The 57671-nt window shown below is 46.7% G+C and carries 45 protein-coding genes (2 of these 45 running past the window's edge); 22 read left to right on the top strand and 23 right to left on the bottom strand.

The annotated features are described in order from the left end of the window. The 5 genes from INR79_RS19195 to INR79_RS19215 form a co-directional block, all read left to right on the top strand. On the top strand, nucleotides 1-730 hold the 3' portion of the coding sequence (locus INR79_RS19195; protein ID WP_223098879.1) for an AraC family transcriptional regulator. It extends 65 nt beyond the left edge of the window; the window shows 730 of its 795 coding nt (coding positions 66-795); its start codon lies beyond the left edge, outside the window; it ends in the stop codon at nucleotides 728-730. Between the two features lie 296 nt (nucleotides 731-1026). Beyond that, nucleotides 1027-4149: a bifunctional proline dehydrogenase/L-glutamate gamma-semialdehyde dehydrogenase PutA gene (putA, locus tag INR79_RS19200; protein ID WP_223098882.1), complete on the top strand. Its 3123-nt coding sequence runs from the start codon at nucleotides 1027-1029 to the stop codon at nucleotides 4147-4149. Between the two features lie 11 nt (nucleotides 4150-4160). Further along, nucleotides 4161-4859: a 1-pyrroline-5-carboxylate dehydrogenase gene (locus tag INR79_RS19205; RefSeq protein WP_004404610.1), complete on the top strand. Its 699-nt coding sequence runs from the start codon at nucleotides 4161-4163 to the stop codon at nucleotides 4857-4859. An 89-nt stretch (nucleotides 4860-4948) separates the two neighbouring features. Then, complete coding sequence (gene putP / locus INR79_RS19210; protein ID WP_223100229.1) at nucleotides 4949-6436, top strand: sodium/proline symporter PutP; 1488 nt, start codon at nucleotides 4949-4951, stop codon at nucleotides 6434-6436. 296 nt (nucleotides 6437-6732) lie between these two features. After that, nucleotides 6733-6966 carry a hypothetical protein gene (locus INR79_RS19215; RefSeq protein WP_223098886.1) on the top strand — a complete coding sequence of 78 codons (234 nt, stop codon included), beginning with the start codon at nucleotides 6733-6735 and terminating at the stop codon, nucleotides 6964-6966. 33 nt (nucleotides 6967-6999) lie between these two features. Here INR79_RS19215 and INR79_RS19220 read toward each other — a convergent pair whose 3' ends face one another. Beyond that, entirely contained in the window at nucleotides 7000-8640 is a 1641-nt protein-coding gene (locus INR79_RS19220; RefSeq protein WP_022606521.1) for a GGDEF domain-containing protein, read from the bottom strand. Between the two features lie 700 nt (nucleotides 8641-9340). On the opposite strand from INR79_RS19220, the gene INR79_RS19225 reads away from it, so the two are divergent. Beyond that, nucleotides 9341-9826: an Lrp/AsnC family transcriptional regulator gene (locus INR79_RS19225; protein ID WP_223098889.1), complete on the top strand. Its 486-nt coding sequence runs from the start codon at nucleotides 9341-9343 to the stop codon at nucleotides 9824-9826. A 66-nt stretch (nucleotides 9827-9892) separates the two neighbouring features. On the opposite strand, the gene INR79_RS19230 is transcribed toward INR79_RS19225, so the two are convergent. Next, nucleotides 9893-10600, bottom strand: coding sequence for a DUF445 domain-containing protein (locus INR79_RS19230; protein WP_223098893.1), 708 nt, complete (start codon nucleotides 10598-10600; stop codon nucleotides 9893-9895). Nucleotides 10601-11116: 516 nt separating this feature from the next. Between INR79_RS19230 and INR79_RS19235 the strand changes: the two genes are divergently transcribed. Both INR79_RS19235 and INR79_RS19240 read left to right on the top strand, forming a co-directional pair. Further along, a complete protein-coding gene (locus INR79_RS19235) occupies nucleotides 11117-16573 on the top strand; it encodes a glutamate synthase-related protein (RefSeq protein WP_223098895.1) in 5457 nt (1818 codons plus the stop codon). Nucleotides 16574-16603: 30 nt separating this feature from the next. Next, nucleotides 16604-18364 (top strand): sulfite reductase flavoprotein subunit alpha, encoded by a 1761-nt coding sequence (locus INR79_RS19240; protein ID WP_022592004.1) that lies wholly within the window; start codon nucleotides 16604-16606, stop codon nucleotides 18362-18364. A 59-nt stretch (nucleotides 18365-18423) separates the two neighbouring features. Here the strand turns inward: INR79_RS19240 and INR79_RS19245 are convergent, their stop codons facing one another. Next, nucleotides 18424-19320, bottom strand: a complete 897-nt coding sequence (locus tag INR79_RS19245; RefSeq protein WP_223098897.1) for a LysR family transcriptional regulator — start codon at nucleotides 19318-19320, stop codon at nucleotides 18424-18426. 106 nt (nucleotides 19321-19426) lie between these two features. Between INR79_RS19245 and INR79_RS19250 the strand changes: the two genes are divergently transcribed. Together INR79_RS19250 and yghU are read left to right on the top strand one after the other, a co-directional pair. Beyond that, the gene (locus tag INR79_RS19250) at nucleotides 19427-20320 is read left to right on the top strand and encodes an alpha/beta hydrolase (protein ID WP_262415441.1); all 894 of its coding nucleotides are present in this window, start codon (nucleotides 19427-19429) and stop codon (nucleotides 20318-20320) included. A gap of 403 nt (nucleotides 20321-20723) precedes the next feature. After that, nucleotides 20724-21584 carry a glutathione-dependent disulfide-bond oxidoreductase gene (gene yghU / locus INR79_RS19255; RefSeq protein ID WP_022560570.1) on the top strand — a complete coding sequence of 287 codons (861 nt, stop codon included), beginning with the start codon at nucleotides 20724-20726 and terminating at the stop codon, nucleotides 21582-21584. 74 nt (nucleotides 21585-21658) lie between these two features. On the opposite strand, the gene INR79_RS19260 is transcribed toward yghU, so the two are convergent. Continuing rightward, nucleotides 21659-22312 (bottom strand): FMN-dependent NADH-azoreductase, encoded by a 654-nt coding sequence (locus INR79_RS19260; protein WP_223098899.1) that lies wholly within the window; start codon nucleotides 22310-22312, stop codon nucleotides 21659-21661. A 119-nt stretch (nucleotides 22313-22431) separates the two neighbouring features. On the opposite strand from INR79_RS19260, the gene INR79_RS19265 reads away from it, so the two are divergent. Further along, nucleotides 22432-23286, top strand: coding sequence for a LysR family transcriptional regulator (locus INR79_RS19265; protein ID WP_223098901.1), 855 nt, complete (start codon nucleotides 22432-22434; stop codon nucleotides 23284-23286). 24 nt (nucleotides 23287-23310) lie between these two features. On the opposite strand, the gene INR79_RS19270 is transcribed toward INR79_RS19265, so the two are convergent. The 3 genes from INR79_RS19270 to INR79_RS19280 all read right to left on the bottom strand — a co-directional run bounded on the left by INR79_RS19270 (nucleotide 23311) and on the right by INR79_RS19280 (nucleotide 25575). Then, nucleotides 23311-24564 (bottom strand): SGNH/GDSL hydrolase family protein, encoded by a 1254-nt coding sequence (locus INR79_RS19270; RefSeq protein ID WP_223098903.1) that lies wholly within the window; start codon nucleotides 24562-24564, stop codon nucleotides 23311-23313. 220 nt (nucleotides 24565-24784) lie between these two features. Continuing rightward, nucleotides 24785-25135, bottom strand: a complete 351-nt coding sequence (locus INR79_RS19275; protein WP_004404577.1) for a transcriptional regulator — start codon at nucleotides 25133-25135, stop codon at nucleotides 24785-24787. A gap of 134 nt (nucleotides 25136-25269) precedes the next feature. Beyond that, on the bottom strand, nucleotides 25270-25575 hold the full coding sequence (locus INR79_RS19280; RefSeq protein ID WP_004404575.1) for a DUF6482 family protein: 306 nt from the start codon (nucleotides 25573-25575) through the stop codon (nucleotides 25270-25272). A gap of 168 nt (nucleotides 25576-25743) precedes the next feature. Between INR79_RS19280 and INR79_RS19285 the strand changes: the two genes are divergently transcribed. Then, complete coding sequence (locus INR79_RS19285; RefSeq protein ID WP_022592010.1) at nucleotides 25744-26229, top strand: fasciclin domain-containing protein; 486 nt, start codon at nucleotides 25744-25746, stop codon at nucleotides 26227-26229. Between the two features lie 90 nt (nucleotides 26230-26319). Beyond that, nucleotides 26320-26973 carry a flavin reductase family protein gene (locus INR79_RS19290; protein ID WP_223098906.1) on the top strand — a complete coding sequence of 218 codons (654 nt, stop codon included), beginning with the start codon at nucleotides 26320-26322 and terminating at the stop codon, nucleotides 26971-26973. 36 nt (nucleotides 26974-27009) lie between these two features. On the opposite strand, the gene INR79_RS19295 is transcribed toward INR79_RS19290, so the two are convergent. After that, nucleotides 27010-28209 carry an MFS transporter gene (locus INR79_RS19295; RefSeq protein ID WP_223098909.1) on the bottom strand — a complete coding sequence of 400 codons (1200 nt, stop codon included), beginning with the start codon at nucleotides 28207-28209 and terminating at the stop codon, nucleotides 27010-27012. 98 nt (nucleotides 28210-28307) lie between these two features. Here INR79_RS19295 and soxR point away from each other — a divergent pair, with 98 nt between their 5' ends. The 4 genes from soxR to INR79_RS19315 all read left to right on the top strand — a co-directional run bounded on the left by soxR (nucleotide 28308) and on the right by INR79_RS19315 (nucleotide 32507). Beyond that, nucleotides 28308-28736 carry a redox-sensitive transcriptional activator SoxR gene (gene soxR / locus INR79_RS19300; RefSeq protein WP_004401484.1) on the top strand — a complete coding sequence of 143 codons (429 nt, stop codon included), beginning with the start codon at nucleotides 28308-28310 and terminating at the stop codon, nucleotides 28734-28736. A 337-nt stretch (nucleotides 28737-29073) separates the two neighbouring features. Further along, on the top strand, nucleotides 29074-29934 hold the full coding sequence (locus INR79_RS19305) for a fumarylacetoacetate hydrolase family protein (protein ID WP_223098912.1): 861 nt from the start codon (nucleotides 29074-29076) through the stop codon (nucleotides 29932-29934). Next, the gene (locus tag INR79_RS19310) at nucleotides 29931-31712 is read left to right on the top strand and encodes an IlvD/Edd family dehydratase (RefSeq protein WP_223098927.1); all 1782 of its coding nucleotides are present in this window, start codon (nucleotides 29931-29933) and stop codon (nucleotides 31710-31712) included. Before INR79_RS19305 ends, INR79_RS19310 begins: the two co-directional genes overlap by 4 nt. Before the next feature lie 42 nt (nucleotides 31713-31754). Continuing rightward, nucleotides 31755-32507: an SDR family NAD(P)-dependent oxidoreductase gene (locus tag INR79_RS19315; RefSeq protein ID WP_022600031.1), complete on the top strand. Its 753-nt coding sequence runs from the start codon at nucleotides 31755-31757 to the stop codon at nucleotides 32505-32507. A gap of 77 nt (nucleotides 32508-32584) precedes the next feature. Here INR79_RS19315 and INR79_RS19320 read toward each other — a convergent pair whose 3' ends face one another. The 6 genes from INR79_RS19320 to INR79_RS19345 all read right to left on the bottom strand — a co-directional run bounded on the left by INR79_RS19320 (nucleotide 32585) and on the right by INR79_RS19345 (nucleotide 39019). Continuing rightward, nucleotides 32585-33586: a LacI family DNA-binding transcriptional regulator gene (locus INR79_RS19320; protein WP_022608108.1), complete on the bottom strand. Its 1002-nt coding sequence runs from the start codon at nucleotides 33584-33586 to the stop codon at nucleotides 32585-32587. A gap of 156 nt (nucleotides 33587-33742) precedes the next feature. Beyond that, nucleotides 33743-35056: a phosphopyruvate hydratase gene (eno, locus tag INR79_RS19325; RefSeq protein WP_223098932.1), complete on the bottom strand. Its 1314-nt coding sequence runs from the start codon at nucleotides 35054-35056 to the stop codon at nucleotides 33743-33745. Continuing rightward, complete coding sequence (locus tag INR79_RS19330; protein ID WP_223098935.1) at nucleotides 35043-36065, bottom strand: aminoglycoside phosphotransferase family protein; 1023 nt, start codon at nucleotides 36063-36065, stop codon at nucleotides 35043-35045. Before INR79_RS19330 ends, eno begins: the two co-directional genes overlap by 14 nt. Nucleotides 36066-36080: 15 nt before the next feature. Further along, a complete protein-coding gene (locus tag INR79_RS19335; protein ID WP_022592020.1) occupies nucleotides 36081-37388 on the bottom strand; it encodes a TRAP transporter large permease subunit in 1308 nt (435 codons plus the stop codon). 2 nt (nucleotides 37389-37390) lie between these two features. Then, nucleotides 37391-37948 (bottom strand): TRAP transporter small permease subunit, encoded by a 558-nt coding sequence (locus INR79_RS19340; protein WP_223098938.1) that lies wholly within the window; start codon nucleotides 37946-37948, stop codon nucleotides 37391-37393. 57 nt (nucleotides 37949-38005) lie between these two features. Next, nucleotides 38006-39019, bottom strand: a complete 1014-nt coding sequence (locus tag INR79_RS19345; RefSeq protein WP_022592022.1) for a TRAP transporter substrate-binding protein — start codon at nucleotides 39017-39019, stop codon at nucleotides 38006-38008. Nucleotides 39020-39626: 607 nt separating this feature from the next. Here INR79_RS19345 and INR79_RS19350 point away from each other — a divergent pair. Further along, complete coding sequence (locus INR79_RS19350; protein WP_223098954.1) at nucleotides 39627-43907, top strand: NACHT domain-containing protein; 4281 nt, start codon at nucleotides 39627-39629, stop codon at nucleotides 43905-43907. Between the two features lie 96 nt (nucleotides 43908-44003). On the opposite strand, the gene INR79_RS19355 is transcribed toward INR79_RS19350, so the two are convergent. Beyond that, the gene (locus INR79_RS19355) at nucleotides 44004-45074 is read right to left on the bottom strand and encodes an SGNH/GDSL hydrolase family protein (RefSeq protein WP_223098956.1); all 1071 of its coding nucleotides are present in this window, start codon (nucleotides 45072-45074) and stop codon (nucleotides 44004-44006) included. 200 nt (nucleotides 45075-45274) lie between these two features. Beyond that, complete coding sequence (locus tag INR79_RS19360) at nucleotides 45275-45931, bottom strand: alpha/beta hydrolase (protein WP_223098958.1); 657 nt, start codon at nucleotides 45929-45931, stop codon at nucleotides 45275-45277. 244 nt (nucleotides 45932-46175) lie between these two features. On the opposite strand from INR79_RS19360, the gene INR79_RS19365 reads away from it, so the two are divergent. Continuing rightward, nucleotides 46176-47774 carry an MFS transporter gene (locus tag INR79_RS19365; RefSeq protein ID WP_038125001.1) on the top strand — a complete coding sequence of 533 codons (1599 nt, stop codon included), beginning with the start codon at nucleotides 46176-46178 and terminating at the stop codon, nucleotides 47772-47774. A 32-nt stretch (nucleotides 47775-47806) separates the two neighbouring features. Here the strand turns inward: INR79_RS19365 and INR79_RS19370 are convergent, their stop codons facing one another. After that, complete coding sequence (locus INR79_RS19370) at nucleotides 47807-48217, bottom strand: DUF4893 domain-containing protein (RefSeq protein WP_223098960.1); 411 nt, start codon at nucleotides 48215-48217, stop codon at nucleotides 47807-47809. Nucleotides 48218-48422: 205 nt separating this feature from the next. Here INR79_RS19370 and nfsA point away from each other — a divergent pair, with 205 nt between their 5' ends. Continuing rightward, nucleotides 48423-49145: an oxygen-insensitive NADPH nitroreductase gene (nfsA, locus tag INR79_RS19375; protein ID WP_223098962.1), complete on the top strand. Its 723-nt coding sequence runs from the start codon at nucleotides 48423-48425 to the stop codon at nucleotides 49143-49145. Nucleotides 49146-49227: 82 nt separating this feature from the next. Further along, complete coding sequence (locus tag INR79_RS19380; protein ID WP_223098964.1) at nucleotides 49228-50442, top strand: MFS transporter; 1215 nt, start codon at nucleotides 49228-49230, stop codon at nucleotides 50440-50442. 102 nt (nucleotides 50443-50544) lie between these two features. Here the strand turns inward: INR79_RS19380 and INR79_RS19385 are convergent, their stop codons facing one another. From INR79_RS19385 to INR79_RS19405, 5 genes are all read right to left on the bottom strand, one after another. Further along, nucleotides 50545-51324 carry a hypothetical protein gene (locus INR79_RS19385; protein ID WP_223098967.1) on the bottom strand — a complete coding sequence of 260 codons (780 nt, stop codon included), beginning with the start codon at nucleotides 51322-51324 and terminating at the stop codon, nucleotides 50545-50547. Nucleotides 51325-51598: 274 nt separating this feature from the next. Continuing rightward, on the bottom strand, nucleotides 51599-52369 hold the full coding sequence (locus INR79_RS19390; protein WP_223098970.1) for an ABC transporter ATP-binding protein: 771 nt from the start codon (nucleotides 52367-52369) through the stop codon (nucleotides 51599-51601). After that, the gene (locus INR79_RS19395) at nucleotides 52366-53424 is read right to left on the bottom strand and encodes a FecCD family ABC transporter permease (RefSeq protein ID WP_200768159.1); all 1059 of its coding nucleotides are present in this window, start codon (nucleotides 53422-53424) and stop codon (nucleotides 52366-52368) included. Before INR79_RS19395 ends, INR79_RS19390 begins: the two co-directional genes overlap by 4 nt. A gap of 64 nt (nucleotides 53425-53488) precedes the next feature. Then, nucleotides 53489-54631, bottom strand: a complete 1143-nt coding sequence (locus INR79_RS19400) for an ABC transporter substrate-binding protein (RefSeq protein WP_223098973.1) — start codon at nucleotides 54629-54631, stop codon at nucleotides 53489-53491. Nucleotides 54632-54836: 205 nt separating this feature from the next. Then, nucleotides 54837-55688 (bottom strand): SIS domain-containing protein, encoded by an 852-nt coding sequence (locus INR79_RS19405; RefSeq protein ID WP_223098976.1) that lies wholly within the window; start codon nucleotides 55686-55688, stop codon nucleotides 54837-54839. A gap of 228 nt (nucleotides 55689-55916) precedes the next feature. Between INR79_RS19405 and murQ the strand changes: the two genes are divergently transcribed. After that, entirely contained in the window at nucleotides 55917-56831 is a 915-nt protein-coding gene (murQ, locus tag INR79_RS19410; protein ID WP_223098979.1) for an N-acetylmuramic acid 6-phosphate etherase, read from the top strand. Between the two features lie 157 nt (nucleotides 56832-56988). Here the strand turns inward: murQ and INR79_RS19415 are convergent, their stop codons facing one another. Beyond that, nucleotides 56989-57671, bottom strand: partial view of a carbohydrate ABC transporter permease gene (locus INR79_RS19415; RefSeq protein WP_223098982.1) — the 3' portion only. 151 nt of this gene lie beyond the right edge of the window; 683 of the gene's 834 nt are visible here — the last part of the coding sequence; its start codon lies off the right edge, out of view — the gene reads right to left on this strand; the stop codon is at nucleotides 56989-56991.

Consider the following 57671-nt stretch of genomic DNA (forward strand, 5'->3'; position numbering starts at 1 on the left):
GAATAACCATGATCATGAATATACCCAGATCGTTATCGGGTTAAATGGTCAGGCAGAATTCGATGTTGCGGGTGTCGGAAATTTCATCGGACCCGGACAGGGTTGTGTGGTTACCGCGTCTTCCCAACACGCATTCGGAGGAATTGGCAAATCAGACATTCTTGTACTGAATATGCCGTTAATGACCGAACACGACCCGCTTATATTGAACAAACTCAATGAGCTTGGAAAGAAAGACATCTATTTCCAGCTCGATAACCAGATACAGCAACTGATTGCAATGCTTGTTACCGAGATGCGCAATAGCCCAGAGGATGAGCTGTTGAGCCGAGCGTGTAATGACACGGTTGTTGCCTTACTTCAGCGCCACCTAAAGTCTTTTCAAGCATTACAGAAAGATGCCCGATTGGATATGGATGCGGTAGACCGATATATTGAACTGCACTTGAGCCACAAAATTTCTGTAGCACAACTGGCTGGCAGTGTGTTTTTAGGCGAAAGTCAGTTTCATATGTTGTTTAAAGAGCAAACGGGCATAACACCTCACCAGTATGTGCTTGGCAAGCGGATTGATACGGCGAAGAATCTGATTGAGCAGGGGAATTTAAGCCTTGGTCACATCGCAGAGCTCACTGGATTTTCGGGTCAAAGTACTTTTACTCACACCTTCTCACGTCTTCAGGGAATATCCCCCTCAGTCTACAAAAAGCGTTTGCTTAACAAGCCTTAATCCCTACTTGTATACCAATTTTTCTTGTTCAACAAAGAGTTAGATAACTGGAAATAGGATGAGAAATCAATTGGCTATGAATGTAACGAAACGTTAAAAATCCACATCGCTAATTGCATAATATTGCATAAACTGTCGCGATTTTCCTGTGATCATGTTTTTACTTTGTTAAAAATCCGACTTTTTGCCAAAAAAGCCGGAGTTTTTGACAAGTATCTCGCTCAAGCTCAAAATACACTGCTACCCATTGTGGATGAACCCGATATTTTGTTCGGGCATGAGATTGAGGAAAACGCATGTTTACAGCAACAGATGTGTTGACGAAAGAGTTCGTTGAGCAGCCGCTTGACCGACTTTGGTCACTGATCTCGCCATTGTATATGGTGGAAGAAACCCAATGGCTAGAGCAATTAATCCCATTAGCTCAGCCTTCTGACGACGAAAAGCGTGCTACAGAAGAAAAAACGACAGCATTGATTAACGCGATTCGTGCAGACAAAGAAGCGGTACAAATGATTGATGCGCTTCTTCTGGAATACAGCTTAGACACTCAGGAAGGCATCTTACTGATGTGTCTGGCAGAAGCCTTGATGCGTATTCCTGACTCGGCGACGGCGGATGCTCTTATTCGCGACAAGCTAAGCGTTGCGGATTGGAAATCTCACCTTAAGAATTCTGACTCTGTGTTTGTTAACGCCTCGACCTGGGGATTGATGTTAACCGGCAAAGTGGTGGGTCTTAAAGATTCGGACAGCAAATCTCCAACTCAGGCAGTTAACAGCCTGGTCAACAAGCTTTCAGAGCCTGTGATTCGTAAAGCCATGCATCAGGCAATGAAAATCATGGGTCACCAGTTTGTCTTGGGTCGCACTATTTCTGAAGCGCAGAAAAACGGTCGCAAGATGCGCGACAAAGGCTACACCTATTCTTTCGATATGTTGGGTGAAGCGGCGCTGACAGAAGCAGACGCAAACAAATATTTCAAAGATTACATCATGGCTATCGAAGCTGTGGGTCGTGACAAATACGGCTTAGAAACCAGCCCAGCGCCATCAGTCTCGATTAAGCTTTCTGCTCTTCATCCACGTTACGAAGTTGCAAACTTTGAACGTGTAATGGATGAAATGTACTCCACTGTTCTCAAGCTGCTTGAACGTGCTCGCGAGCTGGATGTCGCCATTACAATTGACGCTGAAGAGGCTGATCGTCTTGAGCTCTCTCTTCGTCTGTTTGAAAAGCTTTATCGCAGCGAAACGGTAAAAGGCTGGGGTAAGTTTGGTCTGGTTGTTCAGGCATATTCAAAACGCGCGCTTCCGGTGCTGGTTTGGCTCAATGGGTTGGCAAAAGAGCAGGGCGACTTGATCCCACTTCGCTTGGTTAAAGGGGCTTACTGGGACAGTGAAATCAAATGGTCGCAACAGGGCGGTTACGACAACTATCCGGTATACACCCGCAAAGAAGCAACAGATGTTGCTTACCTGGCTTGTGCCCGTTTCCTTCTTAGTGAGGAAGTACGTGGCAACATTTTCCCTCAGTTTGCCAGCCACAACGCTCATACCGTTACGGCTATCGCCGTGATGGCTCAGCATAAAGACTTCGAGTTCCAGCGACTGCATGGCATGGGCGATGCGCTATACGAGCACGCAATGGCGGCTTACGGTCAGTCGGTGCGTATCTATGCGCCAGTGGGTAGCCATAAAGACCTGCTGCCTTACCTGGTTCGTCGCTTGTTAGAAAACGGCGCAAACAGTTCCTTTGTTCACCGTTTGGTGGATGCACGCTGCCCGGTTGAAACCTTAACGCATCACCCGGTTGATTCTTTGCTGGCATTCCCAACTCTGAATAACACCAAGATTCCGCTCCCCGGCGCAATTTTTGAAGATCGCGCAAACTCGATTGGCGTCAACATTGATATTGAAAGCGAAGCCGAAGCCTTCGAAAAGGCAGTGCATTCATTTGATGAGCGCCAGTGGCAGGGTGCCCCGATTATCAATGGTGAAAGCCGTTTCGAAAGCATGATCAAGGATGGCATTCATCCTACCTCTGTGACTGCTCCATACGATCGCACCAAACAAGTCGGACAAATTGCTTTTGCAACCCTTGATCATGTTTCCGAAGCACTAGACGTTGCTGCAGCAAATGTTGAAAGTTGGAAGAGCCAGAGCACACAAGCTCGTGGTGCTTACCTCAACACACTGGCTGACTTAATGGAGCGTGATTTGGCAGAGCTGGTGGCGATTTGTCATCACGAGGCTGGTAAGACGATTCATGACAGCATCGATGAAGTTCGTGAAGCAGTTGATTTCTGTCGTTTCTACGCCAACAACGCCAATGAGCTGACTACACCAACCAGTATTACGGCGTTTGATGGTTCGACCAAGCAAGTGACTCGTGAAGGTCGTGGAGTATTTGTATGTATCAGTCCGTGGAACTTCCCACTGGCGATATTCCTCGGGCAGGTAACAGCCGCACTGGTTGCCGGTAATACGGTTGTTGCAAAACCTGCAGAACAAACCAGCTTGATTGCAGTTAAAGCCATTGAGTTGATGCAAGAAGCGGGGTTCCCAGCAGGTGTGATTCAGCTTCTTCCGGGCATCGGTCGTGAAATTGGTAGTGCCTTGACGTCCCACCCAGCGATTGCAGGTGTGGCATTTACAGGTTCGACAGAAACGGCTCAGCGCATTAATGCGACTCTGGCTAGCCGAGAATCAGCTCCAGTTCCTTTCATTGCTGAAACAGGCGGTCAGAACGCGATGATCGTCGACAGTACAGCCCTGCCAGAGCAGGTCGTCCGTGATGTAATGCGTTCGGCGTTTGCATCCGCGGGTCAGCGTTGCTCTGCATTGCGTGTTCTTTATGTTCAGGAAGACATCGCTGATCGAATCGTTGCGCTGATTCAGGGGGCGATGGCTCAGCTGGATGTTGGTCTGCCATACTTTCACAAAACCGATGTCGGTCCGGTGATCGATGAAACAGCGAAGACGAATTTGCTGGAACACATTGAGAAAATGAGCAGCAGCCAAAAGCTGATCGCTCAGGCTGAACTTTCCCACGCGTGTGCCAACGGAGATTTTGTTGCGCCTTCTGCGTTCGAAATCAGCGATATATCTGTACTGGAAAAAGAAAAGTTTGGTCCGGTTCTGCATATCATTCGTTTCAAAGCTAATCAGCTAGCCGATGTGGTTAAGCAAATCAACGATACAGGTTTTGGTCTAACAATGGGCGTTCATAGCCGCAACGAAACCACTTATCGCTGGATTGAAAAGCATGCACGTGTGGGTAACTGCTACATCAACCGCGATCAGGTTGGTGCTGTGGTAGGGGTTCAGCCATTTGGCGGGCAAGGTCTGTCTGGCACTGGTCCGAAAGCAGGTGGTCCACACTACCTGATCCGATTCACTCAAGCCGTTTACGCATAAGGAGAACCGATATGGTACATCAAGTCACTTGTTTTTCAGATGCCTACTCTGCATGGGAAAACTGGAATCTGACCAGCTACGAACAACGCAGTGCTGCGGTTCTGTCACTCAAGCAGGAACTGGCGCAAACCGAACTGGGTCTTGAGCCAGTGTTTCGCTATCACCTTGAGCAAGGTGAAGCGTTACTGGCAAATAGCCAGCTAATGCCAGGACCCACTGGTGAAACGAATGAGCTTTACACCGCTGGTCGTGGAGTGAGTTTGTTGATTCAGGACGAAGCATCGCAAGGTGCTCGTCAAGCCATTGTGGCACAGTTGGTTTGCGCGCTGTTAGCGGGCAATACAGTGGTGCTGAGCTCTGATGATGACGCCCTGACTCAGGCGATAAGTCAGGCTGTGTCTTCGGCAACATTGCCAGCCAATATTTTGCAAACTATACCGAGAGAATCTGCGCAGGAAATCTTAGAGAGCGATGTTCGCTCACTGGGTTATGCCGGTTCTCCACAACAGGAAATTCTTTTGAACAGAAGTCTTTCCGAGCGAAGCGGTGCCATCGTTTCGTTCATTAGTGAAACGGATCTTGTCGGTTTACCGACGTCCTTGGATCCCTTCCTTGTTCTGCGCTTCGTGACTGAGCGAACGCGCACCATCAACATTACGGCAGTAGGCGGAAACGCGACCTTGCTTGAGCTGGGTAACGACGGTCACTAGCCAATCTCATGCCGACCCTTTTCTGGTGATCAGTTCATTCAGAGAAGGGTCACATGGAAGAAAAACAATAAAACGAGGAGTTTTATATGATCGAGAATAGCTTTGCTATTACCGGTACCTTTATTGCGTATCTTATTTTGATGCTTGCAATCGGTGTTATCGCTTATAAGCGTACGTCCAGTTCCAGTGATTACTTCCTGGGAGGCCGTTCGCTTGGTCCTTGGCCTGCGGCTCTGTCTGCTGGCGCTTCAGATATGAGTGGCTGGCTGCTGCTTGGCTTACCAGGCTATGCTTATGCTGCGGGTATTGAAGCGTTCTGGCTTGCTGGTGGCTTACTGGTGGGTACCTGGGCAAACTGGCTGATTAATGCCAAGCGCCTTCGCACGTACAGTATTACGACTGACGCTCTGACGCTACCTGAGTTCCTGTCACGTCGTTTTCATGACAATTCCAAACTGATTCAGACAATCTCTGCTTTCTTTATCCTTTTGTTCTTCCTTTTCTATACCAGCTCTGGCTTGGTTGCGGGCGGAAAACTGTTTGAAACGGTCTTTGGATTGAATTACACCACAGCGGTGATAATAGGAACCGTTTGTGTGGTTTCCTACACACTATTCGGTGGTTTCCTTGCGGTATCCTGGACGGATCTGGTGCAAGGTCTGCTGATGGCAGCGGCACTGATGATCGTTCCAATTGCAGCAATGAATGGTGGATTTAGTCAACTGGTTACTGATCTGGAAACCATTAACCCAGAGTTGCTAACACTGTGGAATGACTCAAAAGGTGAACCACTGACTGCTATAGCAATCATCTCTCTGGTTGCATGGGGCTTGGGTTACTTTGGTCAGCCGCACATTCTGGCTCGATTCAAGGCATCCCGAAGCAACAAAGATCTGACAACTGCGCGCCGCATTGCTGTCGTCTGGTCTGGTCTGTCAATGATTGGTGCCATGCTGGTCGGTGTGGTTGGACTGGTGTACCTGAATGGTCAGGGCAGCAACTTAGCGGATGGAGAGAAAATCTTCATGCTTCTTGTGAATGCTATGTTTCATCCAGTGATTGCGGGTATTTTGCTGGCGGCAATTCTTGCAGCCATCATGAGTACAGCTGATTCTCAGTTGCTTGTCTCTTCTTCCGCATTGGCAGAAGATTTCTACAAGCAAGTCTTCAACAAAGATGCGACGCCTGAACAAGTGGTAACGGTAGGTCGTGCTGCGGTCATTCTGCTTTCATTGATTGCATTGTTCCTGGCTATGAACCCAGACAGTTCTGTTCTTGGGTTGGTGTCTTACGCTTGGGCAGGTTTCGGTGCGGCGTTTGGTCCTGCCATCGTTCTTAGCCTGTTCTGGGCAGGCATGAATCGCAATGGTGCGCTTGCAGGTATCCTAGTGGGTGGTATTACTATTGTGGTATGGAAGCAACTGTCTGGCGGTTGGTTTGACGTGTACGAAATCGTACCGGGTATCATCTTCTCAACTATCGCGATTGTAGCGGTGAGCAAGCTAACCGGTGAACCTTCTGATGAAGTAAAAGCTCAGCACGCAGAGTTTGAAAAACAGCTCAAAGAGCTTGATTAACCAAAAATCAGGCAGTTAACGAAAACGCCCTCCATTTTGGAGGGCGTTTTTTATTGTTTGGGCGTGATTAAGGATCTCTGAATATAACCATATCTTATAAAAGGTCATAGTTTTAGATCCTCTATTTCGTTGAATCCAAAGATAATATCTATGACACCACGCACACTGATTGTGTCCGTGTAGTGTTAAGTTCGTTAAATTTGTTAGGTTCGCCACAAATATTAATTTCAAAATTAATAATAGTAGATAGGTTTGGTCTAATAATGACCACCCGAAGAGCGAAAAGGAATCCGGAAATGCCTAAGGTATATTGTGAAGCGTGTGAAAAGAAGACCCACCATAAAGCCATTATGTGCAAAACCACACCACAATGTACAACGCTGTTGGAGAAGGCTAATCAATTGATGTTTCAGGTTTTTAATGGTGAACACTACCATAAAATGGAACAGAGGCTTTACTGTCGAGTATGCAATCACGAGTATCGTGAGCAGCCTGTTACGACAGAGATAAAAGAGACAAGTATTGCGTAAATTGTATTAAAAGCTCAGTGCTGAGGAACATCTTTATGCTTCAGCACAAGTTTTCTTTTTGCTTTTCTCACTGATGTGCGTGCATATTCGATTTCTACCCGAGCGCTTGGCTTCGTAAAGTGCATCGTCAGCTCGGGAAATCAGTTCGTCGATACTTATCCCTAATTCCCACTCTACAACACCAAATGAACAGGTTACGCTAAATACGTTTTCATCTTCTGGATGGAAAGTTTTCATACCAACCTGATCTTTCAATCTGGAAGCAAAGATTTTTGCGCCATCAAGCTTGGTATCTGGCAATAAGATGATGAATTCTTCCCCGCCAAAACGAGCGCATACATCACAGCCGCGAGCCACGGTTCGTATCGTATCGGCAACACCCATGATGACTCTGTCGCCCGTGCTATGACCGTATTGGTCATTTATACCCTTAAACAGGTCGATATCCAGAATCACTAAACAGTAGGGAGTATGAGTCCGGTTGGCACTGTTTGTGGCTTTTTCAAGCAAACTGGCAAACATGCGGCGATTGTAAAGGCTGGTGAGTGGATCGACAGATGCCAGGTGACGAAGCTGTTTTTCTACTTTTCGTCGACCAATCATTTCCTGCTTGAGACGCCGCATAAGCAAAATCAAAATCGTACAAACACCAGTCAGAGAGATAAGCACAAACGATAACCAGAACACCTGTTTCTTTGCATCTGCGATTTGTTCTTTCTCTGCGCGATAAACCAACCCGTCCAGATGGTAGAGGTCATGGGCGAGATTCTCCTGAATCAGAATAGACGCCATTTTCTCAACGCGTGTTTCGTTGATGTAGCCAATATCAACCAGGTTGGATCTTACTAGGTTTGATATGGCTAGCGCTTCATACCTCAGTTCATCCAGACTCTTTTCGCTGTTGTATTTCGCTTTAATGAGTTGAATGATTTCTTCGGGGTTATCGAGAGCATATCGCCAGCCTCTTAAGGTCGCTTCACGGAATTCGTCAACCAGTTCAGGGTTTTCCTCAACCAGAGATTCTCGGGTAAAGATAAAGTCACTGTAAAAATCGACGCCATAAGCTCGTGGGTTGAGAACCGTGAAGTCGATATTCTGTTTTTTCAGTAGATAAGGCTCGTTAGGTAAGTAGGCGTTGAACGCATCCACTCGACCGTTGACCAAATCCTGAATATCAAACGAAGTTTTCTGAATTCGAATGCTAGAAACGTCAACCCCGACACTTGAGAGCATGGAAAGGTATGACGGATACATCTCACCACTGACGGTCATGATGGTTTTGCCTTCAAGATCTTTCGGGCTTCGAATACCTGATGATGACAAAGAAACCAGCACAGAAGGGGAGTACTGAAAGGTCGCAGCAATCGCGACAAGAGGCTCTCCACGAAGACGCTGCAGTACCAGCTCGCCATTCGCTATTCCAAAGTCCAGCGTACCCGCGAGAACTTCATCACTCACGTCGTGATTTGGAGAGCCCTGAACAAGATTGACGTGAAAGCCTTTTTCCGCGTAATAGCCCTGATCTATAGCCGCGTAATAACCAGCAAATTGAAATTGATGAACCCAACGCAAACCGACATTAATGGTTTCTTGCGCTACAACGGTCTCTACCGATCCAGCTGAGCAGATCATGGCAGACAGATAGGTAAAAAAACGGGTCGTCGTAAGGCTCATTCGAAATGACTAATGTGATCTTAATTCAAGAATTCGCCGATTGTAATCTGTTGTATCAATATGAACCATAGTGACCATGCAACTCTGGCTATGAAATTCAGTATTTCCTTAATAACGAAGTTAACTTTGAGAGTGTTATCACGTTTATCTTCGATTTCGATGTAATTTATAAAACGTTTAAGTTGCCAAAGATTTCAAAACTAATTCAGCCTCTTAACCGAACGCTGGCCGTTTTTATCTATTTGCACGTTTCATAAAAATAACCTTATCAATAGTGCAAGATTTTCTCACTATGCAATCTGGTTTTTGCATTTTGCAATTAGGATTCGTACAGAATTGCATATTTGACAGCTTTTTATACAAAATCAGGCGTATTTTCGCTGAAAAAAGTTGGCATCACTTTTGCTTTTATATACGTGACCCTTTTAAAGCCGAGGGTCACCTAGCCAACTGACGTTGTTAGTGAATATTATTTGTTCACACTATCTATCAGCCAATCGCACTTATTGCGGTTGGCTCTTTTTTTATCTGCCCTTCGATAAAACGCTCTCACTCTCCTAGTCACGCTCTAGTAATAAAAACGTCAAAAAGTGATACCGTATGGTGATTTTGGTATCACAAAGTGAAATCCCCTTGGATACCATTAAATTCTCAGTGATACTTGCTGTTAATGGATTGTAATTATTGATAGAGAGTTGTTATGCCGCATTCATCGTTGGATAAAATTGATTTGGAAATACTTCGTATCCTACACCTGAAAGGGCGCATCTCTATGGTAGAGCTTGCGAAGCAAGTGCATCTGACGACATCACCTTGTTCAGACAGAGTGAAACGGTTGGAAAAGGAAGGATACGTTAAAGGCTACCACGCTGAACTTTGCCCGGAGCGTCTCGGGCTGGATGTGCAGGTTTTCATACACATACGTTTAGATCAGACGAGCTTTTCGATATTTGAAAAGTTTGCCAAAGCCGTTGAATTAATGCCTGAAATTGAAGAGTGCTACTCCCTGTCGGGAGATTTTGACACCATGATAAAAGTTCGGGTAAAAGACATGAAAGCCTATCAGGACTTTATGTCGACAAAACTGGGAACCTTGCCTGGTGTGATTCAGACGCGCAGTGAAGTGGTGATTGAAGAACACAAGTCTGGATTTGGTGTCAATCCAGACCTAATTACTATGCTGTAATACAGACTAAGCTGTAATGCGGAACAAAGAGACAAACCCAAGCGAGCCAGCTTGGGTTTTTGCTTTTTATAGGGTAAGAAAGGCGGATGCGACGCCAATCAGACCGCCAAAAACACCGCCCCATACTACCAACCAGCCTAAATGCTGCTTAATCATTTCCTGCACCATTGTCTTGACCAACTGAGGTGTCAGCTCGTTTAAGCGTTGATCGATGATGTTTTCAATGTTTTGTTGAATTTCATCCATCATGCCCGGTTTTTCTATCTCAGCCTTTAGAGCTTGCTTAACAGCGTCGCTTTGGCTTATTTGCACAACGGACTGTTTCATCTTCTCGACAAACGGCTGCTTCAAAGGTTGCAGCGCATCCGTGCCTCCAAACATAGCCAACATGCCACCAAACTGCGAGTTTGCGATGACCTCAACAAGGGAATCAAAGGTTGGTTCAAAATCGATGGACTCGATAACGGGCTGAAGTTCCAGTGCCTGTCCACCAGACATTTCTTTGCTTAGAAAACGGTCAATGTTCTCGTTAGTGAAAAACTCCGCCATCATCAAATGTTTGATTGCAGATTTAAACTCCTCAAATCTCGCTGGAATGACACCAGAACCATAGAGCCCAGGGACCTTTTCAAACAACATATGAACGGCAAGCCAGTTAGTAATAGCGCCTGAAAAAGCAAACATACCTGCATACAACGCGATTTGATTTTCTAGAAAGTAGCCCGCTGCCAACAAGGCAAGAGCTAATACATTAGTGACAAAACTTTTATTCATGATTTTCTTGTCTGATGTAAAAAATTAACGGGATTTTAGCAATAACCAACAAAAAGGGAATGCTTCTATGATGAAAGATAACTTACGAAAAAATGCCATAAATTCAAGGGAAACGCATACTCATTCATCTAAAAGCACGTTATTTGGTTAAGATTTTTTTAGCGATCTCAATCACAGAAAACTTGCCATACTGCACTACGCATGATAATTATTATCATTTCTATTTGTGTGAGTTAAACAGGATGGTTAACTCACATTGCACTGGACAAAGGCTGCGGCACTCTGGAACGAATAAACTTTCATGCTGATTTATGCAGTACTTTGTAGAGTTTTGATGTGAAGCACGGTTTATATGTTGTAGTAAACCTACATAAGTAAGCAAAAACACAGCTGAAAATTTCTACAAATACTGACCCAACATTTATCTGGCAATAATTTCGAAAGACGGCGTTCCATACATTACATGCCAAAGGACCTGCAGAGTATTTAGCTGCAAGCAATCAAGGAAATGATCGAATGAATCAGGAATCTCGCTCGCTGTATGATCGCGAGCATGAACACTCAAGCTGTGGGGTGGGTTTTATCACGGATAAAACCGGTGAGCAGACTCACCAACTCCTTGCCCTAGCTCACGAAGCTTTGTGTACCATACCCCATCGAGGTGGTATGAATGCCGAAGGTATTGGTGATGGCGCTGGTGTCAATATTGACCTGTCTGTCAACTTTTACCGTTTTCTGTTAAACGAGCCAACCCTTGAAAAAGGGGAGTTTGGCGTCGCGAACTTCTTTTTTCCTTTCGACTCTACCCAGTTTGAGAACGCGAAAACACTCATTCTGGAAACACTATACAAGTATTCTTTAAAGGTTGAATTGTGGCGCGAAGTGCCGGTCAACCCAGAGGCAGTGAATAATGCCTCGCAAAAAGTACAGCAAACGATTCAACAGGTGGTTTTTCTAAGAGGCGACAGCCAGCCTGACGCCCAAGCTTTCGAAGACCAGATTAATGCAGCGTTGTCTGAACTTGAATCTGTTGGTTTTACTGCGCCTGAACTGGAAGGGTTCTACCCGCTTTCAATGAGTTCTCGTACTCAGGTTTACAAAGGTCGTTTAAATTCAGGCGAGGTGGTGCCGTATTTTGCGGATCTAACGCACCCAGAGCACCACGTTACTACCCTGTTTTTTCATACCCGTTTCTCCACCAACACCGCTCCAGCAACGATGATGGCTCAGCCATTTCGTCGTATGGCGCACAATGGTGAATTGAATACGGATAAGAAAAACCGTCTAAGTGAAGACGCGATCGCGCGTCAACAGCACAAAAAAGTCATTTTCCCGAAAGGACAGTCGGATTCCGCGCGTCTGGACCAAACTCTTGCTCGCCGTGTAATTGAAGATCGCATGGACATCGTAACAGCGGTGTTGGCGATGATGCCTCCTGCATGGGAAAACGACGAATCCATCTCTCAGGAAGTCCGTGACATGCTGGAGTATTTCAGCCTGTCAGAAGAGAAAAACGATGGTCCTGCAGCCCTTATTTTCTCTGATGGTGAAAAAGTGGGTGCGCGTCTGGACCGCTTGGGTCTGCGCCCATTACGTAGTGTCGAAACAGATCGCTACCTAGCGGTAATGAGTGAATCCGGTCAGATCGATTTCCCTCCAGAAGATGTTGTGCGTTACGGTCGTATCCAGGCTGGTGGCATGATTTACTTCGATCATTCCACTGGTAAGAGTTACGAGACCAAAGAAATTCTTGAAACACTGGCAAAAGAGCGCAACTACTCTGCGTTGCTCGCGTCTGCAAAAATGACGTTGGGTGATATCGACTCAGTTGATGTTTCATCGATTCAGGAAAACACCAATTTTAGTACCTACAGCCGTCATGTGGCGTACTCACTGAACCAGGAAAGTTTCAAATTTTTCCTCGACCCAATGATCGAAAACGGCGCAGAAAAAATCTCTGCGATGGGTTTTGGTCTGGCACCAAACGTGCTGACCGACGAAGAAGGCGGCATGTCCAAGTACTTCAGCCAACGTTTTGCTCAGGTAACCAACCCACCACTTGATTCCTTGCGTGAATCCGATGGTATGACCCTGCGTGTTGCTCTGGGTGCCAAGCCGGGGTTCAGCCCGCAAGATACGGTTCAGCTTGTTTTGCAATCGCCAGTTTTGCAACCTCAGCAACTGGAACAGATTCTAAATCAGGATCGCATTGAAGTCGCAACCTTCGACGCGCTTTATAGCCCGACGCTTAACAGCCGTGAAGACAACGCTAAGCGTGTGGAAGAAGCCATTGTCGCGCTTTGTGATGAGATTGAAGAAGCGGCGCGTCGTCGCTGTGGTATCGTGCTTCTGACCGACAAAAACATCGGAAAAGACAAAGCCGCATTACCTGCGATTCTTATGGTGGCGGCTGCCAACCAAAGACTGATCAAGCAAGGCTTACGTTTTAACACCAGTATCGTTTACCTGACGGGTCAGGCTGCAAGTAGCCACGATATTGCCTGTTTACTTGGTTTTGGTGCGTCGGCAGTGTGCCCAATTTCTGTTTTCTACAGAGCGCAAACCTTATCCAACAACCAGACGGTTGAAGCCGGGTTGAAGAACTTCCAGAAAGCCGTTGAAAAGTCACTCATGAAGACCATGGGTAAATTTGGTCTCTGTACTGCAGAGAGCTACATCGGCGGTGAATTCTTTGAATCCAACTTCCTAGACTCCGATTCAGATTGTCTGAAAGACTACTTCCCGAACATCAGCTCGCCAGTCGGTGGTGCTCGTTTTGATGATTTGGCATGGAGCTCAGCGAAGTGGCACTTCAAAGCACTGGCGATTAACGAAGAAAATCAGATCCCACTGCTTGGTTTGTTTAAAGAACGTCAGGATGGTGCGGGTCACAGCTTCGGTAATACCGCGGTTCGTGAGTACATCAATATGACTCAAGAACCGGTGACATACGCGGATCAGGCTGAACTGGCGATGGATAAAACCAACCAGTTCGCTAGCGAAGACATCGCCTATAAAGACAAAGGCTATGAAAAGCGTACACCAGAGCAAATTGATGAATTTGAAGTCACGCCTTCGTATCGTTCGTTCATCGACAACCTTTACAGCGAACGTGAAGAACGCCCTGCGGCTCTGCGTGACATCCTGCTATTGCCATTAGACTTCTCAGCGGCGAGCACGGTAGAAGAATTTGCACACTTACTTGATCGCTTCCACCTGGACGGCAACGTCAACTATCTGTGGGGCGGCATTACGATAGAGAGCCAGTCCCAAACGGATCGTGCGTTTACCATCGCGCTTGATAACACAGAGCGTACTGCGCTACTCGCAGAAGCGCTGCAAAATGGCTGGGGCGAGAATGTCGAGCAACTGTCATTGCATGCCGACAAAGTCGATGTGGTGCTGACCGAGAAGTATGCTCAGTTCCTGGCAAGCATCAAAAAAGCCAATGCTCCGATTTCACTTGATGAAGTCGAGCCTGCTCATGTTATTACTCCGACCTTTGCCTCTGGTGCGATGAGTCACGGTGCGTTGAACTCCAACGCTCACATTGCTGTAGCACAAGGAACAAACATCGCCGGTGCCATGAGTAACTCCGGTGAGGGTGGTGAACATTCAACACGTTTTAACAGCATCAAGTCGAGCAAGATCAAGCAGTTTGCTTCTGGCCGATTTGGTGTTTGGGTTGGCTACTTAGCGGATCCGCAGCTTGAAGAGATCGAAATTAAGATCGCTCAGGGTGCGAAGCCAGGTGAGGGGGGCCAGTTACCTTCTCCAAAAGTAACCGTGGAAATCGCCGCTGCGCGTGGTGGTACACCGGGCGTCGAGCTTGTGAGCCCACCGCCACACCACGATACCTACTCCATCGAGGATTTGGGTCAGTTGATCCACGATGCGAAAGCCGCTCGTGTTCGAGTCATCGTTAAACTGGTGTCTTCTGAAGGCATTGGCACCATCGCTGTTGGTGTAGCCAAAGCGGGTGCCGACGTGATTAACGTTGCGGGTAATACTGGTGGTACAGGTGCCGCTGCGGTGACCAGTTTGAAAAACACCGGTCGCGCCGCGGAAATTGGTATTGCTGAAGTTCATCAGTCACTAAGTGAAAACGGCTTGCGCGATAAAGTCACGCTTCGCTGCTCCAACGCCCACCAAACGGGTATGGACGTGATCAAATCAGCCATCATGGGCGGGGACTCATTCGAGTTCGGTACAACCGCGTTGATGATGCTGAAATGTGTGATGGCGAAGAACTGTAATATCAAGTGTCCTGCTGGTCTTACGACGAACCCAGAGCTTTACCAAGGTGATCCTCGTGCGCTTGCGCAGTACTTCCAGAACGTTGCGCATGAAGTGCGTGAAATTCTGGCAAGCCTTGGTTTCCAGAGCCTGCGCGAAATCCGCGGTAAAACTGAACTGCTTCATCTTGCCAATCACCACAGCATTGTTGGTCGCTTAGACGTAACAGGTCTGCTTCACGAAGTAGAACATGTCCGAGTGGCGCACCCTGTGTATCTGGAAGCGGACTTCACACCTGATGATGCTTACATCGAAAAACTGCTGGGCGACTACTTCGATTCAGAACTTCTGAATATCGAACTGTCTGGCACGAAACTCAACAACCGTAACAAGTCGACGGGTGGTCAGCTATCCATCGACATTGAACGCGCTCTTAACTACCAGAATGTGGGCGAGAATCACCCGGCTGTATTCACGGCTGGTAACGGGCGACGCTTCCTTGATGCCGAGTCTGTCGTGGTTCGCACTCACGGTAGCGCGGGTCAGAGTTACGGTGCATTCAACAACTCCGGTCTCGTGATGGAGCATGTGGGTACCTGTAACGATGGCGTCGGTAAAGGCTCCAGTGGTGGTCACATTGTCGTGCGTACACCAGGAAGCAAACAGCTTTCAGCAGGCAACAATGTTCTGATTGGTAACTTTGCCCTGTTCGGCGCAACGGGTGGTCAGGCATTTATTCAGGGTGAAGCGGGCGACCGATTCGCTGTGCGTAACTCCGGTGCCGTCGCGGTTGTTGAAGGCGTGGGTGATTTCTGTTGCGAATACATGACCAACGGCTCTGTAATTAACCTTGGCAGCTACGGCAAAGGTTTTGGTAACGGTATGTCTGGTGGTGTTGCTTATCAATACGACGTGGATGGCGCGTTTGCGAACCGTTGCAGTAAAGACTCCGTACTTGCTCTGCCTCTGATTGAACATAATGAGGGCTATGAAGAAGCGCTGAAATGGCACTTAGAGCAACACGTTAAGTTTACTCAGTCAGAAACTGCAAAAGCGATTCTGGCAGATTGGGCAACCAGCCGTACCTTGTTTACTTTGGTACTGCCACTGGCGCTCACTCAAAGCCAGCACCCAGACAGTATTCTTTCTACGCACCCGCGTAAGAAGATGCTGGAAGAGTTGATTCAGGGCGAAGCGAACCGCTTAATCGAAGAAGTTCACTTTGCTTATGAAGACAATCAACCGTTATCGAGAGGCTTTAGCCCTCAATACGGTGACATGGATACACCCCTGATTTGCAACCTGTTGACACAAAGTGGTGTGCTGCATCGCGCTCACCAACTTGTGAAAGGTCAATATGAAGGTGACGTTGAACAATCTCGTGCCGTTAAGCGCTTGTTCGAACTTCGTGATAAGAAATTGCTGGATATGCTTCTCAAGGATGTGAAAGAAGCGATTTCGAACTATCGCGATGAAGAACTTGCGGTGTTGCTCGCTGCAAAACGCGTACAGGATTACAAAACGTCTCTCGCTCGCCGCGACGTATGGGATACCCATTCGAGAGGAACCACTGTTTGGATCTTGGCACGTGAGCAAGACATTAGTGAGCAGATGAAAGACATCGAATCTGTTTCTTTACGTATGGCAACTTTGTACTGCCACGTATTTGCAGACGTGATTCGAGACGACATCGAACAACAAAAAACTCAAGAACAATTAGAAGCCCAAACAGCCTAGGGAAGGCTAGATTTCATAGTAGGAAGAAAAATGAAAGTACCTTATTTGCCTCAAGACATTCCGTTTAACGACGATCAGAAGACCTGGTTGGCGGGCTTCTTCTCTGGTCTGCATTCTCGCCTGTTGGTGAAAGAAGAATCCGTAGTACACGCGGAATCCAAACCACAAGTGAAAGCGCTGACCGTTCTTTATGGTTCTCAAACAGGTAACGCGGAAGCTGTTGCCTACGATACTGCTGAAAAAGCCAAAGAATACGGCATGACAGCGACGGTTTACGATATGGACGATGTGGATCCGCAAATCTTCGTCAAGTCCTCCCGCATCCTTATTGTCACCAGTACTTATGGTGAAGGTGAAATGCCAGACAACGCAGAGTCACTCTGGCAGACCATGTCTGATGAACATGCGCCGAAACTCGATGGCACCTTCTTCTCAGTACTCGCGCTTGGCGACACCAGCTACGATGAATTCTGTCTGGCGGGTAAACTCTGGGATGAACGCTTAGAAGAGCTAGGCGCGACCCGAGTCACTGCACGTGTAGATTGTGATATCGACTTTGAACAGCCAGCGGAAGAGTGGATGATTGCCACACTGCCGGGCATCGCTGACAAAGGTGATGATGGCGAAGCAGGTGCCCCTCAGGGAGGCTCTGCCCCAAAGGCTAAGTCGAAGTACAGCCGTAAGAACCCACTTCAGGCAACGTTGAAAAACAAGCGTGTGCTAAACAAAGAAGGCTCCAGTAAAGAAATCGTTCACTACGAGATTTCTCTGGAAGGCAGCGGTGAGTTCTATAAAGCTGGTGACGCGCTCAATGTAATCCCTCAAAACCAGCCTGAGCTGGTACAAGCGTTCCTTGAACACTTTAAGTTCTCGGGTGATGAAAAACCGTCCTGGAATGGCGAAAACTTCAGTCTGCGTGAGATTTTTACACGTCATCTGGATATTCGTACTCCTTCTAAAGAATTTGTGAAGGCTCTGGCGGAAAGTGCCAGTGACCATAAACTGATCACGCTTATTGGCAACGAAGACAGCAAAGATCTGAACGACTTCCTGTGGGGCAAAGACATCTTGGATCTGCTTCGTCAGTACCCAAGTGTGACTCTGTCTCTGGCAGAGATCCTGTCTCTGCTTAAGCCTATCGCGCCGCGTGCTTACTCGATTTCTTCCAGCCTGAACAAGCATGAAGACGAAGTGCACCTGACCATTGGCAGCGTGCGTTACCAAAACGGTGATCGTGCATACAACGGTACGTGCTCTACCTGGCTGGCGGATTTGGTTGAGGAAGGCGACGTCGTGCCGTGCTACTTTGCTCCGAACAAGAACTTCGCGGTTCCAGAGGATGACAAAGCACCAATGATCATGGTTGGTCCGGGTACGGGTATTGCTCCTTTCCGTTCTTTCCTGGAAGAGCGCGAAGTTCAGGCGTCTCCGGGTGACAACTGGCTGATCTTCGGCGACAGAAACAGCTCAACCGATTTCATCTACCAGGAAGAGCTGGAAGCGCTGCAAAGTAAGGGAGTGCTTACCAAGTTAGACTTAGCTTTCTCACGCGATCAGGCAGAAAAAGTCTATGTACAGGATAAGATGCGTGAAGGTGGTGCAGAGTTGTTTGCATGGCTGGAGCGCGGCGGTTACTTCTTCGTTTGTGGTGATGCCTACTACATGGCGAAAGACGTGGATAAAGCCCTTCATGAGGTGATTGAAGTTCACGGTAACAAGTCGAAAGAAGAAGCGGAAGCTTATGTGAATCAGCTTAAGAAACAGAAACGTTACGTACGTGATGTGTACTAAGTAGCGCTCTGCTTTAATCAGTCAGAAGCCATGGAGTCTTTTCGGTCTCCATGGCTTTTTTATTTGCCGAGTTTTCTGAACCACTCACATAGAAACTGGATAAAACATCGCAGTCTTTCGGGTTGGTAGCGGTTTTTGGTGTACAGAAGATGGATTGGAATAGGCGGGATGTGCCAGCCTTCTATCGCCCTGACCAGTTGCCCATTTTTCAGGTATTCCAAGGTGTATAAACTCGGCAGCCGGCATATTCCCATGCCATTTACCGCGTAATTCAACAGCACCCGGCTGTTTGCACAGCGGGCAGCAGGTTCAATGTGAAGAGAGAATACTTCTTCGCTGGCATTGACCAGAGACCATTTATCAACTGTACCGGTTAAACACTTATGGGACTTCAGATCTCTGGGGTGGAGGATTGGCGCTGCACCTTTCAGATAAGCTGGTGAGCAAAACAGACCAATTTCCATGTCCATCAAGTGTCTGGACACCATTCGAGAGTCGGGAAGTTCTCCTGAACGGATGATCAGATCGAATGGGTCATCCATTAGGCTGACCTGTTTGCTATCAAAAGAAACACCGATATAAATGTCCGGGTAAGCGGCAGAAAACTCAGCAATGGCCTGAGAAAGGTACTCTTCCCCAAAAGCGCCCCCAAGACTGTTGATGCGAATTTTCCCCGACACAGAGGTGTTCATTTCCACTGCATCCGAGGCGGCTTTATCAATCTCTGCCAAAGCGCTCTGGCTGGTGGAATAAAAACGCTCACCGGGCTCAGTCAGCTTAAGGGTACGGGTTGTCCGAATAAGCAGTTGAACACCCAACGCTTTTTCAAGCTGACTCAGCTGCCGTGAAACATGTGCTTTAGACGATCCCAGTTCTTCCGCCGCTTTCGTAAAGCTGCCTTCGGTAACCACGGCGACGAACGCCTTTACATCAAGAAGAGATATATTGTTGTTCATTTGGTAACAGTAGGTTTTATGTTGATGTATATATCATAAATCAATCTGTTTTTAAGATGTAGTCATTGGCTTACAAGCCAAACACTCAATCTATAAAAGGCAGATAATGATGACGTACACCAAGAAAGAAACTCACTTTTTTAGCAATGGCAACCGAATTGCGGCTCACTTATTTATTCCTTCCAATGAGGCAAGCGACTTTCCGGCGATTGTGATTGCAGCACCTCAAGCAGGTGTGAAAGAACAAACGGTTGACCACTACGCAACCAGACTGGCTTCAAAAGGGTTTGTGGCACTTACATTCGATCACGCAAGTTTTGGAGCCAGTGAAGGTGAACCAAGATTCCACGAAAACCCTTATATCAAGTCAGAAGATATCTCGAATGCGGTCACTTTTCTGAGCCTGCACGATCAGGTTCAGAGCGATAATATCTACGGACTGGGGGTCTGCTCTGGTGGAGGATATTTGAGTTTTTGCGCTGCGACCGATCGCAGAATCAAAGCGGTGGCAACCGTGAGTGCTTATTTTGATCACCGAGGCTTTTACCACTCGGTTATGGGTCGAGACGGTGTGCTGGATGTGCTTAAGATTGGGAATCTGGCACGTGAAACGTATCTGCATACGGGTTACGTTTCTTACCTCCCTCATGCCCCTGAAAATGTCAGTTCGGATATGCCAAGGCTCTTTCGTGAGTTTTATGAGTACTACATGACCCCTCGCGGGCAAAAAGGTCAATATGAGAGCAAGTTTCTCCCTTGGTCATTTGCCAGCCTGGTGAATTTCTCTGCGCTCGATATCGCAGAAAGGCTTGCGCCAACACCACTTCTGATGATTGTGGGTTCAGAAGCCGATTCAGCGTACGAAAGCGAGCAAATGCTGGCGGCTACAGGAGGTGGCGCTGAGTTGGTCGTTATCCATGGCTCTAACCATATCGGGCTTTATGATGTGGCGGAATACGTCGACCAAGCGGCAGAAAGAATTGCTCAACACTTCGCCTAATCTTTTGCGAATCCAGTGGTGCAATGTCGCTGGATTCGATTTATTTTCAAAATGCCCAAAGGAACTTCCTTTAACTTGGGTCTACAATTTAGTGAAACTTCTCACCCGCTCGAACCACTAGGATGATTTTTCGGATCGGTGTTTCGACTTCTCCAATAGATCCAAGATTTCAATGAGATGGTGTTTTTAGTACCCATTTTTTCATTGCTTTTATGGATCTGGGATATATGGACCATCGTATAAATTCAGCCTACAAGATTGCTGGCTTATATTTTTATTATTACTGACAGTATCTTATAAATAACCGATCGTTCTAATAAAAAGTTGATTCAGGGGTTTTAACTCAGAATAATGACCAGATAGTAACTATGTAGACATACAGAAATACTGATAAGGAATAACAATGGCAAACGAATACACACCACCTAAAGTCTGGACTATGGATGCCGAAAACGGCGGTCAGTGGGCAAGCATCAACCGACCAGATTCCGGTGCAAGACATGAACAAGAGCTGCCAGTTGGTGAGCACCCGTTACAGCTGTATTCAATGGGGACGCCTAATGGTCAGAAAGCCACAATCATGCTGGAAGAATTACTGGCTTTAGGGGTTACCGAAGCAGAATACGATGCGCACATCATCAAAATTGGTGATGGCGACCAGTTTGGTTCTGGATTTGTTGGTGTTAACCCGAACTCTAAAATCCCGGCTCTGGTCGACCGTTCTGGTGAAGAGCCTGTGAACGTGTTCGAATCAGGAAACATCCTGCTTTATCTGGCAGAAAAATTTGGTCAACTGATCCCGCAAGATGCGCAGGGCAGAGCAGTGACTCTTAACTGGTTATTCTGGCTACAGGGTTCTGCCCCGTATTTGGGCGGTGGATTCGGGCATTTCTATTCTTATGCACCAGAGAAGTTTGAATACCCAATCAACCGATTCACAATGGAAGCCAAACGCCAGCTAGATGTGCTGGATAAGCGACTGGCAGAAAGCCGATTCCTGGGTGGAGACGAGTACAGCATTGCAGACATCGCAACCTGGCCTTGGTACGGTAACCTTGTGTTAGGCAGCTTGTATGATGCGGCTGAATTTTTGGACGTCAGCAGTTACAAAAACCTGCAGCGTTGGGCGAAAGAAATTGAAGCTCGCCCGGCGGTACAGCGTGGCCGCACAGTGAACCGTTCCTGGGGAGAAGAGTGGGAGCAAGTCCCAGAGCGTCATTCCGCGTCAGACATTGATGAAGTGTTGGCTAAGAAGCCTCAGTAAAGCACTGTCGCACCGCGCAGAACTTTTTAGAAGCATCATCAAGCCCCAGTCTTTGTAACTGGGGCTTTCTTGTTTTACTTGGCGTATTGATGTGCCAGTGCTTTCGCTTTGTTTATCGCATTTTCCAGAGACTGAGCGTGCCTTTCATCTTTGAACTCCTGATATTCACTTGCGATTTCATGAAAGTGATCGGCTCCTAAGTAGGGGCTCAGCTGTTCGATATGGGCACTCAGATGATTCTTATGTGCCTGGCTTTCACCTTTCCCAAAACTGTATTCACCACTAGAAGTACACAAGATAACAATCTTGCCCGACAAAATAGGTTCGATGGGCGGTTCTTTTTTGCTATCGAATGAAAAAGTTTTATTTACCCTAATGATTTGATCAAACCACGCTTTCAAGACCGCTGGCATACCGTAATTGTACATCGGGGAAGAGATAACAATGATGTCGGCAGCTTCAACCTCTTCGATTAATTCGTCGGATATAGCAAGGGAGGATGTTTGGTCGCTCTTCTTCTCATCGGAAAAACTTTCCGATATCCAGCCAATATCGATAAAAGGAGGTGGATTGACAGCTAAATCTCTAACTATCAGATTGTTAATCTTTGTGTTCTTTTCTATCTCAGACACAAAGTGATGGGCTATCCGGCGCGAAACCGACTGGTGAGGCTGTGGCTCAGGAGAAAACTGCCTTGGGCTGGCATCGATTTGTAGCAAAGTGATCATAACGCATCCTCTGTATTGTGACCCTTAATTCGTGAGATCATTTTTGCTTTTACGACTGAATTTTGACAAACGAGAAAAAGCACCTTATAGATGAATAAAACTTGATCATAAGGTTTGAGATGAAGTCACTTCCTCCGCTCAATTATCTGCGTACTTTTGCCATCGCCGCGGAATATGGCAGTTTTAAACATGCCGCTTCCATATTGAATGTCACGCCGACGGCGGTTTCCCATCAGATCAAAAATCTGGAGTCGCACCTTGGCGTCGAGCTGTTTGAGCGGAAAATCCGGTCAGTCGCACTTACCCAAGAGGGAAAGAAACTCGCGACGACCACTCGAAACGTATTTGCACAGCTTGAGGAAACCCTGCTGGACATTCAGCAGCCTGCAAATAGGGTGAGTATTTCTTGCTGCACGTCTTTTGCGGCTTTATGGCTGGCACCAAGGTTACCGACGTTAAATGCAAAACGTCCGGATTTGGAGGTGGAAATTTGTGCCAGTGACAGGCTGGTGGATTTCAATCATGAGCGTCGTGTTGATATTGCGGTTCGCTACGGATTACCGGGAACCATTGAAGATGGAGAGGTTCTTCTGGGTACAGAGCGGTTAGGGTGTTATGCCACCGCTAAGTCAGAAATGTTACCCAATACTCTGTTTGTGACCGAGTGGGAAGACGAGTCTTTTATTCCTAACGTGCCCTGGCAGACGCATTTTTCTGATCAAGAAATTGTCATACGCAAGTTCAATCAGGAACAGTATGTACTGCAGGCGGCCCTTGCGGGGCAGGGAGTGGCGTTGGTGAGTGATGTGCTCAGTGAGATGGCACGAAAACAGAATTGGTTAACGCAAAGACAGGATCTGCCTTCATTTGAAGGTTACAGTTACTACCTCAGGGTATCGCCACACAGCCGCGACAAGCACTTGGTGAAGTATTGTGTCGACTGGTTTCAGGAACAATTTAAGGAGCGGGCGTAAACCCGCTTCAATAGACCCTAGCAATTAAAGCGCCGTTTTTTCAGCTTCGAGCACTTTTTCCGCCAGATATTTGTGTACCGCGGTTGTTGGATGGGTTACGTCCCAAAATACATAGTTATCAGATCCAATCTCGGCGCATTGGTTTGTGATGTCGTGACTGTAAAGATAGTCTTGAGCTGCGCTTCGGTTTAGGTTCAGACAAGGTTCTGTGGTATTCACAAACCCATGCTTCTCAGGGTTTGACGTGAGATCCTCAAACAAGCTGTAGCCATCGAGCAGGGTGATGTTAATTCCTTTGCTCTTGTAAGCTGCCGCCTGCTCTTCGATAAAGGCATTGAATTCTATAACCTTCTTGCGAATCACCGCTATTTCATCCTCAGTACTGTATTTGAACTGCGGAGCTTTGGTGGCATCAGGAAGAGTGAGTAGAACAAGGTGTTTTGCTCCCGCATCGGTCAACCGAACCATAGCGCGACTGAAGTCCGCTTTAACGTCGGTGACTTCTCGACCGTAATTCATAAAGTCGTTTAAACCGAATTCCAAAGTAAACAGGGTATTTTCAATTCTGTAGTTTTTGGCTTCTTCCATGTAAGTCAGGAAAGAAGTCACCTGTTCATTCACCCCTGTCAGCAACAGATATTGATTGGAGCCCGCCGCCCCGCCGACTGACCAGTTGTAGACTGGCAGATTTTTCGCCTTTGCCAAATATTCTGCCCAGATAAATCCATTGGAAAAGTGACCCATAAACCAGGAATGAGGATTTGGGAACTGCCATTGAGAGGCGTTAAAAATGTTGCCTGTGTCGGACAAGCTGTCACCAAGCACTACCACTTTATTTAGAGCATTTGCCTGCATAACATAATCGTTCGACCAGATGGTGTGGTTGTACGACAGTTGGTTGTCTGCGGCATAAAAAGTGATGTCTGCGTTATCGTGAGTCACTCCCAAAGTTTGCTCGCAACGTTCCTGAATATAGGATTGTGGGGTGTCGGTGTAGAACATATTTTTATGCTGAACAGCCGACCACCAGTAACCGTCAAGTTTTAGGTGGTCGCCATTTTCATTTAAAGCCCATTCCCAATCCGTTCCGACCTCTTCAATCGCGTGGCTAGTACGATACCAGCAGCGTACATAAGTGGATTTTTCCCGGTTGAAAAGGTAGTAAACCTGTTCTGAAATGGAGGAGGTATTCGCCAGTGTTGTGTCTAAATCCATTAGCGATGTAAATGGCTGAACTGCCCCTAGGCTTGTAACAATAGGTAGTAGGTAACTGAGCATAGATACTCTTTATCATTGATTATGGAAATAGTGTTTTTACTCTAATTTTGTTAGAAGAAACGGAAGCGAAATCAACTAACTGATAAATCCATGATCAAAAATTGAAAATATTTATGTTTTAGCTCATTTTGTGGGTGATTTTTGTTCGTTTTGTTTTTTTGAAGAGAAGAGCAGAGGTTTAATCCCTTGCTGACCAAGGGAATGTTTCAGAGCGGGAGATTTAATCATTCAGAGTGTGAGCGTATTCGACGATCACTTGGTTGCCGTCGACGTAGGTTCGTTTGATCTCGCCGTCTACGGTAATTCGGCTTTGCAGGTATACGACGTGACCTTCAGTCGCACTGATTTCTTTTAATGATGGGATGATCGCTTTTGCGTCGACATGAAGATGGGCGCAGAACTTTTCCACAAATGCAGGTTCGAGCTTTGCGCTGCCCCGCAGTAATTCTGAGAACTCTATCTGGCTGATGCCAAGCCTTTTGGTGATTTCCATTTGAGTCATGCGCATTTTAGCCTTCTGAGACATCCAGACCTGATACAGCGCTTCACGATCCTGTTGAGTAAACTCCATAGCCTTTCCTGATTGGTGAGTGTGCGCCAAAATTGTGCCGAATGACGCAAACCGCATGTCAAAGCTAAGTGAGAAAAGTCAGGCTCAGTTTCGAGCACTGTCAGAATGTGATGTTTTGCCCAAAGGAATGCAAACTAGTAGAGCTTGTTGTCTCCAATCGGGACCTCGAACATATTTGACGTTACCTTGTCTGGACATCCAACCATTTCATCGTAGGCACTTTCTTGTCTGAGCACTTTCTCTTTTGCCTCAACGTTGCGGTAGCGCCTTTGAATGTCGACAACCGACCAGGCTCTGATAAGTTGCCCGTCTTCTTCGGTAATGAACCACTCCTCTCCGTCAATAACTGCGGACAGTTGATATAACGACATATCCAGTGAATGAACAACAAGTTTGTCGACTGAAAAGTACTTCTCTAATTTGCTGATTGGCATCTTCATAAAATTCTCCTTTTTGCCCTACTACGAGCGTTAAGCGCATTCGGTTCATCAAGAATGGAATCGATGTTCAGAGAATTCTTTTTCAATGATCTTATTGAAGATGGGCAGCGTAAAGGCAAAAACCAGACACTTTCTGGTCACTTCATCCATCGAAAATAGGACACGATTATGTTCAAAAAAATGTTAGTCACCATCTCGCTGGTTATTGCTGCCTTTTCAGTCAATGCTGGGCACCATGGAGCAAAGAAAGACATTGTAGACGTTGCCGCAAGCAACGGTTCATTCAACACCCTGGTCGCAGCGGTAAAAGCTGGCGGTCTAGTTGATACGCTCAAAGGCGATGGACCATTTACCGTGTTTGCCCCAACCGATGAGGCGTTCGCGAAATTGCCTGAAGGGACAGTAGAAATGCTGCTGAAACCTGAGAACAAAGACAAGCTGGTAGCGGTGTTAACCTACCATGTGGTACCAGGCAAGGTGATGGCTTCCGATGTAGTGAACCTGAAAGGTGCGTCAACCGTACAAGGTCAGGACATTGCCATTAATACTCAGAACGGTAATGTCATGGTGGATAACGCGAAAGTGCTGATGACAGACGTGAAAGCCAGCAATGGAGTGATTCACGTAATCGACTCGGTCATTATCCCCAAGTAGCTAGTAACAAGTAACGAGCGGCAAATCTGAAATAGCAGCACTTGCTTATACCCAAGTGCTGCTTTACGTGTTTCATCTTGGAGGCAAAAGATGGCAAAAAAAGGGTATTCGAAGTCAGATATAGGAGAGATGGAAGATCGCTTTCGAGCGCGTTTTATCAATTCATTATCTGGTTACAAAAGCGCAAACCTGATTGGCACCATTGATAACAATGGTCAGCACAATTTGTCCATCGTGAGCTCCGTGTTTCATCTTGGTGCTAACCCTCCTTTGCTTGGTATGATCGTTCGCCCTCATAGCGTATCTCGCCATACACTCGAAAACATAATAGAAACGGGTCACTACACCATCAATTCCGTGTGTCGCGAGGTTTATCAGCAGGCTCACCAGACGTCAGCTCGATATCGAAAAGAAGAATCTGAATTTGAAAAAGCGGGGCTGACCCCAGAGCTGAGTGAAGTCATCAAAGCACCTTATGTAAAGGAAAGCCCGATGCAGATTGGTATGGTTTTGCGCGAGCACACTACCATGAGCGTTAACCAAACCGAGTTAGTGATAGGTGAAGTGCAAGAGATTCGTGTTGAAGGGCAAGCCGTTATGCAAGACGGCTATATCGACTTGGGCACTTTGGACCTGGTCGCTGTTTCAGGATTAGACAGCTACCACACCGCAGAACGGTTATCACGCCTAAGCTATGCCAAACCAGAAACGTTGCCAAGAGAATTAGATACATCTGGCAAATAAATGGAAAGCGGGGCGCTTGGGCACCCCGTCAGATTTTTAACTTTGTGGAACAGGGTGCTGGTCAAACTGGTCGTTGCTGTTCAGTACATTCATCAAGACAGCGGCGACAAGAACCAATACTGCCGCAATCACAAAACCCCACCGAGTAATGTCGTAATGAGACAGAACCGCAATCAGGGTGTAACTTAACGACTGAACAAGTGTTGAAAACAACGCCAGCCCTCCATCGACCCGACCACGTTGCGACACTTCCACTGTGTGGTGTAACCAATTGGTTCGCGCGATGCGATTCAGAGCATTAAAGAATCCAAAACCTAGCGTGAACAGCACCAAGTAGAGAGGGCTGTCGTACAGCCCCATACCAAACAGCATCGAAGCTACGATAAACATGGAATACTGCATGATGGCTTGATGTGAAAACTGCCTTAAAACACGGCTGACCAGAAAACCTGTAAACAGAGAACCCAAACCAAAACTGATGTTGTATGCCGCCAGCCAGTCACCTGAAATCCCAGCTTCTGCAAACCAGATTGGAACCAGTTTTCCTAAGAAGGTCAGGATTGGATAAGACAGGCAAGAAAGCATAATAAACGCGTAAAAACGGGGGGCGACGCGGAATATAGACACACTTTCTGTTAGCTGAGCGGTAAAAGAACGCTTCTGAGTTTTACGCAGCTTTCTAAAGTAAGGAGTGGCAAAGTAGGCGACAGTCGCGATGCCTGATGCGATGGCTGCGAACAGCGAAAACTCCCACATTCCCCATCTTTCCAGCAAGATAACACCCAGTGCGCCAGCCCCTAACGTGGTGCCCTGAAGTATGATCTCCTGATAGCCAGAGATAGAGGCATACTCATGGGACTCGTAGTTTTCCTGAGTAAAAGCATTATTAGTTACCCAAGCCAGATTACTGGATACCCAAAAAATCAACTGAGCCGCAGCCAACAGCCAGTGTGAGCCTAAATCGAAACTGTAAGCGATACTGACCAGCGCCGCGGTTGATGCCTGAGTCGCTTGAATGATAACCAGAATTGCCTTGCGAGAATGGCGATCAATCAGTGTTGAAAAGAAAGGGGTCGCCAAGAATGAGGTCGTTGTACAGACTAACGCTGTCATTGCCACAAATGTACCCATATCAGGCTCTGAAAGAATAATCCAAGGCAGTGCCATCATAAAAAGCCCTGACGAAATGCCATCAAAAAACCGACCAGCCAAGTAAGGAAGGGTTTTATTTCTCATTGTTTTTCCTCCGTGAATTTGAAGTTGTTGCGTGCTACTCTAAAACCTCAAGTTAAGTTGAGGTAAAGCGCTTTTTTGAAAAAAAGTGGAGGGGAAATATGGATATCGGAGTCGGGGAAGTGGCGAAAAGGGCTGGGGTGAAAGTCTCAGCGATTCACTTTTATGAACAGAAAGGGCTGATATCCAGTTGGCGTAACCCCGGTAATCAGCGGCGGTTTCATCGTAGTGTGCTTCGTCGAATTGCAGTGATTAAAGCAGCTCAGCAGGTAGGGCTGTCTTTAGAAGACATTTCGCAGGCGCTAGAACATTTACCCAAGCATCAGGCTCCCAGCAAAAAGCAGTGGGAAGAAATGGCAAGCGTCTGGCACGAGATGCTGGATCGAAAAATACGAAGCTTGCAAGCACTGCAGAACGATCTTGGTGGGTGCATTGGCTGTGGATGTTTGTCGTTGGAAACCTGCGCACTCCGAAACCCTCAAGATCAGTACGGTCAAGATCATCAAGGGGAAAGTTGGCTAACAAAATAAGTTTTTTGGCTGGTCACTTTCTCATTTATCGTCTGTTAAATATTCATCTCACACCTTTATTTTTCCTGCTTAGCACTTTTCTCAATCGGTCAGCAAGCTCTCGTTTTGCTGATTTTATGAACGATTAATTCTTGACTGGTGATATTTTTGTTAGTAATAATGTTCACGTGAACATTTGATGGTGAGTTTAAGATTGAATTTGTGAATGTACGTGAATCAAAAGTTTGCCGATGAGGATAAAAGGGCGAAGTTTGGCTCCTTCTGATGGTTTGTGAGTTTCTATCTCGGAGCCAGATTTCCCTTTGTGAGAACAGCTAAATAAGGAGACGCTGAGTTAATGAAATTACTAAGAATTGGAGACAAAGGACAAGAAGTTCCCTGTGCTTTGGATGAAAAAGGAATTGCACGTGACGTGTCTTCTATTATTCATGACTATACGCCGAACACCCTGAGCGAAGTTAAACATCGATTAGCCAATGCAGATTTATCCGCACTCCCTGAAGTATCAATGGATGGAGCAAGAGTCGGCACTCCGATGACCCAGCCAAACAACATTTACTGCATAGGGCTAAACTATTCCGACCATGCAGCGGAAGCGGGTATGGATATTCCGGCGGAACCCGTCCTGTTTAATAAATCTTCCGGCACGTTTTGCGCTCCGAATGACCCGATTCTCTATTCACCGAAAATGACCAAGCTGGACTGGGAAGTGGAGCTAGGTGTTGTGATTGGCAAAACCGCACTGAATATCAGCAAAGAAAACGCACTGGACCATGTATTGGGTTATACCTTAGTGAATGACGTTTCCGAACGTGCTTGGCAATTGGAAAGAAGTGGTCAATGGGCAAAAGGGAAGGGTTTCCCCCATTTCTGCCCGACAGGTCCCATGATTGTTACTGGCGATGAAGTGGGTAACGCTCGGGAGCTTTCGATGTGGCTGGACGTAAACGGTGAGCGCAAACAAACGGGCAATACCAACACCATGATTTTCGATATCGCCACCATCGTCAGCTATTTGTCTGAATTTATTCGTTTGGAGCCGGGTGATCTTATCTGCACCGGAACACCACCGGGGGTGGGTGCAGGTATGAAGCCACCGCAGTATTTGAACATTAATGATGTCGTTACCCTTGGCATTAAGGGGCTAGGAGAACAAAGCCAGACTGTCATCCCTTTGAGTGACTGGTATCCACAATGAAGCTTCGTTCTCAGCAATGGTTTAACAACAGTGACGACCCGGGTATGACGGCTCTGCATCTTGGTCATTGCCTGAACTATGGTTTAACGCGAGAAGAACTTCAGTCCGGTAAACCCATTATTGGGATCGCTCAGACTGGTTCTGACCTCTCTCCCTGCAATCGACACCATGTAGAGTTAGCCAAGAGAGTACGGGAAGGTATCGTGGCGGCGGGTGGTATTTGTTTGGAATTTCCGGTGCATCCAATTCAGGAAACCAGTAAGCGCCCCACAGCTTCACTCGACAGAAACCTCGCGTATCTCGGTCTGGTGGAATCTTTATATGGTTATCCACTGGATGGTGTGGTGCTCACCATTGGTTGCGACAAAACCACGCCAGCGCTGCTAATGGCAGCGGCGACGGTGAACATTCCCGCAATCGCATTAAGTGTCGGTCCAATGCTCAATGGCTGGCATGAAGGAAAACGCGCAGGTACTGGCACCGTCATCTGGACAGCAAGAGAAAAACTGGCAACCGGAGAAATTGATTACGAAGAATTTATGGACATGGCAACGGCATCTGTCCCGTCTGTGGGTTATTGCAACACTATGGGCACAGCCAGCACCATGAATTCACTGGCTGAAGCGCTGGGGATGCAGCTATCTGGATCGGCTGCGATTCCCGCCCCGTACCGTCAGCGCGGACAGATGGCGTATAACACTGGTCAGCGAATTGTTGAACTGGTGGAGCAAGACATTAAACCTTGCGATGTTATGACCAAAGCCGCTTTTGAAAACGCAATCGCGGTCAACTCGGCCATTGGTGGGTCATCTAACGCCCCCATCCACCTCAATGCTGTTGCCCGCCATTGCGGGATAGAACTGACTAACGATGACTGGCAACGTGTCGGTTACGACATCCCTTTGCTTTGTAATGTTCAACCAGCAGGGCAGTTTTTAGGGGAAGACTTTTACCATGCGGGCGGTGTGCCGGCAGTCATTTCCGAGCTGTTAAAGACGGGTCGCTTACCTAACCCTGATGCCTTAACGGTGAGCGGGCAATCGATAGGCGAGCTTTGTCAGCCCTGTCATGTCAAAAACTATGAGGTCATTCACCCTATCGACAACCCAATTCTTTCATCTGCTGGATTTATCAACCTCAAAGGGAATCTGTTCAATAGCGCTATGATGAAAACATCGGTGATTTCAGATGAGTTTCGCCAGCGCTATTTAAGCAATCCAGACGACCCCAATGCGTTTGAAGGAAAAGCGTATGTTTTTGATGGTCCGGAAGATTACCACCAGAAGCTGGAGTCTGAATCCATCAAAGAAATGGATGAAAACGCCATCTTAGTGATGCGGGGCGCAGGTCCTATCGGTTATCCCGGTGCGGCAGAAGTGGTCAACATGCATCCACCGGCGCACCTGCTTTCGCAAGGAATCCATTCACTTCCGTGTATTGGTGACGGGCGACAGTCAGGCACATCTGGTTCGCCTTCCATATTAAATGCCTCTCCCGAAGCTGCGGTAGGAGGTGGTCTGGCTCTCCTGCAAACGGGTGACCGAATTCGTATTGATTTAGAACTTGGCAGTGCAGACATGCTGGTTGATGAAGAAGTGTTAGAGCAAAGGCGAATTGCGTTGGCAAAGCAAGGTGGGTACCCCTACCCGGCGCACCAGACACCGTGGCAAGAAATTCAACGAGGAATGGTGGCTCAGCTGGATGAAGGCATGGTGCTCAAGCCTGCCGTGAAATATCAAAAAATCGCACAAAAAGGGCTGCCCAGAGAAAACCATTAGGTAGTCGAAATGACCAAAAAAATTGAAGGAAAGGATACATCAATGAACAAGTTTGATCTGCAAGACCAATGTGCAGTTATTACCGGAGGCGGGCGAGGGATGGGTCTGGCTGTCGCAAAAAGGCTGCTAAGTTCAGGGGCGAAAGTAGCGCTCTGGGACATCAATGACAAAGACCTGGAACAAGCCAAAGAAGCGTTAGGTAATGAAGGCGATGTCAGTACACACGTGGTGGATGTCAGCAACTACGAGCAAGTCAGCCAGGCAGCGCAGGATGTCGTCAATCAATTCGGCAAAATCAGTATTCTGGTAAACAGTGCCGGGGTTGCCGGAATCAATACCACCCTAACCAATTACCCGCTTGATGTCTGGCGACAGGTTCAGAGTGTCAATCTGGATGGGGTGTTCCATACCTGCCGCGCCATTGTGCCTCATATGGAAAGCAACCAGTACGGGAGAATAGTGAATATCGCGTCGGTAGCAGGGAAAGAGGGCAATCCTAATGCTTCTGCGTATTCTGTGTCTAAAGCTGCGGTGCTGGCGCTTACCAAAAGTTTGGGGAAAGAGCTGGCAACCAGCAACATCACGGTGAATGCCATTACGCCAGCGGTGATCAAGACTGAAATGTTGGCAGACGTTACGCAAGAACAAATCGACTATATGCTGGCGAAAATTCCTATGGGTCGAATGGGCAGTGTCGAAGAGATCGCCGCAATGGTGGCGTGGCTAAGCTCGGAAGAATGCTCTTACTCAACTGGCGCGACGTTTGATATGTCCGGGGGAAGAACGACCTACTAGGGCTAACCGACTCTCATTCAAAATCTAAAAAGGGTGCGAATACATTCGCACCCTTACGGTATTTAAATCATAAAAAGCTATGCGCTATGGCGACGAACCAAGCTGGCCTCAACGTACACCGTTGACTGGGATTTTATTCGTTGACCAGACTGATAATCGAGAAGCAAAGTCATGCACTGATCCACGATGTCCTGCATCGAAATACTGATGGTAGAGATGCCAGAATTTACCCATTGATACCAGGAAGGGTCACCATAACCGACAAACCTCATCGACTCAGGCAAACAAACGCCTTTCTCCAAGCACGCGGTCAGTGCGCCATTTGATATCTCAAAGCCCGCAGTAATGACTGCGTCAGGTGTTTCTTCCATTTCAAGAAGTTCGTTCATGGCTTGCAGCCCCAATTCAAAAGAGGGGGCACCAAGTTTAGTCAGGTGTTCATTTAAAGGCAGGTTTTGCTTTTTTAAAGCGGATTGAGTGGATTCCAGACGAATCCGTCCAGTACTAAGATCGCCGGGACCGCCAATGTATGCGATGTTTTGGCAACCCGCTTTTGTCAAAGTGACTACCGCCTCTTCAAAGGCATTCGATTCATTCACCACTATTTCTGCCGATTCACCAATGTTCTGGCGAGTTCGGATCAGCTGAATAGTATCGACATCGCTGAGTAGTCTAGCCGCATTTTCACTTCCGTTTGGAGTAGGCACCATAACGACAGACATGGCACTGTGCTTCAGTAAACGCGTGATGGCACTGACTTCTTCCTGAGGGTCATCCTGAGTTAAGCCAATCATTAACTGCAGGTTGTGACGAGCGCATTCGATCGACATCTGATTGGCAATGGCAGCATAGAACTCGTTCTCGATGTTTGGGATAAGAAGCCCAACCACACCCGAACGACCTCCACGGATTGAAACAGCAGCCTGATTTGGGATATAACCCATTTCCGCCGCTTTCTCCTGAATCAGCTTTTTGGTGTCTGGCTTTACCTTCGGGCTGTCAGCCAGCGCTCTGGACACCGTCATATGAGAGATGCCGAGTTCGTTAGCGATACTTTTTATCGTCACACGCTTGTTCAATGCTGCGAGTTCCTTGTGTTTCGGATGTTCGATATCTTAATACCCATCGCAGTAAGTAGTTGCTCATTTTGGCTAGTTAAAACGCTATGTCTGAACATTGACTTACTGTAATGGGTTTAAGGTGCTGAGTGGCACCTTAAAAACCGAAATCATACCTTATTTCTTGCCTTCTCCCCACCACGTGTTTGCGAGCGGCATTCCTCTTACAAATCCGGAAGCAGACCCTGCCAGTTGTTCCTCAATTCTTAAACATTCATTCCACTTGGCCATCCGCTCGGAGCGGGAGAACGACCCTACTTTTAGTTGCCCAGCACCCAGACCGACCGACAAATCAACAATGGACAGATCCTCGGTTTCTCCAGATCTCGCTGATACCACAGGACGCCAGCCTGATTGAAGGGCAAGCTGACAAGTTTCTATCGCCTGAGACACCGTTCCAATTTGATTTACCTTAACCAGAACGGCGTTGCACGCTTTGTCTGCAATCGCCTGTTTGACCAAGGCTGGGTTGGTGACAAGATAATCGTCTCCAATGATTTGCAGTTGCTCACCGAACTGGCGAGTAAACTCAACCATACCCTGTTTGTCATCTTCGGCTAACGGATCTTCGATGGACGCGATAGGGTATTTTTTAACCCAGTCTTCGAGTAGCCCAATCATCTCATCCCGGTCGAGGCTTCTATCCTCTAACGCCAGTTGATACTGTCCGTTGGAATAAAACTCAGAGGCAGCGACATCCAGAGAGATAATGACGTTATCTCCGGGTTTCTGCCCTGCTTTCTCGATAGCCTGAACCAGAGTTTCCAGTGCTTCTTCGTTGGAATCAAACGCTGGCCACCATCCTCCCTCATCAGCAACCCCTTGAAGCTTGCCTTTATCGGCGAGGATTTTTCCTGCTGCATGATAGATTTCGGCAGTGATTTCCAGCGCTTCCGAGAAGCTATTTGCACCGGGAACCATGATCATAAAGTCTTGAATGTCGACCCGCCTTCCAGCGTGAGCGCCGCCACCAAAAATCTGAATTTCGGGTAACGGGATACTGGGCTTAGTCTTGTAGGTTTCTGAAAGGTGTTTCCACAATGGGCGTTGGGTTTGTGCAGCAGCGGCATGTATGACCGCGAGTGATGTAGCAATTGTCGCGTTGCCTCCCAGCTTTGCCATGTTGCCAGTGCCATCAAGATCAATAAGCATCTGGTCGATACTGTTTTGTTCAAAGACATTCTTTCCTGTCAGCGCAGGCGCAATATGAGACTGAACAGAGTTCAGCGCGTTTTGCACATCCAGCCCTTTTAATACGCTGCCTCCGTCCCGCAGGTCGACGGCTTCTCTCATCCCTCTTGATGCACCTGCGGGCGCGATAGCACGACCCGTTGCTCCGCTTTCCAGTTCGACTTCGACTTCTACCGTCGGTGCTCCGCGAGAATCCCAGACACGGCGACCCCGGACCTGACGAATGTTATCTGCTTTCATGATTGGTTATAAACTCCGCTTCGATATGCTCCAACACATCCCTTAATTGAGTGAAGGAGAAGTTAAACAGTGAATGTGCCACTTGGCGTGCGGTGACTTTTGACGTGTCGGTGTGATATTCCAGTGGTGATTTTCCGTCTGCCCTTGCCAGAATCAGGCAGGGAAGTAGCGCGCAGATCCTGGACTCCAGACTCGCTAAGCTTTCCCACTGAACAAAGGCAGCATAGTGAAGCCAGAGCTGCTCTATCGAACGCTTTAACGCATCTCGGTCTGCGATGCCCATTAACCATTTGTTGAACAGGTGATTGAGGCAAAATGCGACATCAAAAGCAGGGTCGCTGGTTACTGCACATTCTGCGTCCAGCAACATAGGACCATTAGGACCTTTTAAGATGTTCTTGGGGCTGACGTCTCCATGAACCAGAACCAATCTGGATTCATAAAGCGATTGGCGAATGCTGACAATAGTCGCAGCGTACTCGGGGTATAGGGCTTCAAGCGACTCCAGATACGGTGACAGCCGTAGTGAATAGAAGTCGTTCTGATACGGAAAATCGGGCTTATCTGCAGCGGAACGCTGGTGGATTTCTCCCAGACATTGACCAACACTGGCGGCAAACTCGATATCCACCTTTCCACCCATCAACTCGTCTTTCCAGTTGATGAATCTGTCCGGCGGGCAAAACTCCATCGCAAAGCCATTACCTGACTGGCTTTGACCATACAGGGTAGGAACAGACTGAGGCATAAAACCCGCAACATAAGAAAGCCATTGATATTCGGTCTGGTTCCGATGTGTCGGTGCCTGCCAGTTTTGCGTTACACGCAGTTGTTCTAACGAGCACTTAACGCAATATTTGCCACGATTGGTCTCAACCAGGGCAATGTCGGAAGACACTCCCCCTGTTAATGGCTGAATTTTTCTGATTTCGTCTCGTTGAGCTAACCCAAGCTCAACCATTATGTTTTTGCATTCTTGTTCAAATTGAACTTTGTTCTCTTCGGTCATTGTACGTTTTCCTTATTATCGACCTGTGATTCCGGGGAATGCGATCAACAATCCAACCGCCAGAATCTGCAATGCAATAAACGGTGCCATCGACCGGAATATCTCACCGAGTGATATGTCATCCGATACCACACTTTTAAGATAAAACGCGGCGGGTCCGAAGGGGGGCGACAGGAAGGAAACCTGCATGTTCATGGCGAAAAGCACGCCAAACCATACCGGGTCGTAACCTAGCTGAGTAATGATGGGAACAAAGATCGGCATCGTCAGCAGAGCAATCCCCACCCAATCCAGAAACATACCCAGCACGAATAGAATCGCCATCATAAACAGCAGAACAATGAGCGGGTTGTCTGAAATGCCTGAAACCAGCGCAGAGACAAAACGAATCCCCCCCATCAGGTTAAACACCCCAACCAGCGCGCTGGCTCCGATGCCTATCCATACGATCATGCCTGTCGTCGAAAGTGTCTGAAGGGCGGCTTCTTTTAACATCTTCCAACTGAACTCTCCGCGAACCACGGTCGAAAGCAGCACGCCAAATACACCGACCGCAGAGGCTTCTGTCACAGACGCAACCCCACCGTAAATGGAACCAAGTACCACAAAGACAACCGCGAAAGGCAGGATTAGGCTTTTGAATTTTCCTAACTTTTCAGACAAAGACATTTCGTCTTGCTGAATAACCGGAGCCATATCCTTGTTGGTGTATGCCCTGAACAATACGTAGGTGACATAGAAAGACGCCAGCATAAATCCGGGTACAAATGCCGCCGTGAACAGATCCCCGACTGATACGTTAGCAATGAGCCCGTAAATGATCAGGACGATGGAAGGGGGAACCATGGTTCCGAGTGAACCACCGGCACACACGACACCGATAGCCAGTTTTCTGTCGTACCCGAGTCGCAGCATTTGAGGTAAAGCGATCATGCCAAGAAGGACGATTTCTCCGCCAATGATGCCGCTCATTGCCGCGAGAATTACCGCGACAAAAATCGTTTGTACGGCGACACCGCCACGAATTCTTCCCCCGACTATTTTCATAGCATCAAACAGATCGCGGGCTATGCCGGAGCGATCGAGTATGGCGGCCATCAGAACAAACATGGGGACGGAAACAAACACAAATGAAGACACAAACGAGAAGATACGGCTGGTTATCAACGGGATAGCCATGGGACCGAACCACCCAAGAGTAAACACCAGTGCCACCAAAAGCGTGACAAATGCCAGCGGTAATCCGGTTACCAGCAATAGCAATAAGCTTCCGAACATTAAGGCGGTGGTGTACTCGATTCCGAGGGCTTGAAGATCAAACATACTTATTTCCCCCGAATTTTATTAATGGTGAAAATGAAGAACTGAATCGAAAGAGCGATCAGAACAACAAACAGGAAAATCCTGAGCAGTGCGGGATAGGGCGGGTTCCACGCACTACCACTGGTAATCAAACGGAAATCGCCAGCAGGCGTGGTGACAGATTTCACTACCGTTGGCCAAAGTGCCCAACTGAATGACGCGGTTACCGCGCAGCACACTCCGTATATGATGACATCGAGAATTCGGCGAACTTTGTTGGGCACCCAGTCGTAAAGAAGAACGATTCGGATGTGCGCATTCTTTGCCGCGACGTACAAACCACCAAACAGAAAGTTGATGGCACATAAAAACACTGCCGTTTCATGTACCCAGATGGTGGGCATAGAAAAGACATAACGCATGATCACCTCAAAAATCAGAATCGCTGTGGTTGCCAGAAACAGGATCGCGAAAGGCAGCCCAATTTTTCGAACCTGCTTTGCCATTGCGTCTTCTGGAATTTCCTTAGACGGTTTTTTAACGTCATTCCGATTTAATGCTGAGGAGTTTAACTTAGACATTCATACTCTCCATATCACAGGTGAACTGGACCCGCCGAAGCGAGTCCATTTCCTGAACTACAACAAACCCTGAGATGTTAGGTACGCAAGAATGCTGTCATACACTTTCTGTGCTGCTGGGCTACGTTTCGCCACTTTCTTCCACTGATCTTTTGCAATCGCACGGAATTTAGCGCGTTCTTCCTGAGACCAGTCGTGAATGGTGACGCCTTTGGCTTTCGCATCCGCAACTGCAGCCAAATCCTTCATAAACAGTTGAGAGGTCATATCCAGCGCAAGGTGATCGACAGAAAGCTCCAGCGCGACTTTGAGGTGCTCAGGAAGCTTGTCCCAAGTCTTCTTGGTGATGGAAACTTCGATCAGTGGTAAAGAGTGGAAGCCCGGATACACAGGGTGCGTCGCGATGTCATGCATACCCGATGAATGGTTCGCTGAGAAGACCGTGTAGTCGGCAGCATCGATGACTTTTTTATCCAGAGATGTGAATACTTCAGAGCCCGGAAGGTTCACCGGCGCTGCACCAGCGGCAGCAAATACTTCCTGAACCAATCCTTCTGGTGCGCGTAACTTCAGACCTTTAAGGTCGGCAACGCCTGAAAGCGGTTTGGTCGAAACAAAGGCTTCAAGACCACCCGAGGTTGCACCAATCATGTGAACGCCGTAAGAGTTAAGAAGCTCGTTAAGCAGTTCCTTGCCGCCACCGTAGTTAATATATCTCAGCATTTCGTAAGGTGATGACCACGCACCAACTGTGTTACCGATAAGCGCAAAAGCCGGATCTTTCCCTGAAATGTAACCGGTAGCGGTAATGTGACCGTCCAGAATACCCGCTGCGATTGCGTCGTGGGTTTCGTTGTACTTGACTACCGAATCCACCGGCAGCATTTCAATGGATATCTGACCGTTGGTGGCTTTGTTTACAGACTCAGCCCAGGCTTTTTCAATTTCAAAAGTAGGGTTACCAGCCGGATCGCTTGACTGGAAAACGAATGAGTATTTTTTTTCAGCAGAAACGTGCCCAGTTATTGTTAGCGATACCGCAGCTAACAAGGCAATAAACAGTTTTTTCATGTCCTTATCCTTGATTCTGTATTGTTATCCTTAACTTCTCTCACCTTTTTAAGAGGCGTATTTGCAAAAGAAGCGTTCGTTTTATCGGTACTGATAAAATTGTCATGATTCCTGTTTATAGAATCATGTTCACGTGAACATTTCAATGTTTTCTGTGCGTTTTTTGCTCACATTCAATGGCGGTGGGGGATAAAGACGCAAGGAGATAAGCTATTGTCTTACTGGCTCAGGTTCTTTATTTTTCTTTAATATTTCTATATTAATCAGATTGATAAAAACGGTGGAGCTTGAAAGCTTCCAGAGTGACGGCAACACTTTAGATACCCAGATGAGCTTTTGGAGAAGATGAAAGAAAGCGGGGGCTCATCACAAAATGAGTGTTAACCGTATTTGGGTCGGTGAGCTGGCTGGTAGACCATCGGTTTGTGTCTAGATCCCCAAACAAGTTATGGAGTTTTTGTAAGAGAAATGAACAGAACTAGTGAAGCTCTTTCCAAACTAAATTTTTTGCCTTCAATTTTTTTAAAGAAAACGCTCTCCACTATAAAGCTAGCTAGTTGGGTTGTTTGTGCGTAACTAGTAGAATATAGGGAGTTTTTTATGCCACGTGGAACCAAATTTAGCTATGCGGAAATACATCGCCCTAGATAGACAGTTTTCTCCTGTAATAGAAAATCACAAGGACTCTGAAGAGCTAGATATTTCTCTTAGTTTGGGGATCAAAAAAGCACACAATTGGAAGTCTCTATTAAGAGAATACCGCACTGTAATTCTAGCCGAAGCTGGCGCTGGTAAGACGGTAGAATTAATGGAAATGGCAAGTAAGCTCTCAATCGAAGGGAAGTTGTCATTTTTTATTCGAATTGAAGATATTGACCGTAACTTTGATGACGCTTTTGAAATAGGTGATGAAGATGAATTTGAAGACTGGCTTAACTCAAATGATGAAGCTTGGTTTTTCTTAGACTCGGTTGATGAAGCAAAACTAGCTCATCCTAGAGCTTTTGAAAAAGCTATCAAACGTTTTGCTAAAGGAATTGGGAAAGGGGCTAAACGAGCTCATATTTACATTTCTAGCCGTCCCTATAGCTGGCGTGCCAAGTCAGACAAAGCTCTAGTTGATGCTCATCTATTCTACCCATTTACTGGTAATCAAGAAGACGTTGACGGCAAAGATAAGCAGCCCAAAAGTGCATTAAATGTTTACGGCTTACGACCATTAGACCGAAGCATGGTTCAAGCCTATTGTTCCGAAAGTGGTGTTAAAAATGTTGGCGACCTTCTTGATGAAGTTGAGCGGTTAGGTCTGTGGAATCTAGCAGAAAGACCCTTTGATTTGGATATCATCATCACGAAGTGGTTGGATGATCAATCTCTTGATGGGAGACTAAACCTGCTACAACACAGTGTTGATGTCCGTCTCAGTGAGAGGCATAACAATGCTCGACAGCCTCTTAACCTAGACAAGGCACGCGAAGGTGCTCAAAGGTTGGCTGCTGCCGTTATATTAACGGGTAATGTCGGGCTCAATGTACCGGATGCCGAAAAGGTAAAGCAAGGGATTGAGGCTGATATCATTCTGTATGATTGGGCTCGAGAAGACGTTAAGTCGTTGCTTGAATGTGGTTTATTTAACGACATTATTTATGGTGCAGTAAGATTTAGGCATAGGGATATTCGTGAGCTTTTAGCCGCGCAGTTTTTTAGTAGTCTATTGAAAGAAGAAGGCTTGCGTTCCCAAATCGAGTCTTACTTTGTTAGGGAAGTTTTCGGCGAAACCATCATTACCCCTTTATTTCGTCCTATTTTACCATGGTTGATTTTGTTTGATGCTCGTCTTCGAGCACAGATCTTGGGTATAAAGCCTGAAATAGCTTTAGAGGATGGCGATCCCTCCCAGTTACCGCTGTTAGTCAGAAAGCGCATTCTTTCAGATGTTGTAGCTCAAATTGCCGATGATACTGATGGTCGCTCTGCTCGAGACAACGCTGCTATTGCCCGAATTGCCCTGCCAGACCTGACAGAGGATGTGCTCAATCTTATTAATAAATATGCAGACAACGATGATGCAATTTTTTTCCTTGGTCGTGTAGTCTGGCAAGGAAAGATGGATGCTTGTACCGAAGCACTTACAGAAATTGCGGTATCTTGTGAGCGAGGTAAGTATGCCAGAATTGCTGCAGTACGCGCAGTACTAACTTGTGGGTATGAAGAGCAAAAATCCTTCATCTGGCGAGAGATTATTAGAAGAGAGAATATTCCTAGAGAACTGCTGAGTGAGTTGGTTGACAATACTCTGCCCAGTGATGATTTTATCAAATACCTAGTCGAGTCAATTCGTCATTTAGTTGAGCCTAAAAAATTTGAATCATCGATGTTGAATAGAGCACTGCATGATTTTATTGAGAGAGCAGAAATCAAATTCATTCCAGAGTTATTAAAAGGGATCGGTAGTTATCTTGATGTTGCTCCATTTGTAAAGCGAAGAGATTGCAGGGTATCTGAACGATATGCGTGGTTGTTTAGCTCTGCTATCAAGTGTTTGGAAAAGTTAATAGCCAATAGAGACCCATTTACTTTGTCAGAGATATCGCTATCCATTCTAGCAAATGTAGGAGCTTTGCAATTTTGGAGAGGAGGTAATTTGGATGATGTTGAACATGACCTGGGCAATCTAGTACCTGAATGGCAAGAACTTAATGATGCGCTGTATTGGTATAGCATAGAGAAATCTAGAAAATATCTAAGCGAGCAAGATAAGCCCTTGACTGATGATTGGAGCATCTCATATTTAGACCATTTTTGGGCTTTCACCATTGATGACTTCTCAAGGTTAGTATCATTTGTCAGTACTCGCCTTGAGCAAGATGACCGGCTTGTTGCACTGAATGCTGCATTCAGGCTCTATCAACAGTCAAGCTCTCCTGCAAATATGTTAGAAGAGCTTCGTATTGCAGTGCATGGAGAAGAGGTTTTAGTTTCTCGATTAGAAAATTTGTTAAATCCAATAACTCCCGAATCAACACTAAGGTACGAAGCTGAAGAAACTGAGTATCAACGACAAGCAGAAAAAGAACGGAAGGAGCAAGAAAGTAACCGAATAGAATGGATACAATCACTACAAGAAAATCCGTCTCTGATTACTGCTCCAATGGTGAAGCCTGGCGAAATCACTAACAACCATGTCTGGCTGTTAAGTGAGTTAGAAAAAGATAGTTCAGCTACAAGTCGACGAAATATAAGCCAATGGGAAAGGCTAATTCCTGAATTAGGCGTGGAAGTGGCAAATGCATATAAAGAGTTTTGTATGAATCATTGGCGAAACTTTCGCCCACAGTTGCATTCAGAGGAGGAGATTGGTAATTCAATCCCGTATACCTTGTTATTTGGCTTAGCTGGGCTAGAAATTCAAGCAAAGGAAGACTCTAGCTTTCCTAAGTCTTTGAGTGGTGAAGACCTTGGAACTCTACTGCGCTATATAACATGGGATATAAATGGATTCCCAAGTTGGTTAGAGGTAGTACACCGAGACTATCCAGAGGAAACAAACAACGCCATTCTTCAAGAGGTGTTTTGGGAGCTAAAGAATAATAGTAAAGCCAAAGAGGTTTCAAGCCATATTCTACACGACTTGGTGTATCACGCACCTTGGCTCAAACAACATCTCGCTGGCGCTGTGTTTGAGTACCTAATCAGTTCAGCCAATCTAATCCGAGCCAATAAAGAGTACTGCTTACGATTGTTGATTGAAGGTGGTATTAGCGCAGAGCAACTGTCTTTGTTAGCCCAAAAATACATATCAGCAAGTTTAGGTGACGATCATGAAATTGCATGGTGGTATGGGCTGTTAGTTGATAGTGAACCTGATAAAGGCATCCCAGAATTAGAGGAGTGGTTAGCAACACTTGAGCCTGAACGGGCAACGAACGCTGCCGAAATATTTCTGGAAGCATTGTTAGGAGGGAGGAGATCACATCGTTCTCTTTATAATGTAGGACGATTTAAAGTGGTTGCTCACCTTAAAGCCTTGTACGTCCTGATGCATAAATATATCAGAGTTAGTGAGGATCTTAATCGAGCGGGCACAGGAGCCTATAGCCCAACAATACGAGATCATGCTCAAGAAGCAAGAGAGATGTTGTTCAACTACTTGGTAGAGCTTCCCTGTAAAGAGAGCTACTGCGCATTGACAGAGCTGATAGAAGATCACCCTGATGAGTCACATCGACCTTGGATGAGAAAGAGCGCATACAAAATGGCTGAAGCTTATGGAGATGCTCCTTTATGGTCGGATAATCAGTTTAAGGAGTTCCATAAGACTAAGCAGATCTCTCCTGAGTCGCACAGGCAACTATTTAAACTGGGTGTCCAACAGATTCTTTCGATTAAGGATTGGGTAGAAAATGGTAATGATAGCCCATGGATGACGTGGCAGAGAGCGACCAAAGAAAATGAGGTTAGAACGCTAATTGCTGCTGAGCTAAGAAAAAGTGCCAACGGACATTATACGGTTGCAGAAGAGCCAGAGCTAGCTAATGAACAACGAATGGATATCTGGCTTGCTAACCCAAACGTCACCTCCCCGGTGCCGATTGAGTTAAAGTTACTTGATAAGGGCTGGAGTGGTACTGACTTGTGCGAGCGTCTTCGAAACCAGCTTGTAGGTGATTATCTCAGAGAGGGTAACGCTAGTTGTGGTGTATTTCTTTTAGTATCACAGCAGTCGGCTAAAAGTTGGGTGATAGACCGTAAGAGAGTGGGTATTGATAAGCTCGCTTCAGCACTTAAAGATTATTGGAAGTCAATTGCACATGGCTATTTAGGTATCGATGAGATAGACGTGATAGTCATTGATATGAATAAAAGAGCTTTAGTCTCTGATTCGTAACCTTGTTACTACAGGAAGTGATGACGTCTAGTATAGGAACAGCTCTGTAATTGCCAAGCAGTAGATGAATCTAACTTCATCTACTGCTTTTTTCTGTTACAGCAACTTATTCTGCTGAATGAATGTGGCTAACTTTGTTGCGATGTGTTTGTGCTCTGCTTCAGTTGGGTGCCAGATACAGGCTTCCAGTGGTGACACAAACGTGTGGCTATAAAGACCGATAACGCCTTTGCCTTTCAAAATATCCATGGCTTCGTGAGTTGCAGGGACAATGTAGTCGTAAGGGTAGGCTGGGCGCGGCATGTAGACGATATTGGCGTCGTCATAGCGGTATTTAAGCTGCTGCGTGAACTCCACCATACGTTCTACCCAGGCGGTTTTCACTTCGTCGATGTTTGCCCAAGGTTCGTGCGGCTTCGGATCGGTGCTGAAGTCGTTGGTTCCTACCTCAATCACAATCAAATCCGGGTGTTTGTCTTCGTATTGAGTGCCCGAACCGAAAATGGCGGCAGATTTGTCGGCGTAGTAAGTCAGGTCGTGGAAAGACTGATTACCATCCCAGTTTCGGATTAGCCCCAAACCAGAAAGAGAGACCTGTGTAATGCTGGAATCTAGGATATCTCCGGCTTGATGTGGAAAAGCCAGACGCGCATTTGAGGTGTTGTAAATCTCGTCCCAGGTGCAGTCTCGCTTGGTCGATTCACTGGCAAAGCCCGCACTGATGGAGTCACCAATAAATAGAATATGCGGCTGGTTTTCCCAAACGCCTTCCAGATAACCATCATGCTCCAGAGAGACAATTTCAGTCATGGCATCGTAATTTTCCGTGCGTTTCACGACTTCAACCACAACGGTTTTAGGTTCGATACTGGTAAACAGCTCAAATTTTTGAGTGGCTGTTCCCGCATTCGTCAGGATCTTTGTAGTCAGTTTCCCATCAACCAACACATCAAAATGGTCGCCTTTGCCTTTCAGGTGGATGGCCAGCGTTGTACCTGTGAAACGGGTTTTGAGGGCACTGCCCGGGAAGTTGAATTGTACTGTGCCTGCTGCGTAGTCTTTTACGCTTCTGCCTTCATAATTGATGGCGTAATGGGTAGCGGAATCGATTTGAGCGAAAGCCTGGCTGCTGATAAGACATGCCAGTAAGCCGAGTTTTTTATACATAGCAACTATCCTTTAATTATTGAATTATAAAAATTAAATAGTGCGATGGTGTGATTCAATTAAGGATTGGTGAATGTTGTGGTCTTTTGTTGAAAATATGCACTCGATTGCATTTTGGTTGAAAAGTGAGCAGGAAATCGACAACGGATTTAGAAGAATATCATGCGGCGAGAATGCGACTCCCCGCATGATTCATTGAGTCAGAGTTTCAGTGTATGGGTGAGCCACTTAGAAATATCTTTTATTTGCGGCATGCACACCTGATGCTCCATCGGGTAGGTGCGCCAGTTAGGCTGATAACCTGCTTCTGTCAGGTCTTTTTTTGCATCTTCCCCCATGGCTGGGAGCACGACTGGATCGTAACTGCCATGCATAATCTCAATTGGGATTTGCTTGTTGGCATCGGAGTATTCAATGGAATCTGACGTCGGGAAATAGGTAGAAAGTGCCAGTAATCCCGCAAGTGGTTCGTCATAACTCAACGCTGCCTGATAAGCCACAGCTCCGCCTTGAGAGAAGCCCGCAAGAATAATGCGATCGGATGCGATGCCTTGGTTTCGTTCCTGTCTGACTAATTCAATCACCTGATCTGCCGAATCAATCAACTGTTGCGTATTCAGTTTTCTGCCTGCACCCATTTCAAGAATGTCGTACCACGCAGGCATGACCATACCACCGTTAATGGTGACTGGAATCGAAGGCGAATGAGGAAAAATAAAGCGAACAGGCGCGTCTTCGGGCAGTTTTAATTCTGGCAGGATAGCCTCAAAGTCGTGACCATTTGAGCCCAGTCCATGTAGCCAGATGACGCTTGCTGTTGCCTCTGATAAGGGTTCTACTTCAACGTAGCGTAGCATTGTCGTGTCCATTGTCTGTTTTTGGTTGGGCTCACCTTACCGCCAAATCGCTTCGATTGCGAACTCGGTTTTTAGGAACACCCACACACCTCTCGTAGTTGAGATTAGAGCTAACTTCGTCACTTCTGGCAGGCATTTCCATAATATTGGGGGTGGATAAATTTTGAGCTATGGTATGTTTGTAGTTGATATTTTAATCACTAATTTCCCAAGCGACTCATTGCCTGAAAAGACCAGAGTGCCCATGAGAACCAACATCTTCATTCGTATACGCCCAATACTGTTCGCTATTTTTGCCTTTGCGATTAGCCACAACCTGTTCTTCATTATGCTTCCGATTCGCTTAAAAGATGGTGGCTTCGACTCGTCGGATATCGGCTTGGCAATGAGTATGTTCGCTGCAGGCGCTATCTGTGCGGGGTTATTTGGTTCTAAAGCGGTATTGCGGGTAGGGCATATTCGCGCTTTTGCTTCTATGGCTGCGACACTGGCAATTGTGTCTGTAATGCACAGTTACACCAGCGATATTAAGCTTACTTCGGCTCTGCGGATGATCTCTGGATTTTGCTATGTCACCAGTTTTATTACGCTGGAAAGCTGGCTCAATGTATTAAGTGACCGAAGTAACCGTGGGCGAGTGTATGGGACTTACCAGATTTGTTTCGCGATTGGTTTTGGTACAGCCCCTTTTCTGATTGCGTTTTCAGGGGCGCAGGACCCTCGAATTTTCGGCATTATTTCCGTCTTTCTTTGCATTGCATTGATCATTATGTCGATGAGTCGCCTGCCCATGCCGGAGCTGCCGGAAAAGAGTGCCCCGCTGACCATTAAGAAGCTATGGAACTATTCGCCATCTGGCACGCTTTCCTGCTTTTGTGCGGGCTTAATCAATGCCGCAAGTGTTTCGCTGATTTCGCTATACGCTTATGGAAAAGGCATTTCGGGGATCTGGCTGTCGTTGATATTGGGTTCTTATCAGGTGGGTGGGTTGCTGACCCAGTTCCCCACTGGCTGGCTGGCGGATCGTTACGACAAACGTGTGGTCGCTTCCGGGCTGATGTTCATGGGGGTGATCAGTAATACGCTGATCATTATGGAAAACTATTTCCCTATGCCTATCGAAATGCTTGCCGTGTTGTTCTGGGTATCGGGTGGTTCAGGTGTTGCTCTGTTTCCGCTTGCCGTGACTCAGGTGTTTGACCATATCGAGCCAAAAGAAGCCATGCCGGCAACCAGTACCATGCAAATATTATTGGGTGTTGGCGGTGTGATGGGACCGATTATTGCGGGTTATCTGATGAGCCAGTTTTCGATTGTCTGGCTTTACTATTACCTGATTGTCATTCATTTGTTTGTGTTTTTCTTCCTCCTGTTTCGTAAGTTGTTTATGCGTACCGATACACTGGAGTCAGTCAGCCAGTATCAAGTTAATGTTCAGCCTATTCCCACGGGCACAGCAGAACTTGACCCGATGCTGGACTTTAAGTACACCGACATTGCAGACCCAGAACTCAAACTCCTTATTGCCGCGTTAGGGCAAAACCCAACTGACCCGGGTGTGTTGTTCAGAACCGCGTTAGAAGGGTCATCGCTTAAAGCGAACGATGTAGCAATCAATATTGCCCTCGCATACCCTAAGCAGTCGGGTGAGCTGTTGGGGGAATTGATCAATCAGTACCCACAAAGGCGTTTGGAAATTGCGCACTCACTGCATGATTTTTTCATGCTTAAGAAGACACGAATCAATGCGCTGATTTATAAAGCACTACTGAATGGCGCTAGCCCAGAAGAGAGTAAAGTTATCCGCGGAATTGCGCGTAGTACTTTGGAAATGACTGGATAAATCGCGATCTCGCTGAGATCGCGAAAATACGACTATTTGGTGCGTCGGAGATCGACGTCGGTAAAGTCACTTGGGTCCGTCGAGCGGTGAACAGAGCCTGCAAATTCCCCTTTCTTTTGAGTCTGGAACTCGCCATATACGTCATGAGTACAATCGCCCCATGGGCAGAAGTATGTGCCTTCAAACTCAAAGCCTGTAGCTGTAGGGGTGACAACGCCTTTGATGCGCTGCGAACCGCTGAGCTTTTCTAACGTGAGCACTCCGTCTTTTTCGGTAATCTTGCACTTAAAATCTGGGTACGCATAGGTCTCATCCCCTGAATATTGGGTAAAAGCGCAGGCGTAGTTACCGACCAGATCTTGATTGGCGCTCTTCTCATCAGCAAAGGAAAAGGTGCTGGTTGTGATGGCAGTCAGAGCTATCATTGAAGTGATTAATTTCATTATGTTCTCTCAATTCAAAAGGTTGCCGAGAATACTGCATTCTGTTTTTGGGCTTTGAAATGGGTGACGGCTCATTATGCGTGTGAGTGCGCATAAATGTATTCTGTGATACTTGTCTTCGGTTTGCGATGGGCTCTGTCGACATCCGCCGGAAATTTACTTATAACAGAACTTCCTGAATTTTCTCAGCAAATACGGACTGCTTATGAACTCCACTATCGATACTATTCTTTCTCATCGTTCTATTCGTGCATTCAAAGAAAAATCAGTTAGCGAGGAGCAACTGGATACCATCATCAAGGCAGGAATTGCTGCCTCGTCGTCCAGTTTGTTGCAGGTAAACTCAATTATTCGAGTGACTGACCCCGATAAAAGGCACGCTTTAGTGGAATATTCAGGTGGTCAGAAATACGTAGCCACCGCACCTGAGTTTTTGGTCTTCTGTATCGACTTTAATCGCCATGTCGAAATGAACGACAAAGTGAAACCTGAATACACGGAGCTTACCCTGATAGGGGCTGTAGACGCGGGGATCATGGCGCAAAACTGTTTACTGGCAGCGGAATCGATGGGATTGGGAGGCGTCTATATTGGCGGGCTTCGAAATTGCGCTCAGGAAGTGGATGCGTTGCTAAAACTTCCTCCTCATACCGCTGTGCTATTTGGAATGTGTATTGGTCACCCCGATCAGGATCCGGAAGTAAAACCAAGATTAAGCCCAGATGTTATCGTCCACGAAAATCACTACCAGCCTTTAAACAAAACCAAGGTGGATGAATACGATCAGACTATGCTGAGCTATTACGCCAGTCGCTCTGGGAACAATAAAAACGTCACTTGGTCAGAGCAGATTACAGGAAAACTGTCAGGCGAGTCTCGCCCGCATATCAAGGGGTATCTGAACGGTAAGGGGCTTGCCCTCAAGTAAAAGTAACAATGGTTGATTAATGTTCGATTTATCGGTTGTATCACTGTGGGCATAAGCTAACTATTGATATGAGGTTGTTCCATTGATCACTGTTGCAAAACATCCACCGTTCCTTCGATTATGGTTAGGCAGTACTTCTTCCGGCTTTGCTACTTGGGGGCTGCCTTTTCTTCTAGGGTATGGGATGACCTTAGAAATGCTGTCCGCCACTTTACTCGGATTTGCGCTGGCATTTCGAACGGGCGGGTTTCTTGTCGGTGTTTTACTAGGCGGAGTGTTTGCAGACCGGTTTTCTTCCCGACAAGTGGTGTTGTACGCCAGCCTCATTGCGTTTTCTGGCATCTTATTGATGGCACTTTCTCTGCCAGCAGTCGAGGTAAGTGATACCGCACTCTTGTTACTTGGCGCGACCCTTTCAGGTTTTGGTCAGGGCGCTTGCAGACCTGCCTTTCAAGCTTTAGTCCCAAGAGTCATCGAAAGTCAGCACCTTCAATCTGCCAATGCTGCCATGAGTTTGTCGATTCGTATTGTGACCCTATTAGGTCCAGCAGGGGTCACTGCATTGGCAATCGCCACTGGATTTTACAGTGGTTTTGCGTTGCTTGGCGTTTGCTGGCTCTTAAGCGCACTGTTGCCACCTTGGGTGGTTCAGGGAAAATCGCAGATATCGGTGACCAGCTATTCACCAAAAACCATGTTGACAGATATGCAAGAAGCTTTGGTTGAAGTGAAGCAACACCCTTGGTTTATCGTAAGTCTTGCATCACTCACCATCGTGATCGCTGCAGGGTATTCCGCGACCAACGTTATGCTGCCTATCATTTCTAAGTCGGAGTTTGGCGATTCCAGCCTGCTGACCTATTCCATGACCGCATACGCATTAGGTGGGTTATTGGGGGCTGTAATCCTTGGCTACAGAAACTTTGTACCACAAGGCTGGTGGGCGCTGGTGGGGTTAGCCGTTTACGGTTTGGTGCCTTTGAGCCTGCTGCTTGGTCACAGTATTTATTTCCCTATCGCTGCTTATTTATTGGCTGGTATTGGCATCGAAATCTTTAATGTCATCTGGTTCTCTTCTCTACAAAAAGAGATCCCTAAAGAGAAGCTCGCTCGGGTTTCATCCATTGATTTCTTATGTTCTTACGGGTTCGCTCCAATGGGATTGATGCTGATCGCACCATTAACCGAAGCGTTTGGAGCCAGTGTTGTGCTGATTGGGTGTGGAGTTCTATGTATCGCAGCACCGTTACTAGCGATGAAGGAATCCAGCGCAAAGCATTTTCGGGTTGAAGGCTAAAGGCAGGCGGATTTTTAAACTTTCCAGAAGTTGGATTTACAATGTAAATTAAAGCCCAAATTGCAGAAGCAATTTGGGCTTTTTTGTCTGGTCTAAACCGCGTTATAGACGCAGTAGTGAACAGCCATCTTCTTTAGTCAGGCTAAGACCCGCACTTTGGGTGACTTCACAACTTGCTTCTGTGCCGTAGACATCGGCAACACGAACCACCTCTACCCAAGTGCTGTCTGCACCTTCAATTTTTAGAGAAGTAGTAATGTTAGAGCTTGGTCCACTTATCGCTGTCTGGGCAAATGTGACATTGTGAGTATTGCCATCAGCAGTAATAGTAGAAGAGAAAGCGATACCAGTTTTTGCGCTAAATGCAAATTTTAGTGAGTTTAGAGCAAGCAGGTTTTCGGCTTTGTTTTCGTCACGTAATACGAAATTGCCATCAATAGTGAATGCTTCATCCTTCACTGCCATACGAAGTTTGCCGTTAGCAATGATATTGAGGTCATCTGAAAGGCTACATTTATCGATTGAAAGTGACGCGACACCGTTATCGCCTTGCTGCTGTTCTACAGTTGCCACTATTTGACCGTTTCCTCGGTAACAAGGAACGGTTTCAGATTGAGAGGCGGCACGCATACCATAAAATGCGGCTTTAGCTACTTGAGAAACGCCTTGGTTACCACTTGAACCAAAGTTATTGACCACGCCTCTTGCGGCTGCTGGATCCACGGTTTTAGCACTGCCGCTCATGCCGCGTGCGCTATCGTTTGTTACCTTGGTAAGGTTAGCTGAACCGCCCCCTGTTGAAGAGTTCCCATCACCACTACCGCCGCCTCCACATGCTGTAACTAACAAAGCGCTGGAGATCAAGAGAGCCAACTTTTTCATGTCCTAAAGTCCTTAATTAAGATTGATTTGAAGTTCGAAGGCTATAATGTGTATTGTTATTATCTAGACCAAGATACCGGCATTAATACGTTAATATTCAATATATTGTCGCGAATTTATAAAAAACCTCCGAGCAGGGCATCCTATCGCTACGGAGGTTAATCTTGAATTAAATTTCGCCTAAAATGAGCGCTGTTTCATATTTTTTATATTTAGCAAACCTCAATATAAATTTTATCCGTTTTAATTTGAGACACACTCTCTAACGAGTAAACTAAGAAAGCTGAGCATCAACATACAAAGATTCCCTTTGGGTTTTCTCCAGTTGGGTATGGACTTTGTAGGTCTGCCCTAATTCCTTCAGAGACAAAATCATTTCAGGCGCACCTTGCGCAACCAGATTTCCGTTTCGCAGTAGGATGAGCTCGTCGCAAAATTCTGCCGCCAGATTGAGGTCGTGAAGTGCTGCGATAACGGTAAAGTTTTCCTCAACGGCTTTCTTTTTCACCATCGTCATTATGGAAAGCTGATGGTGAAGATCCAATGCGCTGGTCGGCTCGTCCAGCAGAACAATGTCGGGTTTTCGAACTAAGGTTCTTGCAACTGCTGCCATTTGCTTTTGACCGCCACTCAGTTCAGACAGGTCTTTATCTGAAAGGTGGGAAATACCCAGCTCATTTAAAATCTGCTCCACCAGAACAAGATCTTCAGAAGTGACACGCCACTTTGCATTGTGCTTCAGCGCTAACAATATGCTTTCAAATACGGTGAGTGCGGCATTGCATTCGTAGGACTGAGGTAAGTAAGCGATGTGTTTAGCACGCTGCGCTATCGTCATCTCAGACAAAGACTGATCATTGAAGGCAATCTTTCCTTCGTCGGCTTTCTTAATGCCAGTTATGGTCTTAAACAGGGTCGATTTCCCAGATGCATTCGGACCGATTAACCCAACAAAGCTCCCTTGCTGAATGGGGTGGGTAGTTAAGTTATGGAGTACTTTCGTCGCACCATACGCCACCGAAATATCATCAATACGCAGGCTCATGACAGCCTCTCCTTTCTTGTCGAGAAGATGATTGATAAGAACACCGGAACACCAATGAGAGCGGTAATGATGCCGATTGGATAGATCACTCCTGGCGTAATGGATTTACTGACAATAGAGGTGATGGACAATACCAATGCACCAATGATGGCGGACAATGGCAGAAAGAACCGCTGATCTTCCCCTACCAGCAGTCTGGCAATGTGAGGTCCCACCAAGCCGACAAACCCGACCGTGCCAACAAACGAAACTGCGGTGGCGGCCAGTAGTGAAATGCAAATCAGGATCTCAATGCGCAGTCGGCTGACGTTTATTCCCATGCTTTTCGCACTTTCCTCGCCTAAGCGCAGTGATGTGAGCTTCCACGTTCGGCTAAGGCAGAATGGAATCACTATAACCAGAAGCAATACACCCAAACCGATTTTTTCCCAACTTGCCCTTGAGAGTGAACCCATCATCCAGAAAATGATGCGTTGCAGCTGAGATTCAGAGGCGTTGTATTCCAACATTGAGAGCAGGGCGCTGAACGTAAAGAAGATGGCAATACCAAACAACACCATGGACTGAGTCCCTACACCTTTGATTCTGGTTAACACCAGCAGTACGGCACAGGTAGAAAGCGCAAACACAAAAGCATTGATAGTCACGAGCATGTCTTTTGCCACAGGAAAGACGGATGCACCTATCACAATAGCGACAGCAGCCCCGAAGCTGGCTGCGGATGAAACCCCTAAAGTAAAAGGCTCTGCCAGTGGGTTGTTCAGAATGGTTTGCATCAGAGCGCCAGCTATCCCGAGCATGGCTCCAACAATGATGGCGGTCAGAGCAACAGGGAGTCGGTAATCCCAGATGATCACTTCCAACTGAACGCCATGCGCCGTTCTATCCAGAAGGGTTTCCAGAACCACCTGAAAAGCAAACTTGCCGGGTCCGACACTCACATCTATTGCGACAGACAATGTAAGAAGTATGCTCAGTGTCAGCAGTATCCAGTATTTGCTTCTTACCCGCGATAAGTAACTTTGCGAAATTGATTGAGAGTGGGTGACATCCATATTCAGCCTCAATTGTCAGAGATCTGGGTAACTCTGCATCGAACAGGTTACCCAAATCTTTAAATCAGTGAAGCTCTGCCCAAAATACGCCACTGTAATCTATTGGCAGGAACTTATCGTGCAGCTCGACAAATATCTTCTCAGGGTCAACATCCTTAAAGTCATTTGGGTAGAACCATTTTGCGAAGGTCAGTAAAGCGACAAAGTGATAAGGACTGTTATAGAACTGGTGATAAACGGAATAGAATTTCTTGTTTTTGACAGAAGAAAGGGTTGGCCAGCCTTTACGTTCAGACAGTTTTTTCAACCTTTGCTGGGCTTTTTCTTTCGTCGCCTCATAGCCAAATAGCACGGCTGCGGTGTCGGGCTTGGCTTCTGACCAGTTTGCTCCTGTTCCGATAATCACATCAGGGTCATCGGCGAAGATTGCTTCTGGGTTTACCTTGCCGCTAAAGCCAGAAAATTTACGTGATCCCCAGTTAATGCCACCTGCTTCATCGACCAATCTACCTAGGTTGGCGCTGCCGAACGTAGAGCAACACTTATCTGGGTTAAAGCCAGCAGCTCTATCTATGAATACGACGGGTTTGTCTTCCTCTTTTTTGGAGACGACACGACCGTAAACCATCTTCATGTGTTTCTGATAGTAATTAACGAACTTATTGGCTTCATTCTCTCTGCCGAGTACCTGTCCCAAGAGGTAAATACTTGGCACTGTATTCTGAGTCGGGCGCTGGCGAAAATCGACAAAGATGACCTGAACGCCAACCTTTTCCAGCTTCTCTATCAGCCCGGTTTCTTTTGCTTTCAGCAGGTTTCCTAAATTCAGAATCATAAGATCCGCATTCAGGGTGATGACCTTTTCTATGCTGAAATCATTGGCGTAAGGGCTTCCTAAATTGGTGATGTTTTCAACCTGAGGGAATTTGCTGAGATAGGCTCGATAGGCATCTGGATCCCATTTCATCAGGTCGTCTTTCCAGCCGACCACTCGCTCAAAGGGGTTGCCTTTCTCAAGCAGCGCAAGGGTATACATCATCCTTCCTTCACCCAGAATGATTTTCTTCGGCACCTTTGGAATAGTGACAGAGCGACCTGCAAGGTCGACCACTTCTATGGGCTGTGCCGAGACAGAAAATATGGAAAGGCAGAAGGTAACGATCAGCGCTTTGAAGACGCGAGTCAGGGTGCGATTATCCGTAATCATGTTTCATTTCCTTTTAGAAAAATAAACCCACTAACCGTGTCTTTTCTGTTACATACGGGTTAGCGTTCCATGTACACTAATTAAACTACATGATAATGATTATTATTTGCAAGTGATAGAATTGTAAACTTTAGGTTGAATTTAAGGAGTATTACTCATTGTGCAGTGAGATAGAAGGTTAGATAAACTCTTTCCAGCGTTTAGGCTAAGTAAGAATCTGATTAATATCAGTCCCTATATCACTGAACAGTTCGCGAGCCTGTTCGTCCCTTTGCTGCAATAGCGTAATGAACAGTAAGTCTGTGATAACGTTTTGCGCGGTACGTGAGGCAATGGATGAGCTTCGATGACGAGTTTCGTCAGCGATGGTGTCAAAGATAATATCTGCCGTGTCGCGAAGGTGGCTTTTTCGCGGGGAGGTAATGGCGATGACTTTTGCGCCTTGTTCTTTGGCGGCTTCGGCGGCAACCAGAATTTCTTTTCTGTCACCTGAAAATGAGATAGCGATTTGTACATCCTTAGAAGACAGGGTTCTTGCTACCGCAATCTGAACGTGGCTATCTTGCTCTACCAGAGTGGTAATGCCGAGCTTGAGCAGTTTATAACTCAGGTCTTTGGCGGTTAACGCAGAAACGCCAATCCCTACCACTTGCACCCGTCGGGCTTCATCGAGCCATTTCACTGCCTGATAACAAGCTTCATAAGACAACGCATTCGTGGTCTGAAACATTGCGTCCGTCTTGGTTTTAACGAGCTTTTGAGCGCTAACGGCTAGCGGGTCATCTGCCAGAATATTGCTGTGTAATGGAGTTTGTCCCAGTGCCTGTTTGCGCACAATTTCTTCATTCAAAGCCAGTTTGAATGCACTGTACCCTTTGTATCCAATTCGCTGAGTAAACTTAACGATGCTCGACTGGCTGACTTTTACCTGCGCCGCGAGTTCCTGGCTGGTGAGTGATGCTGCCTTTTCTGAATTTTCAATAATCCAGTCTCCAACCAGACGTCCACTTTGAGAAAGTTGAGTGCGTCTGGCGACAATTCGATGGATAACGGACATAACAAAAAATTCCTAATAAATTATTCCAACTAAGAAATAATGACCGCCAATCTAATGCAATGAATACTGGCAAATAATCTAGGTATGAAAGGCGTTTTGGCTGAAAAGCTTGTCAATTATTCCAATGTTTAGCTGTACAAAGAATAACCTTTATTGTGATTTTTATCACTATGGTTGAATATTTTATTCAATAAAATTGGGGCGAATTTAGGATGCTGAGAACAAGGAATGAACCGCGACGAGTTACGCCGTTTGACGACGGAAAGCCGCAACCCGAACAGTGCCGATATCGACACACTATCCACTCTCGAAATGTTAAAGGTCATCAATAACGAGGATCAAAAAGTAGCACTGGCAGTGAAAGATGTTTTGCCACAAATCGCCGAAGCAGTGGACGCCATTACAAACGCGCTGGCGAATGATGGGCGGTTGATTTATACCGGAGCGGGAACGTCTGGTCGGCTGGGCATTTTAGATGCAAGCGAGTGCCCACCAACCTATGGCACCTCACCAGATATGGTCGTGGGAGTGATAGCTGGAGGGCGTCAGGCAATACTGAATGCAGTCGAAAATGCGGAAGATAACGTAAGCATGGGCAAACAAGATCTGATGCAAATTAAACTGAGCAACCGGGATGTGGTCGTGGGTATCGCAGCAAGCGGTCAGACACCCTACGTGCTTAGCGGTCTGGACTACGCGAATGAATTGGGTGCGACCACGGTATCGATTTCCTGCAATGCGGCGAGTGCAATGGCAGACGTTGCCGACATCGCAATCACGCCCATTGTAGGACCTGAAGTCGTCACTGGGTCATCGCGAATGAAAGCGGGGACGGCACAAAAACTGGTGCTGAACATGCTCACCACAGGAGCAATGATTCGCAGCGGAAAAGTGTTTGGAAACCTGATGGTCAATGTTGAAGCCAACAATGCCAAGCTGGTTCAAAGGCAAATCAATATTGTTATAGAGGCGACTGGGGTTTCGGCGGATGAAGCTAGTCAGGCGCTTGAGCAGTGTGGTCGTCAATGCAAAACCGCCATCTTTATGATTCTCGCAGGGCTGGATGCAGAACAGGCGAAATCGCGTCTTAAAGAGCATAACGGCTTCATTCGTTCCGCATTGGAGGCACAGCAGAGTCTTTAATACGAACCCGATTTAAGAATTAAAACCATAAGATAGACATGACATTATTAAGCTAACTCATTCACCCTCCTCCCCCTCATATAGGAATGAAATAGCTAACGCTCTTGATGATTCAAGAGCGTTTTCTTTTGTTTTGAAAGTAATCTGATTTAGGTGGCTACTTAATCGCGCCTGCTGTCATGCCAGCGATAAAGCGACGTGACTGGACAATAAATATGACGATCATCGGCAATGCCGCAAGCGTTAATCCGGCATAAAGAACGCCATAGTTGATTGAGTACTCGCCAAAGAATGCGGTTAAGCCTTGCGCCAGTGTTTTCCATTCAGGTGACTGGATGAAAATAAGCGGGAAGAAGAAGTCGTTCCAGATGGGGACGGCGTTGTAGATACCTGCAATCACCAACGCAGGGGAAATCAACGGCACCATAATCTGAATCATGATCCTCAGTTCACTTGCGCCATCTATGCGTGCACTGTCTTCCAAATCTTTGGGGAGTGTTCGCAAGAACCCGGTCAGAATAAACACGGTGGCGGGCAAGCTCATTGCGGTGTAGATGCAGATCAGCCCGACTAAGCTGTCTACCAGCCCCAGATATTTGAGCTGGATAAACAGCGGGATAATCGCCAGCCTAAGTGGTAGCATCAGCCCGGATAAAAAGAACAGAGATACCATCAAAGAGCCACTGAATCGGTAGCGAGCAATCGCATACGCGGCCATGGTTCCAGTGGTTAAGAGGAAAACGACCGAAAGCAGCGTCACAATGATGGAGTTGAGGAAGTATCTGGGTACATCCGTTTCGTTCCAGATGACATTGAAGTTATCCAGATTAAAGCTGTTCG

Origin of the sequence: Vibrio sp. SCSIO 43132 (assembly GCF_019904195.1) — a bacterium.
In the GTDB taxonomy this organism is placed as follows: Bacteria; Pseudomonadota; Gammaproteobacteria; order Enterobacterales; family Vibrionaceae; genus Vibrio; species Vibrio nigripulchritudo.

Excerpts from the sequence above, each read along its gene's own strand:
- putA (WP_223098882.1), top strand. The coding sequence starts at position 1,027 with ATGTTTACAGCAACAGATGTGTTGACGAAAGAGTTCGTTGAGCAGCCG.
- INR79_RS19205 (WP_004404610.1), top strand. The coding sequence starts at position 4,161 with ATGGTACATCAAGTCACTTGTTTTTCAGATGCCTACTCTGCATGGGAA.
- INR79_RS19215 (WP_223098886.1), top strand. The coding sequence starts at position 6,733 with ATGCCTAAGGTATATTGTGAAGCGTGTGAAAAGAAGACCCACCATAAA.
- INR79_RS19220 (WP_022606521.1), bottom strand. The coding sequence starts at position 8,640 with ATGAGCCTTACGACGACCCGTTTTTTTACCTATCTGTCTGCCATGATC.
- INR79_RS19225 (WP_223098889.1), top strand. The coding sequence starts at position 9,341 with ATGCCGCATTCATCGTTGGATAAAATTGATTTGGAAATACTTCGTATC.
- INR79_RS19230 (WP_223098893.1), bottom strand. The coding sequence starts at position 10,600 with ATGAATAAAAGTTTTGTCACTAATGTATTAGCTCTTGCCTTGTTGGCA.
- INR79_RS19235 (WP_223098895.1), top strand. The coding sequence starts at position 11,117 with ATGAATCAGGAATCTCGCTCGCTGTATGATCGCGAGCATGAACACTCA.
- INR79_RS19240 (WP_022592004.1), top strand. The coding sequence starts at position 16,604 with ATGAAAGTACCTTATTTGCCTCAAGACATTCCGTTTAACGACGATCAG.
- INR79_RS19245 (WP_223098897.1), bottom strand. The coding sequence starts at position 19,320 with ATGAACAACAATATATCTCTTCTTGATGTAAAGGCGTTCGTCGCCGTG.
- INR79_RS19250 (WP_262415441.1), top strand. The coding sequence starts at position 19,427 with ATGATGACGTACACCAAGAAAGAAACTCACTTTTTTAGCAATGGCAAC.
- yghU (WP_022560570.1), top strand. The coding sequence starts at position 20,724 with ATGGCAAACGAATACACACCACCTAAAGTCTGGACTATGGATGCCGAA.
- INR79_RS19260 (WP_223098899.1), bottom strand. The coding sequence starts at position 22,312 with ATGATCACTTTGCTACAAATCGATGCCAGCCCAAGGCAGTTTTCTCCT.
- INR79_RS19265 (WP_223098901.1), top strand. The coding sequence starts at position 22,432 with ATGAAGTCACTTCCTCCGCTCAATTATCTGCGTACTTTTGCCATCGCC.
- INR79_RS19270 (WP_223098903.1), bottom strand. The coding sequence starts at position 24,564 with ATGCTCAGTTACCTACTACCTATTGTTACAAGCCTAGGGGCAGTTCAG.
- INR79_RS19275 (WP_004404577.1), bottom strand. The coding sequence starts at position 25,135 with ATGGAGTTTACTCAACAGGATCGTGAAGCGCTGTATCAGGTCTGGATG.
- INR79_RS19280 (WP_004404575.1), bottom strand. The coding sequence starts at position 25,575 with ATGAAGATGCCAATCAGCAAATTAGAGAAGTACTTTTCAGTCGACAAA.
- INR79_RS19285 (WP_022592010.1), top strand. The coding sequence starts at position 25,744 with ATGTTCAAAAAAATGTTAGTCACCATCTCGCTGGTTATTGCTGCCTTT.
- INR79_RS19290 (WP_223098906.1), top strand. The coding sequence starts at position 26,320 with ATGGCAAAAAAAGGGTATTCGAAGTCAGATATAGGAGAGATGGAAGAT.
- INR79_RS19295 (WP_223098909.1), bottom strand. The coding sequence starts at position 28,209 with ATGAGAAATAAAACCCTTCCTTACTTGGCTGGTCGGTTTTTTGATGGC.
- soxR (WP_004401484.1), top strand. The coding sequence starts at position 28,308 with ATGGATATCGGAGTCGGGGAAGTGGCGAAAAGGGCTGGGGTGAAAGTC.
- INR79_RS19305 (WP_223098912.1), top strand. The coding sequence starts at position 29,074 with ATGAAATTACTAAGAATTGGAGACAAAGGACAAGAAGTTCCCTGTGCT.
- INR79_RS19310 (WP_223098927.1), top strand. The coding sequence starts at position 29,931 with ATGAAGCTTCGTTCTCAGCAATGGTTTAACAACAGTGACGACCCGGGT.
- INR79_RS19315 (WP_022600031.1), top strand. The coding sequence starts at position 31,755 with ATGAACAAGTTTGATCTGCAAGACCAATGTGCAGTTATTACCGGAGGC.
- eno (WP_223098932.1), bottom strand. The coding sequence starts at position 35,056 with ATGAAAGCAGATAACATTCGTCAGGTCCGGGGTCGCCGTGTCTGGGAT.
- INR79_RS19330 (WP_223098935.1), bottom strand. The coding sequence starts at position 36,065 with ATGACCGAAGAGAACAAAGTTCAATTTGAACAAGAATGCAAAAACATA.
- INR79_RS19335 (WP_022592020.1), bottom strand. The coding sequence starts at position 37,388 with ATGTTTGATCTTCAAGCCCTCGGAATCGAGTACACCACCGCCTTAATG.
- INR79_RS19340 (WP_223098938.1), bottom strand. The coding sequence starts at position 37,948 with ATGTCTAAGTTAAACTCCTCAGCATTAAATCGGAATGACGTTAAAAAA.
- INR79_RS19345 (WP_022592022.1), bottom strand. The coding sequence starts at position 39,019 with ATGAAAAAACTGTTTATTGCCTTGTTAGCTGCGGTATCGCTAACAATA.
- INR79_RS19355 (WP_223098956.1), bottom strand. The coding sequence starts at position 45,074 with ATGTATAAAAAACTCGGCTTACTGGCATGTCTTATCAGCAGCCAGGCT.
- INR79_RS19360 (WP_223098958.1), bottom strand. The coding sequence starts at position 45,931 with ATGCTACGCTACGTTGAAGTAGAACCCTTATCAGAGGCAACAGCAAGC.
- INR79_RS19365 (WP_038125001.1), top strand. The coding sequence starts at position 46,176 with ATGAGAACCAACATCTTCATTCGTATACGCCCAATACTGTTCGCTATT.
- INR79_RS19370 (WP_223098960.1), bottom strand. The coding sequence starts at position 48,217 with ATGAAATTAATCACTTCAATGATAGCTCTGACTGCCATCACAACCAGC.
- nfsA (WP_223098962.1), top strand. The coding sequence starts at position 48,423 with ATGAACTCCACTATCGATACTATTCTTTCTCATCGTTCTATTCGTGCA.
- INR79_RS19385 (WP_223098967.1), bottom strand. The coding sequence starts at position 51,324 with ATGAAAAAGTTGGCTCTCTTGATCTCCAGCGCTTTGTTAGTTACAGCA.
- INR79_RS19390 (WP_223098970.1), bottom strand. The coding sequence starts at position 52,369 with ATGAGCCTGCGTATTGATGATATTTCGGTGGCGTATGGTGCGACGAAA.
- INR79_RS19395 (WP_200768159.1), bottom strand. The coding sequence starts at position 53,424 with ATGGATGTCACCCACTCTCAATCAATTTCGCAAAGTTACTTATCGCGG.
- INR79_RS19400 (WP_223098973.1), bottom strand. The coding sequence starts at position 54,631 with ATGATTACGGATAATCGCACCCTGACTCGCGTCTTCAAAGCGCTGATC.
- INR79_RS19405 (WP_223098976.1), bottom strand. The coding sequence starts at position 55,688 with ATGTCCGTTATCCATCGAATTGTCGCCAGACGCACTCAACTTTCTCAA.
- murQ (WP_223098979.1), top strand. The coding sequence starts at position 55,917 with ATGAACCGCGACGAGTTACGCCGTTTGACGACGGAAAGCCGCAACCCG.